At 66.4% G+C, this 57,671-nt stretch carries 39 protein-coding genes and 1 tRNA gene (1 of these 40 running past the window's edge); 23 read left to right on the top strand and 17 right to left on the bottom strand.

Going from position 1 to position 57,671, the window contains the following annotated elements; all coding sequences use genetic code 11:
* Together GH681_RS11730 and GH681_RS11725 are read left to right on the top strand one after the other, a co-directional pair.
* Nucleotides 1–118: the final stretch of a transglutaminase-like cysteine peptidase gene (locus tag GH681_RS11730; RefSeq protein ID WP_228111885.1), read on the top strand. Its footprint begins 587 nt before the window's first position; 118 of the gene's 705 nt are visible here — the last part of the coding sequence; its start codon lies beyond the left edge, outside the window; the stop codon is at nt 116–118.
* A gap of 4 nt (nt 119–122) precedes the next feature.
* Nucleotides 123–2,054 (top strand): LapD/MoxY N-terminal periplasmic domain-containing protein, encoded by a 1,932-nt coding sequence (locus GH681_RS11725; protein ID WP_153161664.1) that lies wholly within the window; start codon nt 123–125, stop codon nt 2,052–2,054.
* Between the two features lie 253 nt (nt 2,055–2,307).
* Here the strand turns inward: GH681_RS11725 and GH681_RS11720 are convergent, their stop codons facing one another.
* From GH681_RS11720 to queA, 12 genes are all read right to left on the bottom strand, one after another.
* Nucleotides 2,308–16,860 (bottom strand): VCBS domain-containing protein, encoded by a 14,553-nt coding sequence (locus GH681_RS11720; RefSeq protein WP_153161663.1) that lies wholly within the window; start codon nt 16,858–16,860, stop codon nt 2,308–2,310.
* Nucleotides 16,861–17,091: 231 nt separating this feature from the next.
* A complete protein-coding gene (locus GH681_RS11715; RefSeq protein WP_153161662.1) occupies nt 17,092–17,718 on the bottom strand; it encodes a response regulator transcription factor in 627 nt (208 codons plus the stop codon).
* 19 nt (nt 17,719–17,737) lie between these two features.
* Nucleotides 17,738–19,156: an HlyD family type I secretion periplasmic adaptor subunit gene (locus GH681_RS11710; protein WP_153161661.1), complete on the bottom strand. Its 1,419-nt coding sequence runs from the start codon at nt 19,154–19,156 to the stop codon at nt 17,738–17,740.
* 4 nt (nt 19,157–19,160) lie between these two features.
* The gene (locus GH681_RS11705; RefSeq protein ID WP_153161660.1) at nt 19,161–21,365 is read right to left on the bottom strand and encodes a type I secretion system permease/ATPase; all 2,205 of its coding nucleotides are present in this window, start codon (nt 21,363–21,365) and stop codon (nt 19,161–19,163) included.
* Between the two features lie 211 nt (nt 21,366–21,576).
* Nucleotides 21,577–21,888 carry a hypothetical protein gene (locus tag GH681_RS11700; RefSeq protein ID WP_153161659.1) on the bottom strand — a complete coding sequence of 104 codons (312 nt, stop codon included), beginning with the start codon at nt 21,886–21,888 and terminating at the stop codon, nt 21,577–21,579.
* A gap of 30 nt (nt 21,889–21,918) precedes the next feature.
* Complete coding sequence (gene ispH, locus GH681_RS11695) at nt 21,919–22,851, bottom strand: 4-hydroxy-3-methylbut-2-enyl diphosphate reductase (RefSeq protein ID WP_153161658.1); 933 nt, start codon at nt 22,849–22,851, stop codon at nt 21,919–21,921.
* Between the two features lie 17 nt (nt 22,852–22,868).
* On the bottom strand, nt 22,869–23,300 hold the full coding sequence (locus tag GH681_RS11690; protein ID WP_153161657.1) for a peptidylprolyl isomerase: 432 nt from the start codon (nt 23,298–23,300) through the stop codon (nt 22,869–22,871).
* Entirely contained in the window at nt 23,297–23,791 is a 495-nt protein-coding gene (gene lspA / locus GH681_RS11685) for a signal peptidase II (RefSeq protein ID WP_228111884.1), read from the bottom strand. Before lspA ends, GH681_RS11690 begins: the two co-directional genes overlap by 4 nt.
* Before the next feature lie 31 nt (nt 23,792–23,822).
* A complete protein-coding gene (gene ileS, locus GH681_RS11680) occupies nt 23,823–26,627 on the bottom strand; it encodes an isoleucine--tRNA ligase (protein ID WP_153161655.1) in 2,805 nt (934 codons plus the stop codon).
* Nucleotides 26,628–26,649: 22 nt separating this feature from the next.
* Entirely contained in the window at nt 26,650–27,582 is a 933-nt protein-coding gene (locus GH681_RS11675) for a bifunctional riboflavin kinase/FAD synthetase (protein ID WP_153161654.1), read from the bottom strand.
* A 72-nt stretch (nt 27,583–27,654) separates the two neighbouring features.
* The gene (gene tgt, locus GH681_RS11670) at nt 27,655–28,767 is read right to left on the bottom strand and encodes a tRNA guanosine(34) transglycosylase Tgt (RefSeq protein ID WP_153161653.1); all 1,113 of its coding nucleotides are present in this window, start codon (nt 28,765–28,767) and stop codon (nt 27,655–27,657) included.
* Entirely contained in the window at nt 28,764–29,792 is a 1,029-nt protein-coding gene (gene queA / locus GH681_RS11665; RefSeq protein WP_153161652.1) for a tRNA preQ1(34) S-adenosylmethionine ribosyltransferase-isomerase QueA, read from the bottom strand. Before queA ends, tgt begins: the two co-directional genes overlap by 4 nt.
* 57 nt (nt 29,793–29,849) lie before the next feature.
* Between queA and GH681_RS11660 the strand changes: the two genes are divergently transcribed.
* Nucleotides 29,850–29,934, top strand: a tRNA-Leu gene (locus GH681_RS11660).
* A gap of 126 nt (nt 29,935–30,060) precedes the next feature.
* Complete coding sequence (locus tag GH681_RS11655) at nt 30,061–31,014, top strand: alpha/beta hydrolase (protein WP_153161651.1); 954 nt, start codon at nt 30,061–30,063, stop codon at nt 31,012–31,014.
* Nucleotides 31,015–31,050: 36 nt separating this feature from the next.
* On the opposite strand, the gene GH681_RS11650 is transcribed toward GH681_RS11655, so the two are convergent.
* Nucleotides 31,051–31,947, bottom strand: coding sequence for an adenylate/guanylate cyclase domain-containing protein (locus GH681_RS11650; protein ID WP_153161650.1), 897 nt, complete (start codon nt 31,945–31,947; stop codon nt 31,051–31,053).
* Between the two features lie 262 nt (nt 31,948–32,209).
* Here GH681_RS11650 and GH681_RS11645 point away from each other — a divergent pair, with 262 nt between their 5' ends.
* A complete protein-coding gene (locus tag GH681_RS11645; RefSeq protein WP_153161649.1) occupies nt 32,210–33,454 on the top strand; it encodes a nitronate monooxygenase in 1,245 nt (414 codons plus the stop codon).
* A gap of 50 nt (nt 33,455–33,504) precedes the next feature.
* Here the strand turns inward: GH681_RS11645 and GH681_RS11640 are convergent, their stop codons facing one another.
* Together GH681_RS11640 and GH681_RS11635 are read right to left on the bottom strand one after the other, a co-directional pair.
* Nucleotides 33,505–34,494: a CoA ester lyase gene (locus GH681_RS11640; RefSeq protein ID WP_153161648.1), complete on the bottom strand. Its 990-nt coding sequence runs from the start codon at nt 34,492–34,494 to the stop codon at nt 33,505–33,507.
* A 113-nt stretch (nt 34,495–34,607) separates the two neighbouring features.
* The gene (locus tag GH681_RS11635; RefSeq protein ID WP_153161647.1) at nt 34,608–35,600 is read right to left on the bottom strand and encodes a malate dehydrogenase; all 993 of its coding nucleotides are present in this window, start codon (nt 35,598–35,600) and stop codon (nt 34,608–34,610) included.
* A 228-nt stretch (nt 35,601–35,828) separates the two neighbouring features.
* Between GH681_RS11635 and GH681_RS11630 the strand changes: the two genes are divergently transcribed.
* The 18 genes from GH681_RS11630 (at nt 35,829) to moaE (ending at nt 55,408) form a co-directional block, all read left to right on the top strand.
* Nucleotides 35,829–36,557, top strand: a complete 729-nt coding sequence (locus tag GH681_RS11630) for a GntR family transcriptional regulator (RefSeq protein WP_153161646.1) — start codon at nt 35,829–35,831, stop codon at nt 36,555–36,557.
* Nucleotides 36,558–36,675: 118 nt separating this feature from the next.
* The gene (gene sdhC / locus GH681_RS11625; RefSeq protein ID WP_153161645.1) at nt 36,676–37,065 is read left to right on the top strand and encodes a succinate dehydrogenase, cytochrome b556 subunit; all 390 of its coding nucleotides are present in this window, start codon (nt 36,676–36,678) and stop codon (nt 37,063–37,065) included.
* Nucleotides 37,059–37,406, top strand: coding sequence for a succinate dehydrogenase, hydrophobic membrane anchor protein (sdhD, locus tag GH681_RS23355; protein WP_194271218.1), 348 nt, complete (start codon nt 37,059–37,061; stop codon nt 37,404–37,406). Before sdhC ends, sdhD begins: the two co-directional genes overlap by 7 nt.
* Entirely contained in the window at nt 37,407–39,200 is a 1,794-nt protein-coding gene (gene sdhA, locus GH681_RS11620; protein ID WP_194271217.1) for a succinate dehydrogenase flavoprotein subunit, read from the top strand.
* A 19-nt stretch (nt 39,201–39,219) separates the two neighbouring features.
* A complete protein-coding gene (locus GH681_RS11615; protein WP_153161644.1) occupies nt 39,220–39,933 on the top strand; it encodes a succinate dehydrogenase iron-sulfur subunit in 714 nt (237 codons plus the stop codon).
* On the top strand, nt 39,930–40,166 hold the full coding sequence (locus GH681_RS11610; protein ID WP_153161643.1) for a succinate dehydrogenase assembly factor 2: 237 nt from the start codon (nt 39,930–39,932) through the stop codon (nt 40,164–40,166). Before GH681_RS11615 ends, GH681_RS11610 begins: the two co-directional genes overlap by 4 nt.
* A gap of 57 nt (nt 40,167–40,223) precedes the next feature.
* Complete coding sequence (gene gltA, locus GH681_RS11605; RefSeq protein WP_153161642.1) at nt 40,224–41,519, top strand: citrate synthase; 1,296 nt, start codon at nt 40,224–40,226, stop codon at nt 41,517–41,519.
* 155 nt (nt 41,520–41,674) lie between these two features.
* Nucleotides 41,675–44,500, top strand: coding sequence for a 2-oxoglutarate dehydrogenase E1 component (locus tag GH681_RS11600; protein ID WP_153161641.1), 2,826 nt, complete (start codon nt 41,675–41,677; stop codon nt 44,498–44,500).
* 36 nt (nt 44,501–44,536) lie between these two features.
* Complete coding sequence (odhB, locus tag GH681_RS11595; RefSeq protein WP_153161640.1) at nt 44,537–45,721, top strand: 2-oxoglutarate dehydrogenase complex dihydrolipoyllysine-residue succinyltransferase; 1,185 nt, start codon at nt 44,537–44,539, stop codon at nt 45,719–45,721.
* 81 nt (nt 45,722–45,802) lie between these two features.
* Nucleotides 45,803–47,224 (top strand): dihydrolipoyl dehydrogenase, encoded by a 1,422-nt coding sequence (gene lpdA / locus GH681_RS11590; RefSeq protein ID WP_153161639.1) that lies wholly within the window; start codon nt 45,803–45,805, stop codon nt 47,222–47,224.
* A gap of 102 nt (nt 47,225–47,326) precedes the next feature.
* A complete protein-coding gene (zapE, locus tag GH681_RS11585; protein WP_153161638.1) occupies nt 47,327–48,439 on the top strand; it encodes a cell division protein ZapE in 1,113 nt (370 codons plus the stop codon).
* Between the two features lie 6 nt (nt 48,440–48,445).
* Nucleotides 48,446–49,234: a hypothetical protein gene (locus GH681_RS11580; RefSeq protein ID WP_153161637.1), complete on the top strand. Its 789-nt coding sequence runs from the start codon at nt 48,446–48,448 to the stop codon at nt 49,232–49,234.
* Nucleotides 49,235–49,243: 9 nt separating this feature from the next.
* Nucleotides 49,244–51,202 (top strand): ATP-dependent DNA helicase, encoded by a 1,959-nt coding sequence (locus tag GH681_RS11575; protein ID WP_153161636.1) that lies wholly within the window; start codon nt 49,244–49,246, stop codon nt 51,200–51,202.
* A 358-nt stretch (nt 51,203–51,560) separates the two neighbouring features.
* Nucleotides 51,561–52,928, top strand: a complete 1,368-nt coding sequence (locus tag GH681_RS11570) for a hypothetical protein (RefSeq protein ID WP_228111883.1) — start codon at nt 51,561–51,563, stop codon at nt 52,926–52,928.
* Nucleotides 52,925–53,419 carry a molybdopterin-guanine dinucleotide biosynthesis protein B gene (gene mobB, locus GH681_RS11565; protein WP_153161635.1) on the top strand — a complete coding sequence of 165 codons (495 nt, stop codon included), beginning with the start codon at nt 52,925–52,927 and terminating at the stop codon, nt 53,417–53,419. The genes GH681_RS11570 and mobB overlap by 4 nt, the downstream gene beginning before the upstream one ends.
* Nucleotides 53,416–54,639 (top strand): gephyrin-like molybdotransferase Glp, encoded by a 1,224-nt coding sequence (glp, locus tag GH681_RS11560; RefSeq protein WP_153161634.1) that lies wholly within the window; start codon nt 53,416–53,418, stop codon nt 54,637–54,639. The genes mobB and glp overlap by 4 nt, the downstream gene beginning before the upstream one ends.
* A gap of 7 nt (nt 54,640–54,646) precedes the next feature.
* Nucleotides 54,647–54,901, top strand: a complete 255-nt coding sequence (moaD, locus tag GH681_RS11555) for a molybdopterin converting factor subunit 1 (protein ID WP_153161633.1) — start codon at nt 54,647–54,649, stop codon at nt 54,899–54,901.
* Nucleotides 54,902–54,934: 33 nt separating this feature from the next.
* The gene (gene moaE, locus GH681_RS11550; RefSeq protein WP_153161632.1) at nt 54,935–55,408 is read left to right on the top strand and encodes a molybdopterin synthase catalytic subunit MoaE; all 474 of its coding nucleotides are present in this window, start codon (nt 54,935–54,937) and stop codon (nt 55,406–55,408) included.
* A 4-nt stretch (nt 55,409–55,412) separates the two neighbouring features.
* Here the strand turns inward: moaE and GH681_RS11545 are convergent, their stop codons facing one another.
* Both GH681_RS11545 and GH681_RS23690 read right to left on the bottom strand, forming a co-directional pair.
* Entirely contained in the window at nt 55,413–57,215 is a 1,803-nt protein-coding gene (locus GH681_RS11545) for a TRAP transporter large permease subunit (RefSeq protein WP_153161631.1), read from the bottom strand.
* 175 nt (nt 57,216–57,390) lie between these two features.
* Nucleotides 57,391–57,671, bottom strand: a 281-nt coding sequence (locus GH681_RS23690; RefSeq protein ID WP_228111882.1) for a hypothetical protein, incomplete at its 5' end; no start/stop codon positions are given.

The following is a 57,671-nucleotide window of genomic DNA, read 5'->3' as shown; positions in this document are numbered from 1 at the left end:
TTTCAACATGCAGGGCATCTTCGTGGGTGGGGCGACCCAGGCGTCACAGCCGGTGGATCGCGTCTCCCGCTGGCGCGAGATGTTGCTGCGGATGAATGCAGAAGGTTTGAGGGATTAAGGTCATGTCACTGTTGAAGCGATTGTGGGTGAGTGTGGTGGTGGCGATGGGGCTGGTGCTGGTGGGCGCGTTCGCCGTCAGCCTGATGACGGCCCGCGGCTACTTCGAGCAACAGCTGCGGGCCCAGTCGAGCGATGGCGCGGTGTCGCTGGCCTTATCCATGTCCCAGCAGACGAAGGACGCGGCGACGATGGAGCTGCTGGTGACGGCGCTGTTCGACGGTGGCCATTACCGGTCGATCCGCTTCATCGACAGCAGCGGCAAGGTGAAGATCGAGCGCAGCCAGCCGGATCAGCCCGAGGACGTGCCGGGCTGGCTGGTCACCGTGCTGCCGATGGACGTGCGCCCGGGTCAGGCCCAGGTGAGCGACGGCTGGCGGCAGATCGGGCTGGTGTCGGTCGAGGCGGCCCGGGGCTACGCGTATCGCTCCCTGTGGAACGGTGTGCTCCAGCTGGGCAGCCTGATGCTGGCGATCGGCCTGTTCTGGGCGATGGGCGTTTCGGCGCTGCTGCGCTGGGTGCGGCAACCGCTGGCCGAGATGGCCGAGCAGGCGGCGGCGATCGGGACCGGGCAGTTCCGGGTGCTGGCCGAGCCCAAGGTGGTGGAACTGCGCAGCGTGGCGGCGGCGCTCAACCACATGTCGGAGCGGGTGCGGGCACTGTTTGCCGAGCAGGCGGCGCGGATCGAGGCACTGCGCGACGAGGGCAGCCGCGATCCAGGCACCGGGCTGCTCAATCGGGCGTGCTTCAGCGGCGAGCTGCGCCGGGTGCTGGCCGATTCCGATGCGCCGGCCGTGGGTTGCGTGGGCATGCTGCGGATCGCCGATCTGGCAACGCTCAACCAGCATCTGGGCCGGGCCCGCACCGACGAATGGCTGATGGCCGTGGGCAAGGCGATGCAGGCCAGCCTGGACGGCGTGGACGACGTGTCGCTGGCCCGGGTGGGCGGCGCCGACTTCGCGATTCTGCTGCCGGGCCAAGGGCTCGACGAGGGCCGGCGGGTTTTCGAGCGGGTGCAGAGCGCGATCGCCGCCCTCGACCTGCAGACCGGCGACGCGGGCGGCCTGAAGGCCCGCGCGGCGGTGATGGGCTACCGGCGCGGCGAGGCGGCGGGCACCGTGCTGGCGCGGGTCGATTCGGCGCTGATGCGGGCCGAGTCCATCGACGCGCTGGTGGTCAATGGCGAAGGCGTGGACATTCCGTCGCCGGCCCCGGGCGAAGGCGCCTGGCGGGAGTTGATCGAAGGCGCGCTGGCGCGGCGGGAGTTCACCCTGGTGGAGTATCCGGTGCTGGCCGGCGATGGCAGCCTGGTGCATCGGGAGTTCATGCTGCGCCTGCCGACGGCGGACGGCAGCGTGATGACCGCCGGCCAGTTCATGCCAGCGGCGGTGCGGGTGGGCCTGGCGTCGGCCTGCGACCTGGAGGCGGTGCGCCTTGGCATCGAGCGGCTGGTGAGATCAAACGATCCGGTGGCGATCAACGTGGCGCCCCGCTCACTCATCGAGCCGGGCTTCCTCGAGCAGCTGGATGTGCTGCTGGCCACCGCCGGCCCGGCCGCGTCGCGGATTGCGCTGGAGGTGAGCGAGCGCGGTCTGGATGCCAATCTGGCCGGGCTGGAGGCGCTGGCCGAGGTGCTGGCGCGTCACGGCGCGCAGCTGGGCATCGAGCACTTCGGGCGTCAGCTGGCGGCGCTGCCGCGGCTGTACGCGATCCGTCTGGCTTACCTCAAGCTGGACGGCAGCTTTGTGGCCAGCCTGCACGAAAACGTCGGCCACCAGCGGCTGGTGAAGGCCATCGTGGACGTGGCGCGGGGGCTGGGCGTGGTGGTTTACGCCGAGCAGGTGCACTCGTCCGAGGAATGGGCGACGGCGGCGTGGCTGGGGGTTGGCGGCATGACCGGGCCGGAGGCGTCGCGCCGGCTGGCCGCCCAGGGCTGAGATGGTTTGAGCAGCGCGGGCGGCGGCCCGCAGGCTTCAGATGTGCAAAAACGGCAACAATGAGTCGATCATTGTTGCCGTTTTTTGTGATGCCCGCTTTGGCGGTAGAAGGCGGTGTGGGTGAGGAGGCTAGGAGTAGGGAGGCCTTGGCCGATCCGCTTGCGCCTTTAATCGCCAGCGCACCGCGTTTCAGCCCCCGACCTCCTCACTCCTTACTCCTTTCTCCTCACGCCGCCCCGCCGCCGGGGCGGCCTCAGTCGGCGCTCAGTTTGCCCTTGGTGAGCAGGTCCTGAATGATCTGCGCATCGGTGCTGAGGGCGCCGCTGTTGGTCAGATCCACGCCCTGCAGGACGATCTTCTGGTCGGTGGCGCCGGCGACGAAGGTGCCGCCGGTGTAGCCGCCGTTGGTGCTGACGTGCACCACGGTGTCCGCGCCGGATTTCTCGAAGTGCAGGTAGTTGCCCAGGTTGCCGGTGGCGTTGCCAGTGTGGCTCTCGCCCTGCAGCAGGTCGCGCAGGTCGAGGATGTCGCCGCCACTGCTGGCGCTGCCGGTGACGCCCTTGTCGAAGTCGGTGATGGCATCGACCGCCGGTTTGGCGGTGGTGCCGGCGTCGCCGAGGCTCCACTTGAAGGTGTCGGAGCCGAGGCCACCGGTGAGGGTGTCGTTGCCGCTGCCGCCGCTGATGAGATCGGCGCCGGCGCCACCGCGGATGATGTCGTTGCCGGCACCGCCGGTGAGGATGTCGCGGCCGTCTGTGCCGGTGATGTCGTCGTTGCCGGTGGAGCCGTCGAGCTGGGCGCCGGTGCGGACGAGCCAGCGGCCGTTCTGGCTGGGATCCTCGATGATGTCCTGGAGTGCCGACAGGGTGGGTGCGCTGGTCGGGGTGAACAGTGCGAAGTCGTCGGTACCCAGGGTCTTGTAGGCGGTGTCGGCTTCGCTGGAGAGCTTGACCTCGACGCGCAGACGGGCGTTGCCGCCCTGTTCCCAGTACAGCAGCTCGATGGGCTGCAGGCCGCTGGCCAGGGACACGCCGCTGTACACGCGGGTGGTGGGCGACTGGATGTCGTCGAACATGGCCACCGTCTTGCCGGCGATGTTGAGCCGGAAGCCGTCGTCGGCGGTCACGCGGATGTCGTAGCTGCCGCCATCCAGGTTGACCAGGCCGACCATGCGCAGGCCGGAGTCGGTGGTGTAGCCGATGCCGGTGGTGGTCTTGAGCTCGGTGGTGTCGGCGCCGGTGGTGCCGCCGCGCAGGAAGTTGTACAGCGCGCCGGAGTTGATCGCCAGGTTGCTGCCAGGCTGCGTCGGGTTGTTGCCCAGGTTGCCATTGACCGCGCCGGCGGTGGTGATGCCGGTGGTGTAGCCGAAACCGTAGTCGAGCTTGTCGGCGCTGAAGGTGGCGTCCGCGCCGGCGGCGGTGGCGGCGTTGTAGGTGCCGACGATGGTCTGGCCACTGCGCCCGTCGATGATGCCGACCATGTCGGAGATGTGGTCGAGGTTGCCGTAGCGGGTGTCGTCGGCATGGACACGGGTGTTGGTGCTGCTGGTGGTGTCGTTGTAGCCGTAGAACTCGCCGGTTAGGCCGAGGTTGCCGGTGGCGATGGCCGAGGTGGTGGCGGTGGCCGTGAGCACGTTTTCGGCCGAGCGGCTGATGTTGAAATCGACCGTCGAGGCGGCGGTGTCGCCGTCCTTGTCGATCAGCGTGAACCCGAAGCCGTCGTGGATGGTGTTGCTGACGGTGGCGATCGGGGTGTAGGTGTAGCTGCCGCTGCTCATGTTCACCACCAGGGTGCCGCCGGCGGCGGTGGTGACGGAAAGCTGCTGGGTGGCGGTGTTGAAGGTGCCGTGGCTGGTGCCGCCGGTGACGGTGATGCTGCCGGAGGCGGAGTCGTTGTAGGTGTAGGTGACGCCATCGACGGTGATCGACTGGATGTGGCCGCCATCGGCACCGAAGGCGCTGGTGCCGCCCAGCAGGCCGCCCGAGAGGATCTCGCCAGCAGCTGGCGTGGGCACGGTGGCCTGCAGGGCGCTGGAGAGCTGGTTGAAGTCGCTGATCACCTGGCCGTCGAGGTTGGTCCTGGTGACGCCGTTGTAGGCGATCGGGTCGAGGTAGGACTGGATCGCGGCGACGCCCATGCCCAGCGCGAAGCTGGTGATCTGGTTGGTCTGCAGGTAGCTCTTCCAGCCGGTTTCGTCGGTGGTGCCGATCTCGGTGCCCAGGTTGGGCTGGCCGTCGGACAGGAAGTAGGCGATGTTCTGCCCGGAGGCGAGCTTGCCCGCGGTGGTGAAGGCGGCTTCGCCGGCGGCGATGGCGGAGTCGTAGTTGGTGCCGCCGGTGGCGGTGATCTTGGCGAGCTGGGCCTTGGCCTCGGCCACGGTGAACCAGGTGGAGCCGATTTCCCGGGCGGAGCTGTTGAAGGTCACCAGGCGGACGCGCACTTCGCCGAAGCTGTCGTAGCTGTCGAGCAGGGTGTTGAGGGCGCTGATGGCGCTGGACAGGCGGGTGGTGCCGCCGACGCCGTCCTTGAGGGTCATGCTCGCCGAGGTGTCGAGCATGATCAGCAGGTTGGTGTCGGCCGGGGCCACGGCGATGGCCTGGGTGGCGGCGGAGGCGATGGGAGCATCGTCTTCGACGTTGACCGTCAGGGTGCTGGTGGTGGTGGTGACGCCGTCGCTGACATTCACGCCGAAGTTGATGGTGCGGACGTCTTCGGTGGTCTTGTCGGGGTGGTCCACCGGGCCGGAGAGCTTGACGGTGTAGGTGCCGTCGGCGGCGATGGTGGCGCGGATGATCTCGACGCCGCCGGCGGAGCCGATGAGCGTGCCGGTGCCGGCGCCCGTCCAACTGATCGACATGCCACCGGAGGTGAGGTCGACCGGCGGCGGGGTGAGCGTGGCGGTGAGGGTGTTGCCGTCCACATCGCTGACGCTGATGACGCCGCCGGCGGTGGTGAGGTTGGTGGTGTCGCTGGTGCCAAAGTTGTCGGACGCGCCGTTGGTGAGGCCTTCTTCCGACACCGTGGCGGTGCCGGTGCCGACCACCGGGGCGTCGTTGGTGCCGGTGACGGTGATGGCGATCTCGCGGGTGGTGCCGTCGAGGGTGGTGACGTTGATGCGGTCGACCACCTGCTGGCCTTGCTTGAGGCCCTGCACGTTGGCGGCGCCGTTGTTGAGGGTGTAAGTCCAGTTGCCGCTGGCGTCGATGGTGAGCGAGCCGTAGGTACCGCCAATGGACTTGGCGACGAAGCCGGACTGGCCTGCGTCGGCGTCGGTGATGGTCAGCGTGCCGCTGGCGGTCTGGGTGCCGTCTTCGGTGACGTTGCCCAGGGCCGTGCCGCCGATCACCGGGGCGTCGTTGGTGCCGGTGACGTCGACGGTGAGCGTGGTGGTGGCGGTGCCGCCCTGGCCGTCGGAGACGGTGTAGCTGAAGACGTCGGTGGCGTGCTCGCCGGCCTGCAGGGTGTTGTCGGTGGCGGTGTAGGTGTAGCTGCCGTCGGTGTGGATCACCAGGGTGCCGTGGGCGCCGACGACGCTGGTGCCGGCGGCGGTGACTGCGGTGGCCGGGGTGCCGGTTCCGGTGCCGATGCGGGTGACGGTGAGGGTGTCGCCGTCCGGGTCGCTGTCGGCCCGGTCGCCGCCGATGCCGACGCCGGTGACGACGTTGCCGCCGGCGCTGAGGTTCTCGGAGACGGCGAGGGTGTCGGCCGCGGCCGTCGGGGCCGGGTTGGTGACGGTGAGCTGGAAGGTCTGGCTGACGCTCGCGCCGCTGCCGTCGGTGGCGGTGACGACGATGCTGTACGGGCCACCTTGGGAGGCGCCGGCGCCGAGGGTGCCGGTGATCACGCCGGTGGTCGGGTCGATGGTGAGGCCGGCCGGCAGGTTGGTGGCGGTGTAGTGCAGCACGTCGCCGCTATCCGGATCGCTGAAGCCGCTGGCGGTGGGGATGCTGACGCCGCTTGCATCCACGCCGCTGACGTTGGGCAGGGTGCCGACGGTGACCGGGGTGTCGTTGGTGCCGGTGACGGTGATGCGCAGTTCGGCGGTGTCGCTGAGGCTGCCGTCGCTCACGCGGTAGGTGAAGACGTCGGTGGCGGTGACACCGGCGGCCAGGGCCGCGGCCTTGTTGGCGATATAGACGTAGCTGCCGTCACCCTGCAGCGTGAGGGTGCCGTAGGTGCCGGCCAGCGCGGTGCCGATGGTGCCGGCGGTGCCCGTGGCGGCTTCGGCGCCGGTGCGGATCTGGGTGACGGTGAGGCTGGCGCTATCCACGTCGGTGTCGGTGCCGGCGGGGTTGGCGGTGCTGGTGATGAGGCCGTTGGCGGCGGTCACGGTGAGGGTGCCGTCTTCAAGCACGCTGCCCACGTCGTTGGCGGCAACCGGGGCGTCGTTCACCGCGGTGACGCCGATGCTGGCCGTGCCCTGGGTGGAGACGCCGCCGTTGTTGTCGGTGGCGGTGTAGTGGAAGCTGGTGTTGCCGTTCCAGTTGGCGTCGGGCTTGAAGTAGACGGTGCCGGTGGCGCCGCTGAGGGTGGCGCCGGCTGCGATCGGCTGGGTCATGGCCGCGTCGCGGTACAGGGTGCCGTGGGCGGGCAGGTCGGCGATGGTCAGCTGGGTGACGGTGCCATCCACGTCGGCGCCGCCAAGGCTGATGGCGATCGGCGCGGCCGGATCTTCGCTGCCGGTGGCGCTGGCGGCGGTGACGGCGGGACGCTCGTTGGTGCCGAGCACGTCGATGGTGATGGCGCGGGTGGTGCCATCCACCGTGCTGACGGTGAAGGTTTCGACGCGAGTGTCGCCTTCCTTCAGGGCCTGCACGTTGGGGGCGCTGTTGTTGAGGGTGTAGGTCCAGTCGCCCGCGGCGTTGATGCTGAAGCTGCCGTAGGTGCCGGTGACGGTGGCCGGGTTGAAGGCGGCCGGGTTATCCACGTCGGTCACGAACAGGGAGTTGCTGGCGACGAGCTGGCCGGCGGTGTCTTCCTTGACGGAGCCGGCGAGCGGCCCGTTGATCTGGGCCGCGTCGTTGGCGCCGGTGACGTTGATGGTGAGCGTGGCGGTGCTGGTGAGCGCGCCGTCGCTGGCCCGGTAGCTGAAGACGTCCTGCACCGTGGTGCCGGTGTTGAGGGCCTGCGCGGCGGCACCCGGGGTGTAGGTGTAGCTGCCGTCGGTGTGGATCACCAGGGTGCCGTAGGTGCCGGCCAGGGTGAGGCCGGCGCCGCTGACCGCGCTGAAGGTGCCCGTGGTGCCGACGAGGGCGCCGGTGACGGTGAGCGTCGGGCTGTCCGGGTCGGTGTCGTTGGCGAGCACGCCCGGCGCGGTGCTGGTGATCGGCGTGTCTTCGGTGGTGGTGTTGGTGTCGGCAAGCGCAACCGGGGCGTCGTTGACCGCCGCCACTAGGATGGTGGCGGTGGAGCTGCTGGTGCCACCGTGGCCGTCGCTGATGGTGTAGCTGATGACCACCTGGCCGCTGACGTTGGTCGCCGGGGTGAAGGTGAGGGTGCCGTCCGGATTGACGGTGACCGTGCCCTTGGCCGGGTCGACGCTGGCGCCGGTGACGACAAGGGTGTCGCCGTCCGGGTCGGTGTCGTTGCCGAGCACGGCGAAGGTGACGGGGACGTCCTCGCTGGTGCTGGCGGTGTTGGGGTTGGCCACCGGGCCGTCATTGGTGCCGACGACGTTGATGGTGACGGTGGTGGTCGTGCCGTCGATGCTCTGGACGGTGAAGGTTTCGGTCTTGGTCTCACCTTCCTTCAGGGCCTGGACGATGGGCTTGGTGTTGTCGACGGTGTAAGTCCAGGCGCCGGTGGTGGCGACGGAGAAGGTGCCGTAGGTGCCGGCGACGTTGGTCTGGGGCTGGAAGGCGGCCTGGCCGGCGTCGGGGTCGACGATGCTCAGGGTGCCGGTCGCGGTGGTCTGCGCGGGCGTGTCTTCCTTGACGGTGCCGGTGCCGGTGCCAAGTACGGCGTTGTCAGGCTGGGGCGCGACATTGACAGTGGCGGTGCCGGTGGTGGTGCCGCCGTGGCCATCGGAGATGGTGTAGGTGACGGTGACCGGGCCATTGACGTTGGCGGCCGGATTGAAGGTGAGGGTGCCGTCCGGGTTGACGGTGACGGTGCCCTTGGTCGGGTCGACAGTGGCGCCGGTGACGGTGACGGTGTCGCCATCCGGGTCCGAGTCATTGCCGAGGACGGCGAAGGTGACCGGGGTGTCTTCGTTGGTGGTTGCGGTGTCAGGCTGCGCCACCGGGCCGTCGTTGGTGCCCTTGACGGTGATGGTGACGGTGGTTTCGGTGCCGTCGGCGCTCTTGACGGTGAAGACTTCGAGCTTGCTGTCGGTTTCCTTCAGGGCCTGAACGGCCGGCAGGCTGTTGTCGATCGTGTAGATCCAGGCGCCGCCCGTGCCGACCGAGAACGTACCGTAGGTGCCGGCGACGTTGGTCTGGGGCTGGAATACGGCTTCGCCGGCGTCCGGATCGATTATCGTCAGCGTACCGGTGGCGGTGGTCTGGGCCGGGGTGTCTTCCTGCACGGTACCGGCGCCGGTGCCAAGGATGGCGGTGTCGGGCATCGGTTCGACCGTGACGGTGGCGATGGCCGTTGCGGTGCCGCCGTGGCCGTCGGAGATCGTGTACTGGATCTCGACCGGCCCGTTGTAGTCGATGGCCGGCTTGAAGGTGAGCGTGAGCGTGCCGTCCGGATTGACGACGACCGTGCCCAGGCTGGGATCGACGGTGGCACCGATGACGGTGAGGGTGTCGCCGTCGGGATCGCCATCGTTGCCGAGCACCGCAAAGGTGACAGGCGTGTCTTCCTTCGTCGTGGCGGTGTCGTTGTTGGCGACCGGACCATCGTTGGTGCCGACGACATTGATGGTGACGGTGGTTGGGGTGCCGTCGATGCTCTGGACGGTGAAGGTTTCGGTGCGGGTTTCACCTTCCTTCAGGGCCTGGACGACGGGCTTGGTGTTGTCGACGGTGTAGGTCCAGGCGCCGGTGGTGGCGACGCTGAAGGTGCCGTAAGTACCGGCGACGTTGGTTTGCGGCTGGAAGGCGGCCTGGCCGGCGTCGGGGTCGACGATGCTCAGGGTGCCGGAGGCGGTGGTCTGCGCGGGCGTGTCTTCCTTCACCGTGCCCGTGCCGGTGCCGAGGATCGCCGGATCGGCGATCGGGGCGATGTTCACCGTGGCGGTCGCGGTGGTGGTGCCGCCGTGGCCGTCGCTGATGGTGTAGGTGATGGTCACCGGGCCATTGACGTTGGCGGCCGGGTTGAAGGTGAGCGTGCCGTCCGGATTGACCGTGACAGTGCCCTTCGTCGGGTCGACGGTGGCGCCGGTGACGGTGAGGGAGTCGCCGTCAGGGTCCGAATCGTTGCCGAGGACGGCGAAGGTGACCGGCACGTCTTCGTTGGTGCTGGCGGTGTCGGGGTTAGCGACTGGGCCGTCGTTGGTGCCGACGACGTTGATGGTGACCGTGGTGGTCGTGCCGTCGATGCTCTGGACGGTGAAGGTTTCGGTGCGGGTTTCACCTTCCTTCAGGGCCTGGACGACGGGCTTGGTGTTGTCGACGGTGTAGGTCCAGGCGCCGGTGGTGGCGACGCTGAAGGTGCCGTAAGTACCGGCGACGTTGGTTTGCGGCTGGAAGGCGGCCTGGCCGGCGTCGGGGTCGACGATGCTGAGGGTGCCGGTTGCGGTGGTCTGGGCCGGGGTGTCTTCCTTCACCGTGCCGGTGCCGGTGCCGAGGATCGCCGGGTCGGCGATCGGGGCGATGTTCACCGTGGCGGTTGCGGTGGTGGTGCCGCCGTGGCCATCGGCAATGGTGTAGGTGATGGCGACCGGGCCATTGACGTTGGCGGCAGGGGTGAAGCTGAGGGTGCCGTCGGGATTGACCGAGACGGTGCCCTTCGTCGGATCGACGGTGGCGCCGGTGACGGTGAGGGTATCGCCGTCCGGGTCCGAGTCATTGCCGAGGACCGCGAAGGTGACCGGGACGTCTTCGTTGGTGCTGGCGGTGTCGGGGTTAGCGACCGGGCCATCGTTGGTGCCGACGACGTTGATGGTGACGGTGGTCGGGGTGCCGTCGATGCTCTGGACGGTGAAGGTTTCGGTCTTGGACTCGCCTTCCTTCAGGGCCTGGACGACGGGCTTGGTGTTGTCGACGGTGTAGGTCCAGGCGCCGGTGGTGGCGACCGAGAAGGTGCCGTAAGTACCGGCGACGTTGGTCTGGGGCTGGAAGGCGGCCTGGCCAGCGTCGGGGTCGATGATGCTGAGGGTGCCGGAGGCGGTGGTCTGGGCCGGAGTGTCTTCCTTGACGGTGCCCGTACCGGTGCCAAGGATTGCCGGATCGGCAATCGGGGCGATGTTCACCGTGGCGGTCGCGGTGGTGGTGCCGCCGTGGCCGTCGGCAATGGTGTAGGTGATGGTCACCGGGCCATTGACGTTGGCGGCCGGGGTGAAGCTCAGCGTGCCGTCCGGATTGACGGTGACGGTGCCCTTGGTGGGATCAACGGTGGCGCCGGTGACGGTGAGGGTATCGCCGTCGGGGTCCGAGTCATTGCCGAGGACGGCGAAGGTGACCGGCACGTCTTCGTTGGTGCTGGCGGTATCGGGGTTGGCGACCGGGCCATCGTTGGTACCGACGACGTTGATGGTGACGGTGGTCGGGGTGCCGTCGATGCTCTGGACGGTGAAGGTTTCGGTCTTGGTCTCACCTTCCTTCAGGGCCTGGACGACGGGCTTGGTGTTGTCGATGGCGTAAGTCCAGGCGCCGGAGGCGGCGACGCTGAAGCTGCCGTAGGTGCCGGCGGTGTTGGTCTGGGGCTGGAAGGCGGCCTGGCCGGCGTCGGGGTCGACGATGCTGAGGGTGCCGGAGGCGCTGGTCTGGGCCGGGGTGTCTTCCTTCACCGTGCCGGTGCCGGTGCCGAGGATCGCCGGGTCGGCGATCGGGGCGATGTTCACCGTGGCGGTCGCGGTGGTGGTGCCGCCGTGGCCATCGGCAATGGTGTAGGTGATGGCGACCGGGCCATTGACGTTGGCGGCAGGGTTGAACGTGAGCGTGCCGTCGGGATTGACGACGACGGTGCCCTTGGTCGGGTCGACGGTGGCGCCGGTGACGGTGACGGTATCGCCGTCCGGGTCCGAGTCATTGCCGAGGACCGCGAAGGTGACCGGCACGTCCTCATTGGTGGCGGCGGTGTCGGGCAGGGCGATCGGGCCGTCGTTGGTGCCCTGGATGGTGACCGTGACGGTGCTGGGCGTGCCGTCGAGGGTGGCGACGGGGAAGGTTTCGGTGAGGGTCTCGCCAACGCCGAGGGCCTGGACGGTCGGGTTCGCGTTGTTGAGGGTGTAGGTCCAGTTGCCGGCGGTGTCGAGGGCGAACACGCCGTACAGGCCGGCGACCACGGGCTGCGGCCGGAAGCCGGTTTCGCCGGCGTCCGCGTCGGTCATCACCAGCGTGCCGCCGGTGGTGAGCTGGGTGTCTTCGACCACGGTGCCGAGGCCCGGGGTGACGATGGCCGGGTCGTTGGTGCCGACGACGGTGATCGTGATGGTGCTGGTGGTGCCGTCGGACAGGGCGACCGGGAAGGTTTCGATGCGGGTCTGGCCGTCGCCGAGGCTCTGGACGAGGTTGGACGCGTTGTTGAGGGTGTAGGTCCAGCTGCCGTCCGGGTTGAGGGTGAGGCTGCCGTAGGTGCCCGGGGTGGCCGGTTGCGGCACGAAGCTGGCGCCGCCGCTGGCGGTGAGCTTGCCGTCGGCGGTAATCGGGTTGTCTTCCTTCACGACGCCGAGGCCCGGCGCGCCGATGACTTCGTTGGTGCCGAGGATGGTGACGACGACGGTGCTGGGGGTGCCATCGACGCCGCGGACGGTGAAGGTTTCGGTGCGGCTGTCGCCGGTGGCGAGGGCCTGGACGACGGGGTTGCCGTTGTCGAGGGTGTAGGTCCAGTTACCGCTGGCGTCGATGGAGAAGGCGCCGAAGGTACCCGGTGTGCCAGTCTGGGCCTGGAAGGCGGATTCGCCGGCGTCGGGGTCGGTGATGGTGAGCACACCCTTGGCGATCAGGGTGGTGTCTTCCTGCACGCTGCCGACGCCGCTGCTGATGGTGGCGGGGTCGTTGACCGGCGCCACGTTGATGGTGGCGGTGCCGGTGGTCGTGCCGCCGTGACCATCGGCGATGGTGTAGGTGACGGTCACCGGGCCATTGACGTTGTTGGCCGGGACGAAGCGCAGGGTGCCGTCGGGATTGACCGTGACGGTGCCCTTGGCGGGGTCGACGGTGGCGCCGGTGACGGTGAGGGTGTCGCCATCGGGGTCGGAATCATTGCCGAGCACGGCGAAGGTGACGGGGACGTCCTCGTTGGTGCTGGCGGTGTCGGGATTGGCGACCGGGCCGTCGTTGGTGCCGACGACGGTGATGGTCACCGTGGTCGGGGTGCCGTCGACGCTCTGGACGGTGAGGGTCTCGGTCCTGGTTTCGCCTTCCTTCAGGGCCTGGACAGTCGGCCTGGTGTTGTCGATGTCGTAGGTCCAGGCGCCGTTGGCGGCCACGCTGAAGGTGCCATAGGTGCCGGCGACGTTCGTCTGGGGCTGGAAGGCGGCTTCGCCAGCGTCCGGGTCGGTGATGGTGAGGGTGCCGGAGGCGGACGACTGGGCCGGGGTGTCTTCCTTGACGGTGCCGGTGCCGGCGCTCATCACCGCGTTGTCGGGCAGCGGGGTGACGTTGATGGTGGCGGTGCCGGTGGTGGTGCCGCCGTGGCCGTCGCTGATGGTGTAGGTGACGGTGACGGGGCCATTGACGTTGGCGGCCGGGCTGAAGCTGAGGGTGCCGTCCGGATTGACGGTGACGCTGCCCTTGGTCGGGTCGACGCTGGCGCCGGTGACGGTGAGCGGATCGCTGTCGGGGTCGGTGTCGTTGCCGAGGACCGCGAAGGTGACTGGCTTGTCTTCTTCGGTGGTGGCGGTGTCGGGCTGGGCGACCGGGCCATCGTTGGTGCCGACGACGGTGATGGTGACGGTCGTCGGGGTGCCATCAGCGCTCTGGACGGTGAAGGTTTCGGTCTTGGTTTCGCCTTCCTTCAGGGCCTGGACGTTCGGCCTGGTGTTGTCGATGTCGTAGGTCCAGGCGCCGTTGGTGGCGATGCTGAAGCTGCCGTAGGAGCCAGCGACACTGGTCTGGGGCTTGAAGGTGGATTCGCCGGCGTCCGGGTCGGTGATCGTGAGGGTGCCGGAGGCGCTGGACTGAGCCGGGGTGTCTTCCTTCACCGTGCCGCTGCCGGTGCCAAGGGTGGCGCTGTCGGGCTGCGGGGCGATGTTGACCGTGGCGGTGCCGGTGGTGGTGCCGCCCTTGCCGTCGGCGATGGTGTAGGTGATGGTCACCGGGCCATTGACGTTGGTGGCCGGGGTGAAGCTGAGGGTGCCGTCCGGATTGACGGTGACCGTGCCCTTGGTCGGATCGACGGTGGCCCCAGTGACGGTGAGCGCGTCGCCTTCGGGATCGGTGTCGTTGCCGAGCACGGCAAAGGTGACCGGCTTGTCTTCGTCGGTGCTGGCGGTGTCGGGGCTTGCGACGGGCGGGGTGTTGGCGCCGGCGATGTTGATCGTCAGCACGGCGTTGGCGCTGCCGCCGTGGCCGTCCTCGACGGTGTAGGCGAAGCTGTCCTGCAGCGTGGCGCCCGGGACCAGGCCGGTGACGGCCGGGTTGGTGGTGTCCTGGATGTAGCTGTACTGGCCGTCGGCCTGGATCGTCAGGGTGCCGAAGAGGCCGGTGATGACGGTGGCGCCGCTCACCGGTGCGCCGGCAACGGTGGTGACGGTGAGGGTGTCGCCGTCCACGTCGGTGTCGATGCCAGCCGGGTTGGTGATGACGTTGCCGGTGGCGGGCAGGCTGTCGGTCTTGACCAGACCATTCACGTCATTGCGGGCGAGCGGGTCGTCGTTGAGCGGGGCGATGTTGACCGTGGCGGTGGCCGTGGTCGTGCCGCCCTTGCCGTCGGTGATGGTGTAGGTGACGGTGACAGGGCCATTGACGTTGGCGGCCGGGGTGAAGCTGAGGGTGCCGTCCGGATTGACGACGACCGTGCCCTTGGTGGGATCGACGGTAGCACCGGTGACGGTGAGGGTGTCGCCGTCCGGGTCGGTGTCGTTGCCGAGGACAGCGAAGGTGACCGGAGTGTCTTCGTTGGTGCTGGCGGTGTCGGGGTTGGCGACGGGGCCGTCGTTAGTGCCGACGACGGTGATGGTGACTGTGGTCGGGGTGCCGTCGATGCTCTGGACGCTGAAGATTTCGGTGTGGGTTTCACCTTCCTTCAGGGCCTGGACGACCGGCTTGGTGTTGTCGATGGCGTAGGTCCACGCGCCGCTGGCAGCAACGTTGAAGCTGCCGTAGGCGCCGGCAACGTTGGTCTGGGGCTGGAAGGCAGCTTCGCCGGCGTCAGGATCAGTGATGGTGAGGGTGCCGCTGGCAGTGGTCTGGGCGGGGGTGTCTTCCTTCACGGTGCCGGCGCCGGTGCCGAGCACGGCGTTGTCGGGCTGGGGCGCGACATTGATGGTGGCGATGCCGGTGGTGGTGCCGCCCTTGCCGTCGGCGATGGTGTAGGTGACGGTGACAGGGCCATTGACGTTGGCGGCCGGGGTGAAGCTGAGGGTGCCGTCGGGATTGACGGTGACGGTGCCCTTGGCCGGGTCGACGGTGGCGCCGGTGACGGTGAGCGGATCGCCGTCAGGGTCGGTGTCGTTGCCGAGCACGGCAAAGGTGACCGGGGTGTCTTCGTTGGTGGCGGCGGTGTCGGGATTGGCGACGGGGCCGTCGTTGGTGCCGACGACGGTGATGGTCACCGTGGTCGGGGTGCCGTCGATGCTCTGGACGGTGAAGGTTTCGGTGTGGGTCTCGCCTTCCTTCAGGGCCTGGACGTTGGGCTTGGTGTTGTCGATGGCGTAGGACCACGCGCCGGTGGCAGCCACGCTGAAGCTGCCGTAGGTGCCGGCCACGTTGGTCTGCGGCTGGAAGGCGGCTTCGCCGGCGTCCGGATCAGTGATCGTGAGGGTGCCGCTGGCAGTGGTCTGGGCGGGCGTGTCTTCCTTGACGGTGCCGGCGCCGGTGCCGAGCACGGCGTTGTCGGGCTGGGGCGCGACATTGATGGTGGCGATGCCGGTGGTGCCGCCGCCCTTGCCGTCAGCGATGGTGTAGGTGATCGTCACCGGGCCATTGATGTTGGCGGCCGGGTTGAACGTGAGGGTGCCGTCCGGATTGACGGTGACGGTGCCCTTGGCCGGGTCGACGGTGGCGCCGGTAACGGTGAGCGGATCGCCGTCCGGGTCGGTGTCGTTGCCGAGGACGGCAAAGGTGATCGGGGTGTCTTCGTTGGTGGCGGCGGTGTCGGGGTTGGCGACGGGACCGTCGTTGGTGCCGACGACGCTGATGGTGACCGTGGTCGGGGTGCCGTCGATGCTCTGGACGGTGAAGGTTTCGGTGCGGGTTTCGCCTTCCTTCAGGGCCTGGACGTTCGGCTTGGTGTTGTCGAGGGTGTAGGACCACGCGCCATCGGCGGCAATCGTGAAGCTGCCGTAGGTGCCAGCGGTGTTGGTCTGGGGCTGGAAGGCGGCTTCGCCGGCGTCCGGATCAGTGATGGCGAGCGTGCCGGACGTCGTGGACTGGGCCGGGGTGTCTTCCTTGACGCTGCCGGCGCCCGCGGAGACGGTGGCCGGGTCATTCACCGGGGCGATATTGACGGTGGCGGTCGCGGTGGTCGTACCGCCCTTGCCGTCGTCGATGGTGTAGGTGATCGTGACCGGGCCATTGACGTTGGTGGCCGGGGTGAAGGTCAGGGTGCCGTCCGGATTCACGGTGACGCTGCCCTTGGCCGGATCGACGGTGGCGCCGGTGACGGTCAGGGTGTCGCCGTCCACGTCGGTGTCGTTGCCGAGCACGGCGACGGTGACGGGGGTGTCTTCGCGAGTGGTGGCGGTGTCGGCCACGGCCACCGGCGGATCGTTCACCGGCGCTACGTTGATGGTCACGGTGGTGGTGGCGGTGCCGCCCTTGCCGTCGCTGATGGTGTAGGTGACGGTGTCGGTGCCGTGGAAATCGGGGTTCGGCTTGTAGCTGAGGCTGCCGTCCGGATTGACGGTGACGGTGCCGTTGCTGGCGGTGGCGCCGGTGACGGTGAGCGGGTCGCCGTCGGCGTCGGTGTCATTGCCGAGCACCGGGAAGCTCACCGGGGTGTCTTCGGTGGCGCTGACGGCCGGGTCGGGGGTGGCCACCGGCGGGTTGTTGGCGATGGTCGTCGTCGTGGGCGTGGCGGCGCCGGCGTTGAGCGGCAGGAAGTCGATGCCGTCGCTGGTGGACGAGTACGCGAAAGCCAGCGGCGTGACTTCTTCAAGCACCCGCACGAGGCGCACGAAGTCGTGGGTCTGGTCGCCCAGGCCGCCACCGGCGAGGCCCGCGGCCGGGTCTTCGATGCCTTCAAACGGGTCCTTGCCGCTGTTCAGGGCCTGGATGATCTTGTCGGCCTCGGCGCCCTGGCTGGAGATGACGTTCTCGCTGCGCTCCGGCACGGTGGTGGCGAAGAAGTCATCGTTCAGCAGAAGCTCGCGATCAGCGCCGACGCTGACCTTGGCGCCGGTGGCGAGCTGGAGTTCGACGACAGAGTCCGGCCCCGTGACGATGACCTGGCCTTCCCCGACCGGATCGCCCGGCTTGATGGCGGTGAGCTTGCCTGCGGCGTCGCGCAGGAAGGCTTCGCCCTGCACGAAAACGACGGTGCCCTTGGCGGTGGCGTTGGTGGTGGCGTTGATCGGGGCGGACGGGGTGGCCATGACGGTCTCCGGAATTTGGGTTTTCAATCGATTTGCAATTTACGGCGGGGGGAGGGCGTTCTGTATTGTCCACGAGGACAGGTGGCGTGATGAATGCCACGCGGATGCGCAGGCAGCGCGAAGCTCGGATGGCTGAACGCATCGGTTCAGTCATCCAGCGATGGTTTGAGGCGGGAATCGGTGGGGGCACCGAACCGGGCGGTTCGGTGCAGGGCGCGATGGGGCCTGCGCTCAGCGTACGCCGTGGACGCGCAGGGCGAGCTGCAGGCGATCGGAGAGGTCGAGCTTTTCGAAGACGGCCTTGAGGTGGGCCTTGACGGTGCGCTCGGTGATGCCAAGGGCCAGGGCAATGGACAGGTTGCTGTCACCGACGGCAGCCAGCTGGGCGACTTCGCGCTCGCGCTCGGTGAGCGGCGTGGCCCAGTCGGCGAGGCCGGTGCGGGGCAGGCGCGTATCCACCAGCCGCAGCAGGCGCGAGAGCAGGGCGCGGCCGACCCACAGTTCGCCGCTGGCGATCACGTCGAGGGCCTGACGCAGGGTGTCGGCGGGTGCGTGGGAATGGCAGTAACCGCTGGCGCCGGCGTTGAGCACGGCGAGGCCTTCGTCGTCGTCGGGGGTCGACGAGGCGGCCAGAATGGCGAGCCCGCTGGCGTTGCGCTGCCAGGCCGGGCGCGTCCAGACGGGCGCGGTGCCGCCCCGGGCGCAGCCCAGGTCCACGAGCACCAGCCGGTGGCCGGCGGCACGCCAGGCGTCGAGCCCGTCGATGCCGCGGGCGCGTAGCGGGGATGGGGCGAGATCCTGCCAGCGCTGGGCGAGCAGGTCGTCATCGGTGATGAGGAGGAGCGGTTCGGCAGTCATGATCGGGGTGGTCAGGGTCTCAGCGCTCGGTGAGCGCGTTGGCCTTGGCCCGCAGGACAGGTTTCATCAGATAGCTGAGGAGCGATTTCTTGCCGGTGAGGATGTCCACCTCGGCCACCATGCCGGGGATGATGGGCATCTGCGCGTCGCCAATGGTGCTGCGGGTGGTGCGCACCCGCACGATGTAGAAGGCGTTGCCCTTTTCGTCGGTGATGGTGTCGGCACCAATCTGTTCGAGGGTTGCCTCGAGGCCGCCATAGATCGAGAAATCGTAGGCGGTGAACTTCACCAGCGCCGGCTGGCCAGGGCGCAGGAAGGCGATGTCCTTGGGCTGGACGCGGGCTTCGAGGAGCAGGGCGTCGTCGCTCGGGACGATCTCGATGATCTCCTTGCCGGGCTGCACCACGCCGCCCACGGTGTTGGCGAAGAGCTGCTTCACGGTGCCGTTCATCGGTGCGCGAATCTCGGCCTGCTTGACCCGGTCGGCGAGGCCTTCGCTGCCGGCCGACAGCGCGGCCAGCTTGGCGTTGGTTTCGGAGAGCTCGCTGCGGGCCTGGTTACGCAGGTTGAGCTCGACTTCCTCGATCTTGCGCTGGGCTTCGGAGATGGCGGCCTGGATGCGCGGGATCTGGGCGCCGGCGGCGTCCCGCTCGCCCCGGTAGCGGGCCACGTCACGCTCGAGGCGCAGGAGCTCGACCTCGGACACCGCGCCGGTCTTGGCGAGCGGGCGGGTGACTTCGAGTTCTCTCGCGGTGAGGCTGTAGCTCTGGGTGGCCTGCTCGCGCTTGGCGGTGAGCTCGTTGAGCTCCTGACGGCGCTGGGAAAGCTGCTGGCGGGCCACGCCGACGGCGGCGTCGAGCTCGAGCCGCTTGTTTTCGTAGGCGCTGCGTTCCTGCTCGACGAGATCCGGCGCTTCCTTGATGAGTTCGGGCGGCGGCACGAAGGCCTTGCCGCTGGCCACCGCGGTGAGGCGCGCGGACTTGGCGAGGAGGGCGATGTACTGGGCGCGGTTCTCCCGCAGGGACGACACGAAGCGGGTCGGGTCCACCTTGAGGAGGAGCTGGCCGGTCTTCACCTGCTGGCCTTCCTTGACGAGGATTTCCGAGACGATGCCGCCGTCGAGGCTCTGCATCACCTGCACCTGACGCGACGGAATCACCTTGCCCTCGCCGCGGGTGACTTCGTCGAGCTGGGCGAAGGCGGCCCACACGATGAGGATGATGACGGCCGCGAAGGTGAGGATCACGGCGATGCGGCTGCCGCGCAGCTTTTGCTCGGACATGGCCCATTCGGCGTCGGCCATGTAGTCGGAGTCGTCGTGGATCTCTTTCTTCTCGACGCCGTCGAGGATGCGGTCGAAGGTGCGCGAGGCGCGTTGATAGAGCGCGTTGTAGGCGGGCTGGAAGAGGGCGGCGAGACGCAGGAAGAGGGTTTTCATGGTGTCACCCCGCCCGTCCGATGCGGCCCTGCTGCAGGGCTTCGACCACCTGGGCCTTGGGCCCGTCGGCGACGATCTGGCCCTGGTCGAGGACGATCAGCCGGTCGACCAGATCGAGCAGCGAGGTGCGGTGGGTGACGAGGACGATCGTCTTGCCGGCGGCAAAGCGGCGCAGGCGCTGCTTGAGGCCTTCCTCGCTCTGGTGGTCCATGCTGCTGGAGGGTTCGTCCAGCAGCAGCACCGGTGGGTCGTTGAGCACCGCGCGGGCGATGGCCACGGCCTGACGCTGGCCGCCGGAGAGGGATTCGCCCCGCTCGCCGATGGGCATCTCGAAGCCTTGGGGGTGGGTGTTGGCGAACTCGCGCACACCGGCCAGATCTGCCGCGGCGAGGATCGCGCTGTCGTCGGCAAAGGGCGCGCCCATCGCGATGTTCTGCTTGAGGGTGCCGTAGAAGAGGGTTACGTCCTGGGGCACGAAGCCGATGGCGCGGCGCAGCTCGGCGGGGTCGATCTGGCGGGAGTCGATGCCATCGACCAGCACCGCGCCCTCGGTGGGCTGGTAGAGGCCGAGGATCAGCTTTTCGATGGTGGTCTTGCCGGAACCGATGCGGCCGATGATGGCGACCTTCTCGCCGGCCTTGAGGCGGAAGCTGATCTTCTTGAGCACGGCCTGGTCGCGGCCGGGGTAGCAGAAGCTCACGTCCTTGAACTCGATGTCGCCGGTGAAGCTGGGGCGATGCACGAAGCTGGCGCCCTCGGGGCGTTCGACCGGCAGGTTCATGTGGGTGCCCACCGAGGCGAGGGAGGTGCGGGCGTTCTGGTACTGCATCATCAGCCCGGCCACCTGGCCCAGGGGGGCCATCGCGCGGCCGGAGAGCATCGACGCGGCGATGATACCGCCCATCGACATGTTGCCTTCCGAGAGCTCATACACCCCGACGATGATCACCGCGATGTTCACCAGCTGCTGCATGAGCTGGGCGAAGTTGACCGTGCCCGAGGAGAGCAGCTTGAGCCGGCCGCTGACCTGGGCGATGAACAGGGTGGCGCGTTCCCACTGGCGCTGGACGCTGCTTTCGGCGCCGAGGGTCTTGAGGGTTTCGAGGCCCACGAGGCTTTCGACCAGCGTGGCGTTGCGCTGGGCGCTGGCCCGGTAGGTGGTTTCGGTGAGTTCGTGCATCTTGTCCTGGGCGACCAGGGTGACGAACAGCACGGCGAGCATGCCCACCAGCGGTGGCACCAGCAGCCACGGGGAGATCCAGGTCATCACGACCAGGAAGAGCAGCACGAAGGGCAGATCGATCAGCGTGGTGACGGTGGCCGAGGCGATGAAGTCGCGCACGCCTTCGAAGGCGCGCAGGTTGGCGGCAAACGAGCCGACCGAGGCTGGACGTGCGTCCATCCGCAGGCCGAGCACGCGCTCCATGATGCGGGCCGACAGCTGCACGTCGATGCGCTTGCCGGCGGTGTCCACGATGTAGGCGCGCAGGGTGCGCAGGCAGAAATCGAAGCCGAGCACGAGGATCGCCCCGACGGCCAGCACCCACAGGGTTTCGACCGCGTGGTTGGGCACGACCCGGTCGTACACCGTCATCGAGAACATCGGGATGGCGAGCGCGAACAGGTTGACCACCAGCGCCGCCAGCAGCGTGTCGCGGTAGAGCCGCCAGTTCTCGAAGACGGTGCCCCAGAACCAGTGGGTCGAGCGCACGGCCTTGACCTGAGGTGCGCGGGCCTCGAAGCGGAAGCGCGGGCGGACGAAGCACACCAGCCCGGTGTAGAGGGCGGCGAGCTGTTCGCCGCTGAGGATGTCGGCGGATTCGCCGGCCTCGGGGAAACGCACCCGGGCGCGGCCATCCGGCAGGCGTTCGAGCAGGATGCAGGCGCGGCGGTCGTGGAGCAGCAGGATTGCCGGCAGCAGGCTGGGGGTGATCGCCTCGACGGGCTTGCGCACGATGCGGGCGGAGAGCCCGGCGCGGGCCGCAGCCCGGGGCAGCAGGGACGGCGTGAGGCAGTTATCGACCAGCGGCAGGCCGGCGGAGAGTGCTGCGCCGGTGAAGGGATTGCCGTGGATCTGGGTGAGGATGACCAGCGCGTCGAGCAGGGGGTCGTCGTGGGTGATCGTCACGCCCGGATGCCAGTCGGCATCGACGGGGGCAGGGCCGCCTGCTTGGGCGGCGGAAGAAGCGGAAGGTGCGGCGTCGGTCATCGGCACAATCGTAAATGGGGTCGTTTCTCGACCAGGCAAGGGGCTTGCCGTGCCTGGGCAGATCGCCGGGGATGCCGGCGGACGTCCGGATTGTAGGGATAACGGGCGAGGGCGGGGGAACTTGAGCCTTCAGGCGTCCGATGCCGGACGGTTTTGCGGGGCATGCCGGGTGGTGCTACCGGGCCCCTGGCGGGCCCGGCGGGGTGGGGCGTCAGATGATGTCGCTGGGCCCGAGGAGATCGAGACCCTGGCGCAGGCGCGCCCGGGCGCCCTTGCGGGCCAGCAGCTTGCGCTGGGCGTCGGGCGGTAGATCGGTGAGGCGCAACAGGCCTCGGTCGATCAGCACGTCCACCACGTCCTCGATGACGCGGATGAGGTCGGCATCGAGGCGGGCGAAATCGCCCGAGCCGGTGAGGGCGGCGGTGTCCGGGTGGCCGAGGGGGAGCTCTTCCTCGTGGCCGGGGCCGGCCTCGGTGAAGAGGGCAACGACCCGACCGGTGGCATCGCGTTGGACGTAGGGCATGGCGGCTCCGGGGTTGGAGGACGGACGGTCTCAGGCCGCGGGCGTCTGGAGTTCCTTGGGCAGCGGGAAGGTGATGCGCTCGGGCACGCCCTCGAGGGCGCGGACGGACGCGGCACCCAGCGCCTTGAGGCGGGCGATGACGGATTCGACCAGCACTTCCGGCGCCGACGCGCCGGCGGTGACGCCGATGCGGCGCTTGCCGACGATCCAGACCGGATCGATGGCCTCGGCGTTGTCGATGAGGTAGGCGGGCACGTTGAGGAGCTCGGCCACTTCACGCAGACGGTTGGAGTTGGAGCTGTTGACCGAGCCCACCACCAGCACCAGATCGGACTGGGGCGCCATGAACTTAACGGCGTCCTGGCGGTTTTGCGTGGCGTAGCAGATGTCGTCCTTCTTGGGGCCGACGATGTTCGGGAAGCGCTCGCGCAGGGCCGTGACGATGGCGCCGGCGTCGTCCACCGAGAGGGTGGTCTGGGTGACGTAGGCGAGCATGTCCGGATTGGCGACGACGAGGCCCGCCACGTCGGCGGCGTTCTCGACGAGGTGGATGCCGTCCTTCACCTGGCCCATGGTGCCTTCGACTTCCGGGTGGCCCTTGTGGCCGATCATGATGACTTCGCGGCCCTGGTCGCGCATGCGGCCGACTTCGAGGTGCACCTTGGTGACCAGCGGGCAGGTGGCATCGAACACGCGCAGGCCGCGGGCGTCGGCCTCGGCGCGCACCGACTGGGGCACGCCGTGGGCGCTGAAGATCACGGTGTTGCCGGCGGGCACGTCGGAGAGGTCTTCGATGAAGATGGCGCCCTTGGCGCGCAGGCCTTCGACGACGAAGCGGTTGTGGACGACTTCATGGCGCACGTAGATCGGTGCGCCAAACTGGGCCAGCGCCCGTTCGACGATCTCGATGGCACGTTCGACGCCGGCGCAGAAACCGCGGGGATTGGCGAGCAGGACTTCCATGGCTTTCCTCGTGTCGCTCAGTTGACGCCGATGATCTGGACTTCGAAGCGGATCGCCTTGCCGGCCAGCGGGTGGTTGAAGTCGATGGTGGCGTGGGTGTCGCCGACTTCGCGGATCAGGCCGGGGTAGCGGGTGCCATCGGGGGCGGTGAACTCCATGATGACCAGCGGTTCGACGGCGGCGCCATCGGGGAAGTCTTCGAGGCGGACCTTCTCGACGAGGTCGTCGCGATAGGCGCCGAAGGCTTCGTCGGGCTGCAGCAGGAAAGTGTGGTGTTCGCCCACGGCGGTGCCGGCGAGGCAGCGCTCGAGGGTCGGCAGCAGATCGCCGCGGCCCAGGTGCATGGTGGCCGGCGTGGTCTCGAAGGTGCTGATGAGCGACTGGCCGTTGTCGAGGGAGATCCGGTAGTGGAGGGTGACAAGGCTGTCGGGCTGGACGATCTGGGTCATGAAAGTTTCTCTTGGATGGGGGCGTGGCGGCTTTCGCGGAACTGGGCGACGAGCATCAGCGTGACACCCACGCAGATGGCCGAGTCCGCCACGTTGAATGCCGGCCATCCGTAGCGGCCGACGTGGAAATACAGGAAGTCGACCACCGCGCCGAACACGAAGCGGTCGATGACGTTGCCAATGGCGCCGCCGATGATGAGCGAAAAGGCCAGCGGCTGCAGGAACTCGTGCTGATGCCGGGCGAGGAGGCGCAGCAGCCAGCCGCAGATGACCGTGGCGAGGGCGACGAAGAACCAGCGCTGCCAGCCGGCCTGATCAGCCAGAAAGCTGAACGCGGCGCCCGGATTGAAGGCCAGCACCAGATCGAACCAGTCGGTGACGTGGATGACCTCGCCGGTGCGCAGCTCGCCGCGCACCAGATGCTTGGTCAGTTGATCCACGAGGACGACGATGGCCGACAGGCCGATCCAGTTGCCGAGGCGAAGTTTCAAGGGCGGGGCTCCAGGCTTTCGGGTTGTGGGGTCAGGCGGCGCTGCGGGCTTCGCCGGCACCGTGCAGATTGGACGTGCAGCGGCCGCAAAGTTCCGGATGCGCGGCATCGTGGCCGACATCGGCGCGGTAGTGCCAGCAGCGGTCGCACTTGGCGTGGGTGGACGGGGTGACGACGATGGCTTCGGCGGCTTCGTCGGCGGCCTTCACCAGGGTGGTCTTCGAGCAGATCAGCACGAAGCGCAGGTCGTCGTCGAGGCTGGCGAGCAGGTCGTAACGGCCGCCCGCGGCGCGGATCTCGACTTCGGCCTGCAGGGACGAGCCCACCTGGCCGGCAGCGCGCACGGCTTCGATTTCCTTCTGCACGTCGGCGCGGATGGCGCGGATGGCCGTCCATTTGTCGAGCAGGGTGTCTTCGCCTTCCTGGGCCGGCAGGGTGTGGAAGGTGTGCAGCATCACGCTGTCGTCGGCGTCCTTGCCCAGCAGCAGCCAGATTTCCTCAGCCGTGAAGGAGAGGATCGGCGCCATCAGTTTGACCACCGACTGGAGGATGTGCCACAGGGCGCTCTGGGCGGCGCGACGGGCGGTGGAGTTGGCCTGGGTGGTGTAGAGGCGATCCTTGAGGATGTCGAGATACACCGCGCCGAGGTCTTCAGAGGCGAAGTTCTGCAGCGCTTGGACGACACGATGGAACTCGAAGCGTCCGTAATCGGCCTCGGCCTGGGTCTGTAGTTTGCGGGTCAGCGCCAGCGCGTAGCGGTCGATCTCCAGCCACTCCTCCACCGGCAGCATGTCGGCCTGCGGGCTGAAGTCAGCGGTGTTGGCGAGCAGGAAGCGCAGGGTGTTGCGGATCCGCCGGTAGGATTCGACCACCCGGTCGAGAATCTCCTTGGACATGGCGAGCTCGCCCGAATAGTCCGTCGAGGCAACCCACAGGCGGAGGATTTCGGCTCCCATTTTTTCAGTGACTTCCTGGGGCAGGATGGTGTTGCCCAGGGACTTGCTCATCTTGCGGCCTTGCTGGTCGACGGTGAAACCGTGGGTCAGCAGCGCCTTGTAGGGCGGGTGGCCGTCGATGGCGCAGCCGGTGAGGAGCGACGAGTGGAACCAGCCGCGGTGCTGGTCGGAGCCTTCGAGGTACAGGTCGGCGCGCGGGCCGGTGGCGTGGCCGTCATTGTGGGAGCCACGCAGCACATGCCAGTGGGTAGTGCCGGAGTCGAACCACACGTCCAGCGTGTCGCTGATCTTTTCGTACAGGGCGGCTTCGTCACCCAGCAGCTCGGCGGCGTCGAGCTTGAACCAGGCGGCGATGCCTTCCTGCTCGATGCGCTTGGCGACTTCTTCCATCAGCTCGACGGTGCGCGGGTGGAGTTCGCCGGTCTCGCGGTGGAGGAAGAACGGGATCGGCACGCCCCAGTTACGCTGGCGCGAGATGCACCAGTCGGGACGGTTGGCGATCATGGCGTGCAGGCGGGCCTGGCCCCAGGACGGGAAGAACTGGGTGGCATCGACGCCGCCAAGGGCGAGCTCACGCAGGCTGGGGCCGCCGTTGGGCTTGATATCCATGCCTACGAACCACTGGGCGGTGGCGCGGTAGATCAGCGGCGTTTTGTGGCGCCAGCAGTGCATGTAGCTGTGGCTGATCTTTTCGTGGGAGAACAGCGCGCCCACTTCCTGCAGCTTTTCGACGATGACCGGGTTGGCCTTCCAGATGTGCAGGCCGCCGAAGAAGGGCAGGGATTCGGCATAGACGCCGTTGCTCTGCACCGGGTTGAGGATGTCGTCGTTGGTGAAGCCGTTGGCCTTGCAGGAGTTGAAGTCGTCCACGCCATAGGCCGGGGCCGAGTGGACGATGCCGGTACCGGCATCGAGGCCCACGTAGTCGGCCACGAAGACCGGCGAGACGCGGTCGTAGAACGGGTGGCGGAAGGTGATGTGGTCGAGCTTGTCGCCGTTGGTCCTGGCGACGACGGTGCCTTCGAGGCCGAAGCGCTTGAGGCTGGATTCGGTGAGCTCGGCCATCAGCACCAGCAGGCCGCGGGGGGTGTCCACCAGCGCGTATTCGTGCTCGGGATGCACGTTGAGCGCCTGGTTGGACGGGATCGTCCAGGGCGTGGTGGTCCAGATGACGGCGTAGGCGTCCTTGCCGGCGGGAAGGGCGGCGAGGCCGAAGGCGGCAGCGAGCTTTTCGGGCTCGGCGCACACGAAGCCCACGTCGATGGCGGGGCTCTGCTTGTCCTGGTATTCAACCTCGGCCTCGGCCAGCGCGGAGCCGCAGTCGAAACACCAGTTGACGGGCTTCAGGCCCTTGAAGACCCAGCCGCGCTTGACCATCTCGGCCAGCGCCCGCACTTCGCCGGCTTCGTTGGCGAAGTTCATGGTCAGGTAGGGGTTGTCCCAGTCTCCCAGCACACCGAGGCGGATGAATTCCTTCTTCTGAACTGCCACTTGTTCGGTGGCGTAGGCCCGGCACAGTTCGCGTACCTTATCGGCGGGCAGACCCTTGCCGTGGGTGACTTCGATCTTGTGCTCGATGGGCAGGCCGTGGCAATCCCAGCCGGGCACGTAAGGTGCGTCGAACCCGGCCAGTGTCTTGGACCGGACGATGATGTCCTTGAGGATCTTGTTGAGGGCATGGCCCAGGTGAAGGTTGCCGTTGGCGTACGGGGGGCCGTCGTGCAGGACGAACTTCGGGCGGCCGGCCGAGGCCTTGCGGATCTTCTGGTAGAGCTTCTTCTGCTGCCAGTCGGCGATCCAGCCCGGCTCGCGCTTGGCGAGATCGCCCCGCATGGGGAAGGGAGTGTCGGGCAGGTTGAGGTCGTTGCGCTTCTGGGACATGGTTCTATGCGGCCTGTGGAATTCAGAGAGGATTCTGGGCGAAGTAGGCGCGGGCCTCGTCGGCGTCGCGGGCGATCTGGGCGGTGAGGGCGTCGAGGCTGTCGTAGCGCTCCTCATCGCGCTGCTTGCGCAGGAAATTGACGCGCAGGTGGGCGTCGTAGCATTCGGTGTTCCAGTCGAAGAGATGCACTTCGAGGCTGGGCCGGCCGGCGTCGTTGATGGTGGGGCGCACGCCGACGCTGGCCACGCCGGGCCACGGCTTGTCGGCGAGGCCTTCGACGCTGACGGTGTAGATGCCCATCAGCGGCGGGCTGCGGTGCTTGAGCTGAATGTTGGCGGTGGGAAAGCCGATGGTGCGGCCGATCTTGTCGCCGTGGAGCACGCGCCCGCTGATGCTGTAGGGCCGGCCCAGGAGGCGGGCGGCGTGGGGCATGTCGCCTTCGGCCAGCGCCGCGCGCACCGCAGAGCTGGAAACTCGCTCGCCTTCGTGGTCGACGGTGTGCATGGCCTCGACGGTGAAGCCGACCTGTTCGCCCACGCTGCGGAGCATCTCGAAGTTGCCGGTGCGCCCCTTGCCGAAGCGGAAATCGTCGCCAATCAGCAGGTGACGTACGCCGAGACCCTGGATCAGCACGTCTTCGATGAAGGCCTCGGCGGTGAGGCCGGCGAAGCGCTGGTTGAAGCGGGCGATGTAGAGGCGGTCGACACCCCGGGCTTCGAGCAGCTGGATTTTCTCGCGCAGGGAGGTGAGGCGCCGGGGGCGGTTCTCGTGGGCGAAGTATTCCCGCGGGTGGGGCTCGAAGGTCATCACCGCAGCGGGCAGACCGGTGGCCAGCGCCTTGGCGGAGAGCTTCGCCAGCAGCGACTGATGGCCGCGGTGCACGCCATCGAAGTTGCCGATGGTCAGCACGCAGCCATGTTGGGCTCGCTCGGGGATTCCACGGAAGACCTGCATGGACGGATTTCGGGCAAAGGGGCGATTATAGCGGCAAGGCGCCGGCCGGCGAAGCCGGCGCCCGAGCGGGCGTCAGGCGCCCTGGCCGGCGCGCTCGCGGTGGAAGCGGGCGACGTAGTCGGTGAGAGTGCCGCTGGCGATGGCGTCGCGCAGGTCGCGCATCAGTTGCTGGTAGTAGTGCAGGTTGTGGATGGTGGCGAGCCGCGCGCCGAGGATCTCGTTGAGGCGGTTGAGGTGGTGCAGGTAGCCCCGCGAGAAGTTTCGGCAGGTGTAGCAGTCGCAGGTCTCGTCGAGCGGGCGGGTGTCGGACTTGTGGCGCGCGTTGCGGATCTTCACGTCGCCGTGGCGGGTGAACAGCCAGCCGTTGCGGGCGTTGCGGGTGGGCATCACGCAGTCGAACATGTCGATGCCGGCCTGCACCGCGAAGACGATGTCTTCCGGCGTGCCCACGCCCATCAGATAGCGGGGCTTGTCCTTAGGCAGGCGCGGCGCGGTGTGATGCAGGATGCGCTGCATGTCGTCCTTGGGCTCGCCCACCGACAGGCCGCCGATGGCGTAGCCGTGAAAACCGATCTCCTCGAGCCCGGCGAGGGATTCGTCGCGCAGGTTTTCAAACATGCCGCCCTGGACGATGCCGAAGAGCGCGTTGTTGTTCTCGAGGCGGTCGAACTCGTCCCGCGAACGACGCGCCCAGCGCAGCGACAGGCGCATGGAGTCGGCCGCCTGGGTGACGGTGGCGGGGTAGGGCGTGCATTCGTCGAAGATCATCACCACGTCGGAGTTGAGCACCTTCTGGATGCGCATGGATTCCTCGGGGGTGAGGAAGAGCTTGTCGCCATTGACCGGCGAACTGAAGCGCACGCCTTCCTCGGTGATCTTGCGCAGGGCGCCCAGCGAGAACACCTGGAAGCCGCCGGAGTCGGTGAGGATGGGGCCGTCCCAGGCCATGAACTGGTGCAGGCCGCCAAAGGCTTCCATCACCTCCAGGCCCGGGCGCAGCCACAGGTGGAAGGTGTTGCCCAGGCAGATCTGGGCGCCGATGTCGCGCAGGTCCTGCGGCGAGATGCCCTTCACCGAGCCATAGGTGCCCACCGGCATGAAGGCAGGCGTATCGACGGTGCCGTGGTTGAGGGTGAGGCGGCCCCGACGGGCGCCGCCGTCGGTGGCGAGGAGTTCGTATTTCATTCGGGGGTCCGGGTCAGGAACATGGCGTCGCCGTAGCTGAAGAAGCGGTAGCGCTCGGCGATGGCGTGGGCGTAGGCGCGGCGGATGGTGTCCATGCCGGCAAAGGCGGAGACCAGCATCAGCAGCGTGGATTTGGGCAGGTGGAAGTTGGTGATCAGCGCATCGGCCACGTTGAAGTGGTAGCCCGGCAGGATGAACAGGTCGCTCTCGGCCTCGCCGGCGACGGCCTGGCCACCCTTGGCGCAGGTTTCCAGTGCCCGCATGCTGGTGGTGCCGACGCACACCACGCGTTTGCCGGCGGCCTTGGTGGTGGCGATGGCGTCGACGGTGGCCTGGGGTACGAAGTAGGCCTCGGTGTGCATCTTGTGTTCGGACAGATCGTGGACGCGCACCGGCTGGAAGGTGCCGGCGCCCACGTTCAGCGTCACGAAGGCGCTATTCACGCCCATCTGGGCGAGGCGTGCGAGGAGTGGTTCGTCGAAGTGAAGGCCGGCGGTGGGTGCGGCGACCGAGCCCGGGTTCTTCGCGAAAACCGTCTGGTAGCGGGATTCGTCGGCATTGCCGGCGGCGCGCTCGATGTACGGTGGCAGGGGTAGGCGCCCGTGCCTTTCGAGCAGCACGACGAGATCCTCGCCAGCCGGGAAGCGCAGGTGGAAGAACTCGCCGGCGCGGCCGAGCACTTCGACTTCAAGCGCGCCTTCGAGCATCAGCCGGGTGCCCGGCTTGGGCGACTTGCTGGCGCGCACCTGGGCGAGGGCTTCGTGGGCGCCCAGCGGGCGCTCGATCATCACCTCGACCTGGCCGCCGGTGTCCTTGGTGCCGAACAGGCGGGCGTGGATCACCCGGGTGTCGTTGAAGACCAGCAGGTCACCCGGGGAAAGCAGGGCGGGAAGATCGGCAAAATGCAGGTCGGCCAGCTGCGGGCCAACCTGGAGCAGGCGGCTGTCGGTGCGGCGGTCGAGGGGAGCCTGGGCAATCAGTTCCTGAGGGAGCGGGTAATCGAAATCGTCTAGGGTCCAGGCCATGAGTCTTGGGCGAGTTGATGCAATAAGCAGATTCGTAGATAATGCGCGGCTTCCCATGCCGGGATGGCGGAATCGGTAGACGCAGCGGATTCAAAATCCGCCGCCGCAAGGTGTGTGGGTTCGAGTCCCACTCCCGGCACCAATAAAATCAATGGGTTAGAAAATTGTAGCAAAAAACGGGCTGGTTTTTCCGTTTTTGGTGCAAATTTGGCCCGATTGGTTTCTGCATGTCCTGATTTTCCCTTCTGTTGCTCCCGGATTAGCCGCCATGGCCCTCGACCCCCAAGCCCAGGCCCTGCTTGCCATGATTTACCGCGTCGGTGCGCCGCGTTTTCACGAGCTGGATACGCATCAGGCCCGACGTTCCTTCGAGAAGCTTCAAGGCACCTTTGGGCCCGAAGCCCGTGCCGTGTCGTCGGTGACCGAAGTGCCGATTCCAGCGACCCACGCGAAGGATGGCGTGATCATGGCGCGGCTTTACCGGCCGCTTTCGGCCGGTCCGGACGAGATCCTGCCGGTGGCTTTCTATTTTCACGGTGGGGGCTGGTGCATCGGCGACGTGGCGAGCTACGACGGCCTGTGCCGCGAGTTGGCCCATCTCAGTGGCGTGGCCGTGCTGTCGGTGGATTACCGGCTGGCGCCTGAACACCCTTTTCCGACCGCGGTTGAGGATGCGCTGCGTGCCGTGACCTGGAGCCTCGCCAACGCGGCCTTGCTGGGGATCGACCCGAGCCGTTTTGCGCTGGCCGGCGACAGTGCCGGTGGCACGCTGAGCGCCGTCACCGCCCTTCAGTTGCGTAACGCCAACGGCCCGCAGGCGGCGCTGCAGCTGCTGATCTACCCGTGCACCGACATCCTCAGCCAGCGCCCGTCCCGGCGCGAGTTTGCCAGCGGCTACTTCCTGGATACCGAGAGCCTCGCCTGGTTCTTTGAGCGCTACCTGCCGAATCAGGACGACTGGAATGATTGGCGTGCGTCGCCGATCAACGCCGGGCGTTTCGATGGCCTGCCACCGGCGACCTTCATCCTCGCCGAATGCGATCCGCTCACCGATGACGGCAAGGCCTACGCGGCGCTGCTGGGCGAGGCCGGCGTGCCAGTGGCAGTGCATGAGTTCGAAGGCATGGTCCACGGCTTCTTCTCGCTGGGAAAGTATTTTCCGCAGGCGGTGAAGGCGGTGGAGCGGGCAGGGGATGCGCTGAGGGCGGCGCTGCTGGGGTGAGGTTCTGGCTGGGCGGCGTGTCCTGCCTGCGTCAGCCTAGATGCAGACGAAGCTGACCACGTGGGGGCTGCTGGAGCAGCTGCGGCCGAGGGCAAACTGGCCGCGGCCCCGCAGGACGACTTCCTCGCGAGACAGCAGGAACTCCCGTTCGCCTTCGATCTGAACGAAGGTGCCGTTGCTGCTGCGGTCGATGAGCACGAACTTGTCGCCACGCAGTTCGATCTCCGCATGGCGCCGCGACGACTGGGTGTCGCCCACGACCAGATCGGCTGCCGGATCGCGCCCGATGCGGGCGCTCGGTCGGGTTGAATTGAGCACCAGAGATGTCGAATCGAGATAAAGGCGTAGCTCCGGCTCGGTGTCGAGCAGGAAGTGATCGCTCTGGACGATGGTGAGTTCGCCCACCGCTTCGCACATCAACTCACACAGCTCCACCGGGCGGGTCACGCCGCGAATCACCCGGGGCGGCAGGGCGTGCAGCACCGACCGCCATTCGGGCCCGAGCCGGCGGGCGGTTTCGCTCGAAGTGATGGCCTTGCCCGGCGACGCGAGTTCGGCCAGGCGGGCGGCGAAATTGACGGTGTCGCCAAACACGTCGGTCCCGCTGGCGACGACGGCCCCGAAGTGAAAACCGATGCGCACGGCCAGGCGTTGCTGCTCGGCGGTGCTGGGGAGTTCCTTCAGGGTCTGGTGGATCGCCAGGGTGGCGTCGGCAGCGCTGTCGGCATCGCTGAAGACGGCCATCAGGCCGTCGCCGGTGTGCTTGACGACGCGGCCACGCTTGGTTTCGACGGCGATCCGCATGGCGCGGATGCTGCGGTCGACAACCTCGAACGCCGAAGTGTCACCCACGCGCTGATATAGCTGTGTGCTGCCCACAAGATCGGCAAACAGTACAGCGCATTCCTTGGCGGGGTGAGAGGAGTCCGACATCTGATAGTGGTTGGCTAGCGAGCCGTGATTTTAGCGGACTACGTGACTTTTTCCGCACACCGGAAGGTAACAAATTTTGCCCCCATCTGTCGCGCCGCCTGTCGGTCTGAAGCGGGCGGCAGTCGGTTTTGAGGGTTGGATTGAATTTTCCTTGATCTAAACGGCCTCAAGGGGGGCTGTGAGGTGGGATAATGATGTGTTCGGCTACATATTTCGCTTGGCGATCGTCCTTGATGCGTCAGGTCTGTCTGGAAGGAGTTTCATGAAACGAGTTGATGATTTCCGTCTGCGCTTTGGCAAGCAGGAGCTGGTGCCCATCGTGGTTGGCGGGATGGGGGTGGATATCTCCACCGCTGACCTGGCGTTGGAAGTGGCGCGGCTGGGCGGAATAGGTCACATCTCGGATGCGATGGTCAAGACGGTAGCCGATCGCCGATTCAATACCAAATACGTCAAGGAAAAGCTCAAGCTCTACAAGTACAACGTCGAGAACCCCGACAAGTCGGTCGTCCAGTTCGATCTCGGCCAGCTTGCCGAGGCGACCCGCCTGCACGTGGGCAAGACGATGGAGGCCAAGAAGGGCCCCGGCATGATCTTCGTGAACTGCATGGAAAAGCTCACGATGAACGCCCCGAAGGAAACCCTCCGGGTGCGTCTGGCTACCGCGCTGGATGCCGGCGTCGATGGCATCACGCTGGCTGCCGGCCTGCACCTGGGTTCGTTCGCGCTGATCGAGGATCATCCCCGTTTCCGTGATGCCAAGCTGGGCATCATCGTGTCATCGCTGCGGGCGCTGCAGCTTTTCCTGCGCAAGAGCGCGCGCACCAACCGCCTCCCCGACTACGTGGTGGTCGAAGGCCCGCTTGCCGGTGGTCACCTGGGTTTCGGCATGGACTGGGCGCAGTACGACCTGGCCACCATCGTTGCCGAGATCCATGCCTGGCTGATCGCCGAGAAACTCGACATTCCGCTGATCCCGGCGGGCGGCATCTTTACCGGTAGCGACGCGGTGTCTTTCCTCGAAAACGGCGCTGCAGCCGTGCAGGTGGCGACTCGTTTCACGGTCACCACCGAATGTGGTCTGCCCGAGAAGGTGCAGCAGGAGTATTTCCGCGCCAGCGAAGAGAACATCGTCGTGAATCAGGTGTCGCCGACCGGCTACCCGATGCGGATGCTCACCAACAGCCCGGCCATCGGCTCCGGCATCCGCCCGAACTGCGAGGCCTATGGCTATCTGCTCGACGCCAACGGCAGCTGTGCCTACATCCAGGCCTACAACCGCGAAGTCGCGGCTCATCCGGGCGCCAAGCGGGTGTCGGTGATGGACAAGACCTGCCTGTGCACCCACATGCGCAACTTCGACTGCTGGACCTGCGGGCACTACACCTATCGCCTGAAGGACACCACCCGCAAGGCGGAAGACGGCAGCTACCAGATCCTCTCTGCCGAGCACGTCTTCAACGACTATCAGTTCAGCACCGACAACAAGATTGCGCTGCCTGATTGATCTGCGGTTTCCACAATAAAAAACCCGGCCTTGCGCCGGGTTTTTTATTGTCAGAAGAATCGCTTCAAGGCGTCACCCGGAATGTCCATTCCGGTGCTGCGGGCGCGCTTGAGGAGTTCCCAGTAATAACGGTAGGACGCCCGGTCGTGCAGTTTGCCGGCGTGCTGGATCGGACCCCAGTGCTTGTCCTGGGCAGCGATCAGGATGCTCGCCGCCTCTTCGACCTCGGTGAAGTCGGGGCGCATGGCTTCGACAATCGGGATGATCTGGTTCGGGTGAATGCTCCACATGCGCAGATAGCCGAACTCCTTTCGAGCGCGCTCGGCATCGCGGCGGATGTAGGCCAGATCCTTGAGTTCGGTGGTGACGTTGTGGGAGGGCACGACGCCGTTGGCGAGCGCTGCGGCGGTGATGTCGCACTTGGCGCGGATGATCAGCGGATGTTCAAACTGGCCCGGGCTGCGCATCGCGGCGCCGGGAATCGCACCGTGGTGGCCGCTGACGAAATCCATCAGGCCGAAATCGAGGGATTCCACGCGATCCAGCGCGGCGATTTCCCAGGCGTCTCGCAGGGCGCCGTGGGTTTCGATGAGCACATGAACCGGAATCTCCCGTTTGATGCCGTGACGTTCTTCGGCATTGCGGATCGCCTCGATCTGGCGGGCGGCATCGGCGACGCTGCGGGGCTTGGGGATGGTCAGGAAGGCGAGCCGCTCGCCGGCCTGGCCGACCAGGATGTCCACGTCCTGTTCCCAGTGGGCGTGGGTGATGTCGTGGATGCGGGCACCAACGCGGCCGAAGCGGTTGTCGCCGGACATGACGATCTCCGCTGCCATCGCCGCGTGCTCTGCCTCGGCGCCGGCGTGGGCGCCGTCCTCGCAGTCACAGGTGATGTCGAACACCGGCCCGAGCTCGTGCTGAAGGCCCAGGGCCTTACGCATCAGCTTCTCGCTGCCAGCGTAATGGTCGACGGCTGGGAGGATGGGGAAGGGCTTTTCGCCCTGGAAGAGCACGTGGTCGGGATGCGGCAAGGCGGACATGGCGGATACTCGAAGTGATCTGACAGGCGGAGGAGGGTAGCAAAAAACGGCGTGAACGAAAAACGCGGGAGCATTTCTGCCCCCGCGTTCTGACCGGCTGAGAACTGCGGCGATTAGGCCAGCAGATCCTTCACGCCGTCACGCTCTTCGAGCAGCTCGTTGAGGGTGTGGGTCATGCGCTCACGGGAGAACTCGTCGATTTCCAGGCCCTGGACGATCTTGTACTCGCCGTTTTCGGTGGTGACCGGGAAGCCGTAGATGATGCCTTCGGGGATGCCGTAGGAACCGTCGGACGGGATGCCCATGGTGACCCATTCGCCGTTGGAGCCGAGCACCCAGTCACGGATGTGGTCGATGGCGGCGTTGGCGGCCGAGGCAGCGGAGGACAGGCCGCGGGCTTCGATGATCGCAGCGCCACGCTTGCCGACGGTCGGCAGGAACACGTCGCGGTTCCAGGCGTCGTCGTTGATCAGGCCCTTGACGCTGTCGCCATTGGAGGTGACGGCGCGGTAGTCGGCGTACATCGTGGGTGAGTGGTTGCCCCAGACGACCAGGTTCTTCAGGCTGGAAACGTCACGGCCGGACTTGGTCGCCAGCTGGGACAGGGCGCGGTTGTGGTCCAGACGCAGCATGCCGGTGAAGTTCTTGGCATTGACGCGGCCGTACTTGACGGCGATTTCCTTGGCGATGTAGGCGTTGGTGTTGCAGGGGTTGCCCACAACCAGCACCTTGACGCTGGGGTCGGCGTACTGGCCGATGGCGGCGCCCTGAACGGTGAAGATCTTGGCGTTTTCGGTCAGCAGATCCTTGCGCTCCATGCCGGGGCCGCGCGGACGGGCGCCGACCAGCAGGCAGACCTGGGCATCCTTGAAGGCGACATTGGGGTCGTCGGTGGCAATCATGCCGGCCAGCAGCGGGAAGGCACAGTCTTCCAGTTCCATCATGACGCCCTTGACAGCCTTCTGGGCTTGCGGGAGATCGAGCAACTGGAGGATGACGGGCTGATCCTTGCCCAGCATTTCGCCACTGGCGATGCGGAACAGGAGGCTGTAACCGATCTGACCGGCGGCGCCGGTGACTGCGACACGAACGGGGGCTTTTGCCATTATTGAAACTCCCTCTACATAGAAAGTGTTATCGAAACTAATTCACTGCTGATTCGCGCCGCCAGCGAGTCGCCGCGATGCTGATCTTGGGTTGGCGCTGGCGCTGAGCCGGTCAACGTTCGAATCGTAGGAGCATTTGGAAAGGCTGTCAATTTCCTTGTCTTATATCTTATATAAGATATAAGACTGATTATAGACTGTCTTTCGAAAGTGTGTTCAAATACACGCATGCGACACGACTCGCCCACCTTCAGCCCCCTGTACCGTCAGATCAAGAATCTGATGCTTAATGCTTTGGAGTCCGGCGAGTGGCGTCCGGGGCAGGCGATTCCCAGCGAGCAGGAACTCGCCATCCGCTTCAGTGTAAGCCAGGGTACGGTGCGCAAGGCCATTGATGAAATGGCGGCCGAGAACCTCCTGGTCCGCAAGCAGGGCAAGGGCACCTACGTCGCTTCCCATAATGATCCCCGTGCGCTGTTCAGATTCCTCCGGCTGGTTCCCATGGATGGCGATCTCGCACATCCGCAAAGCGTACCGCTTGATTGCTGGAAGGCCAAGGCGGGGAATGAGGCTGCGCGCATGCTGGGCATCGAGCTCGGTGCGCCTGTCACCATCCTGCGGCGTCTGCTGCGTTTTGCCGGAAAGCCGGTCGTGGTGGATGAGATCTATCTGCCGGGTGAGATCTTCCAGGGCCTGACCATGGAGGTTCTGCAGGGCTCGCATGGTTCCCTATATAGTTTGTTCGAAAGCCGCTTCGGCGTGCGGATGATCCGTGCCGAAGAGCGGATTCGTGCGGTTGCGGCCGACCGGATGACCAGCGAAACCCTCAATGTCGCGGAAGGTACGCCGCTGCTGTCCGTCGAACGGGTAACCTACACCTATGGCGATCGGCCGGTTGAATGGCGTCGGGGGCTTTATCTGACGGCGGATCATTATTATCTTAACGAATTGAATTGACGGTTTTGAATTGATGGGAGGGCCCGGCCTGTCAGTTGATGGTAAGGGTATATACTTATAATTTTGTTTGTGTGGGAAATGAGCGACTTGCGAGTTGCTATTGTTAGAGGGAAATCTTATGACAGAGGTGATTTTGAAGAAACAGCGCCCGAAGCATCTGGCGCTGAACGAGATCAGGCTCCCGCTTGCCGGGAAGGTCTCGATTCTGCATCGGGTGAGCGGCGCTGGTCTGTTCCTCATGCTGCCGGTGCTGCTTGCGCTCTTCGGCGCCAGCGTGGGCTCTCCGGAATCCTATGCTGAATTCGCCAAGATTGTCGGGAATCCTTTTGTCAAACTCATCCTGAGTGGCCTGGTGTGGGCGTACCTGCACCACTTCTGTGCCGGCATCCGTTTCCTGCTGCTTGACTTGCACGTCGGCGTCGACAAGGAATCTTCGGTCAAGAGCGCCCGCATGGTGCTGATCGTCAGTCTCGTTCTCACTGCCCTTCTGGTGACCAAGCTATGGTAAAGCCCGTCATTGTTGGTGCCCACTACGGTTTCCGCGACTGGCTCGCCCAGCGCGTCACAGCTGTCGTGATGGCACTCTATACCGTCATTATTGCAATTTGCGTCCTGACCATGCCTGATGGCTCCTACGAGAGCTGGCGCGGTGTCTTCAGCGGCGGCTTCATGAAGTTCGCGACCTTCCTGTTCTTCATGTCGCTGTTCTTCCACGCCTGGATCGGCGTGCGTGACATCTTCATGGACTACATCAAGCCCACGGGTATCCGTCTTACCCTGCATTCGATCGTTGCCCTCGCGCTCATCGGCTACGCCGGTTGGGCTGCTCAGATTCTCTGGAGGCTGTAAGTGAAAGTCGCTAAGCATACTTTTGACGCGGTTATCGTCGGTGCCGGTGGCGCCGGCCTGCGGGCGGCGCTCCAGCTCTCCGAAGCCGGCCTCAAGACGGCCGTCCTGACCAAGGTCTTCCCGACCCGCTCCCACACTGTTGCCGCGCAGGGCGGTGTTGCCGCTTCCCTGGGCAACTCGACCGAAGACAACTGGCACTGGCACATGTACGACACCGTCAAGGGGTCGGACTGGCTGGGTGACCAGGACGCGATCGAGTTCATGGTCAAGAAGGCCAACGAAGTCGTCGTCGAACTCGAACACTACGGCATGCCGTTCGACCGTACCGACAACGGCAAGATCTACCAGCGTCCGTTCGGCGGGCACTCGCAGAATTACGGCCAGACCCCGGTGTCCCGCTCCTGTGCCGCGGCCGACCGTACCGGTCACGCGATGCTGCACGCGCTTTATCAGCGCAACGTGCGCGCCAACACCCAGTTCTTCGTCGAATGGATGGCGATGGACCTGATCCGCAACGCCGATGGCGATGTGCTGGGTGTGACCGCCATGGAAATGGAAACCGGTGAGGTTTCGATCTTCCACGCCAAGGCGACCATCTTCGCCACCGGCGGTGCCGGTCGTATCTACTACAGTTCCACCAATGCCTTCATCAACACCGGTGACGGTGTCGGTATGGCGGCTCGTGCCGGCATTCCGCTGGAAGACATGGAGTTCTGGCAGTTCCACCCGACGGGCGTGGCCGGCGCTGGTGTGCTGATCACCGAAGGGGTGCGTGGCGAAGGCGGCATCCTGCGTAACGCCGCCGGCGAGCGCTTCATGGAGCGCTATGCCCCGAACCTGAAGGATCTGGCCTCCCGTGACGTCGTGTCGCGTTCGATGGTCACCGAGATCAACGAAGGCCGTGGCTGTGGTTCCGAGAAGGATCACGTGCTCCTCGACATCACCCACCTGTCCCCCGAGACCATCATGAAGCGCCTGCCCGGCATTCGTGAAATCTCGATCCAGTTTGCTGGTGTCGATCCGATCAAGGCCCCGATCCCGGTCGTGCCGACCTGCCACTACCAGATGGGCGGTATTCCGACCAACTACAAGGGTCAGGTCATCGTTCCGAAGGATGGCAACCCGAACGTGCCGGTTTCCGGCTTCTACGCCGCCGGCGAATGTGCCTGCGCGTCGGTGCACGGTGCAAACCGTCTGGGCACCAACTCGCTGCTCGATCTGCTGGTGTTCGGCAAGTCCGCCGGCGAAACCGTGGTTGCCGACTTCAAGTCCGGCCAGCTCACGCTCAAGCCGCTGCCGGATGACGCTGCCGATGTCTCCCTGGCGCGTATCGCCCGCCTCGAAACCCAGACGAACGGCGTCGAAGTGAACGACGTGCGTCTGGACATGCAGCGCACCATGCAGAAGCACGCCGGCGTGTTCCGTTTCGCCGACATGCTGAAGGAAGGCGTCGAGAAGATCCTCGAAGTGGCCGAGCGCGCCAAGCACACCCAGATCAAGGACAAGTCCAAGGTCTGGAACACCGCCCGTACCGAAGCCCTCGAACTCGACAACCTGATCGAAGTCGCCAAGGCGACCATGATCTCCGCCGAGGCGCGCAAGGAATCCCGCGGCGCCCACGTGCGTGATGATGCACTCGATTGCGCCGAGACCCCCAACGGCCGTGACGACAAGAACTGGCTCAAGCACACGCTGTGGTACAGCGAGGGCAACCGCCTCGACTACAAGCCGGTCAATCTGCAGCCGATGTCCGCCGACGTCGAGCCGATCGCGCTGGCCAAGCGTACCTACTGAGCGTTCCGGAGATTAGAAGATGAGCAGCAAGCGAACCGTACAGTTCAAGATCTACCGCTACAATCCGGACAAGGACGACAAGCCCTACATGCAGGACATCTCTGTCGAACTCGAAGAGTCCGACAAGAAGCTCCTCGACGCGCTGGTCCGTCTGAAGGCCAAGGACGACACCCTGTCCTTCCGTCGCTCCTGCCGTGAAGGTGTGTGTGGCTCCGACGCCATGAACATCAACGGCAAGAACGGTCTGGCCTGTCTGACCAGCGTCGAAGAGCTGGCCCAGCCGATCACCATCCGCCCGCTGCCCGGCCTGCCGGTCATCCGCGACGTGATCGTCGACATGACCCAGTTCTTCAAGCAATACCACTCGATCAAGCCCTACCTGGTCAACAACGATCCGGCTCCGGAGCGCGAACGCCTCCAGAGCCCGGAAGACCGGGAAGAGCTCAATGGTCTCTACGAGTGCATCCTTTGCGCGTGCTGCTCCACGAGCTGCCCGTCGTTCTGGTGGAATCCGGACAAGTTTGTTGGTCCGGCCGGCCTGCTGGCGGCTTACCGCTTCCTCGCCGACACCCGCGACCAGGCGACCAGTGAGCGTCTCGACAACCTGGAAGATCCGTACCGCCTCTTCCGCTGTCACTCCATCATGAACTGCGTCGACGTCTGCCCGAAGGGTCTCAACCCGACCAAGGCGATCGGCAAGATCAAGGACATGATGGTCCGTCGCGCCGTATGACGCTCAATCGGGGGCGCGTGCGCTGGCAGTGCCGTCGGGCTCTTCTGGAGCTCGATCTGGTGTTCACGCGCTTCCTCGAAAGGCACTTCGATCGTCTCACAGACGATCAACTGGCGGATCTGGATGACCTGCTGCTCGTCGAAGACCATGACCTCTGGGCCATGGTCAACGGCAGCCAGCCTGTCACCAACGACCGCTGGAAGGAAATGATGGATCTGCTCCGGGCCGGCTGACGGGGCAGGGCATCGCTAGGGAGTTGTGGAGTTTCAACAGGGAAAAGGGACCAAAATATGACCACGCAACGTACTGCTACACTGACCGTAGATGGCAAGGCCGTAGAGTTTCCGATCATGTCGGGGACGCATGGCAATGATGTGATCGATATCCGCACCCTCGGCGGAAAGACCGGGTACTTCACGTACGACTCCGGTTTCCTGTCCACGGCCAGCTGCCAGTCCAAGGTCACCTACATTGACGGTGACAAGGGCGAACTGCTGTACCGCGGCTACCCGATCGAGCAACTGGCCGACAACTGCAACTTCCTCGAAGTCACCTACCTGTTGAAGAACGGCGAGCTGCCCAATGCCGCTCAGAAGTCCGACTTCGAGAACACCATCAAGAAGCACACGATGGTGCACGAGCAGCTGTCCAAGTTCTACTCCGGCTTCCGCCGTGACGCCCACCCGATGGCCGTCATGACCGGTGTGGTTGGCGCGCTGTCCGCGTTCTACCACGACGCCATGGACTTCTCCGACGTGGAGCACCGCAACGTCAGCTTCAACCGTCTGGTTGCCAAGCTGCCGACCATTGTTGCGATGGCCTACAAGTACAACACCGGCATGCCGTTCATGTACCCGGACAACGAGTTGGACTACACCGCCAACTTCATGCGCATGATGTTCGGCAACCCGTGCGAAAAGTACGTGCCGAACCCGGTGCTGGTCCGTGCGCTGGACGTGATCTTCACGCTGCACGCCGATCACGAGCAGAACGCCTCCACCTCCACGGTGCGTCTGGCCGGTTCGTCCGGTGCCAACCCGTTCGCCTGTATCGCTGCCGGCATCGCCTGCCTGTGGGGCCCGGCGCACGGTGGTGCGAACGAAGCCTGCCTGAACATGCTGGAAGAGATCGGTGACGTGTCCCGCGTCGGCGAGTACATCGCCCGCGCCAAGGACAAGAACGACAGCTTCAAGCTGATGGGCTTCGGTCACCGCGTCTACAAGAACTTCGACCCGCGCGCCAAGCTGATGCGCAAGGTCTGCCACGACGTGCTGGGCGAACTGGGCCTCGAGAACGACCGCCTGTTCAAGCTGGCGATGGAACTCGAAAAGATCGCTCTGGAAGACCAGTACTTCGTCGAGAAGAAGCTCTACCCGAACGTGGACTTCTACTCCGGCATCGTCCAGAAGGCGCTTGGCATCCCGACCGACATGTTCACCTGCATCTTCGCGCTGGCCCGTACCGTCGGCTGGATGACCCAGTGGGAAGAAATGATCACCGATCCGGAATACAAGATCGGTCGTCCGCGTCAGCTGTACATCGGCGCCGCCCGTCGCGACGTCGTGCCGCTGGCTCAACGCGGCTAAGCAATACGGAGGGGGAGGGGGAAACAGGGGAAACGAACGCGGGATGGTCGATCATTGGGCCATCCCGCTTCGTTTGTCCATAAGAACACAGAATCAGGGATTTCTCCCCACCGCATAAACACTCAGAAGACAAGACACAAGCCTGGTGGTCGCCCATGATGAAACAGCTTTTTGAGAGCTCCCAACTGTTCGGCAGCAATGCTCCGTTCATCGAGGAACTTTACGAGAACTATCTCGACAATCCGGATTCCGTCTCCGATGAATGGCGGACCTATTTCGACGCGCTGCAGAACACGCCGGGCAACGGCCGTGATGTAGCCCATTACCCGATCATCAACGCCTTTGCCGACATGGCGAAGCGCGGCCCGGTGCGCACCGTGGTGGCGAGCGGCGCCGACCAGAAGCAGGTCAGCGTCCTGCAACTGATCAACGCCCACCGTTTCCTGGGCACCCGCTGGGCGCAACTCGACCCGCTGAAGCGGACCGAGCGTCCCGAGATCCACGAACTCGAGCTGTCCCACTACGGCTTCACCGAGGCGGATCTCAACGAGACGTTCAACACCGGTTCGTTCCACGGCCTGCCGGGCGATCGCGCCACCCTGCGCGAGATCCTCGACGCCGTGCGTCAGACCTACTGCGGCTCCATCGGCGCCGAGTACATGTACATGACCGACATCGGTGAGAAGCGCTGGATCCAGGCGCGTCTCGAGCCGACCCGCGGCCGTCCGACCTTCGACAATCAGAAGCAGCGTCGCATCCTCGAGCGCCTCACCGCCGCCGAGACCATGGAGCGTTACCTGCACACCAAATACGTCGGTCAGAAGCGTTTCTCGCTGGAAGGTGGTGAGAGCACCATCGTCGCGATGGACGAACTGATCCGCGTCGCGGGTAGCAAGGGCGTCCAGGAAATCGTGATCGGCATGGCCCACCGTGGCCGCCTCAACGTGCTGGTGAACACCCTCGGCAAGTCCCCGAGCATGCTGTTCTCCGAGTTCGAAGGCAAGGCTGCTTCCGATCTGTCCGCGGGTGACGTGAAGTACCACATGGGCTTCTCCAGCGACGTGATGACCGCCGGTGGTCCGGTGCACCTCACGCTGGCGTTCAACCCGTCGCACCTGGAAATCGTCAATCCGGTGGTCGAGGGCTCGGTGTATGCCCGTCAGACCCGTCGTGGCGAGAACGGTAAGTCCGAAGTCGTGCCCGTCATCATCCACGGTGATGCGGCCGTTGCTGGTCAGGGCGTCAACCAGGAAATGCTCAACTTCGCGCAGACCCGCGGCTACGGCACGGGCGGCACGATCCACATCGTGGTGAACAACCAGATCGGTTTCACCACCTCGGATCCGCGCGATTACCGCTCCTCGCTGTACTGCACGGACATCTTCAAGATGGCCGAAGCGCCGATCTTCCACGTCAATGGCGACGATCCGGAAGCCGTCGCGTTCGTCATGGGCCTGGCTGTCGAGTACCGTCAGGAGTTCAAGAAGGACGTGGTTGTCGACATCGTCTGCTATCGCAAGCTCGGCCACAACGAAGCCGACGAGCCGATGGTGACCCAGCCGCTGATGTACAAGAAGATCGCCAAGCACCCCGGCACCCGCAAGCTGTACGCGGAAAAGCTGGTTGCCCAGGGCGTCTGCCAGGCCGACGAGCCGGAACAGTTCATCAAGGATTACCGCGCAGCCCTCGACAAGGGCGAGCTGCTGGCCAATCCGGTGCTGTCCGACTTCAAGCGCCAGTTCTCCCAGGACTGGGGCCCGTACGCCAACAAGAAGTACACCGACAAGTGCGACAGCAAGGTGCCGATGGCGGAACTCAAGCGGCTCTCCAAGGCCCTGACGACCACGCCGGAAGGCTTCGTGCTGCACCCCCGCGTCCAGAAGATCATCGACGATCGCAAGGCGATGGGCGAAGGCAAGTTGGCCCTCGACTGGGGCATGGGCGAAAACCTCGCCTACGCCAGCCTGGTGGTTCAGGGCTTCGGCATCCGCATCTCGGGTGAGGACGTCGGCCGTGGTACCTTCTTCCACCGTCACGCTGCGCTGCACGATCAGAACCGTGACCAGTGGCACGATGGCACCTACTACCCGCTGCAGAACATTCGCGACGGCCAGGCCCCGTTCTACTGCTACGACTCCGTGCTGTCCGAAGAAGCCGTGCTGGCCTTCGAATACGGCTACGCGTCGGCCGAGCCGAACCAGCTCGTGATCTGGGAAGCCCAGTTCGGCGACTTCGCCAACGGCGCCCAGGTGGTGATGGATCAGTTCATCAGCTCCGGTGAAGCCAAGTGGGGCCGTCAGTGCGGTCTCGTGATGATGCTGCCGCACGGCTACGAAGGTCAGGGCCCCGAGCACTCTTCCGCCCGTATCGAGCGCTACATGCAGCTGTGTGCCGAGATGAACATGGAAGTGTGCATCCCGTCCGGCCCGTCGCAGATCTTCCACCTGCTGCGTCGCCAGGCCCTGCGCAAGCTGCGCAAGCCGCTGGTGATCATCACGCCGAAGTCCCTGCTGCGTCACAAGGATGCCGTCTCCTCGCTGGAAGAGCTCTCCAAGGGCACCTTCCAGACCGTCATCGGCGAGATCGACGATCTCGATGCCAAGAAGGTCAAGCGCGTCCTGCTGTGCTCCGGCAAGATCTACTACGAACTGCTGGCTCACCGTCGTGCCCAGGGCATCGACGACATCGCCATCGTGCGCATGGAACAGCTCTATCCGTTCCCGGCCGAGGCCTTCGCGGCCGAGGTGAACAAGTACCCGAACGCCAAGGAAGTGGTGTGGGTGCAGGAAGAGCCGCGCAACCAGGGTGTCTGGTACTGGCTGGCCTCGCGCCACCACCTGGACAGCAACCTCGGTGAAGACCACAAGTTCCTGCTTGTGGCCCGTCCCGCGGCGGCTTCGCCGGCTGTCGGCTACTACGCCAAGCACAACGCGCAACAAAAGGCTGTCATCGAAAATGCATTCGGCGAAATCAAGGCCTGATGCAATCCATGCCGAACTGAACACAAGGGAGAAAACATGCTGATCGAAGTCAAAGTGCCGCAACTGTCCGAGTCCGTCTCCGAAGCCACGCTGGTTAGCTGGCACAAAAAGGAAGGCGACGCTGTTTCCCGCGACGAGAACCTGATCGACATCGAGACCGACAAGGTCGTGCTGGAAACCCCGGCACCGGCCGATGGCGTGCTCGTCAAGATCGTCAAGAACGGCGGCGACTCCGTGACCTCCGGTGAAGTCATCGCCACCATCGACACCGAAGCCAAGGCCGCTGCCGGCGCTCCGGCTGCCGCTGCCGCTCCGGCCGCTGCCCCGGCTGCTGCCGCTGCTGCGCCGGTTTCCGCCGCCAGCCCGTCCGCCCGCAAGATCCTCGACGAGAAGGGCATTGCTGCCGCCGACGTCGCCGGCTCCGGCCGTGGCGGTCGTGTGACCAAGGAAGATGCCGTTGCTGCCCAGGCCAAGCCTGCCGCCGCCGCTGCCGCCCCGGCGGTTGCCGTGGCCACCGGCGACCGTGCCGAGCAGCGCGTTCCGATGACCCGTCTGCGCGCCCGTATCGCCGAGCGCCTGATCCAGTCGAAGAACGAAAACGCCATCCTGACGACCTTCAACGAAGTCAACATGGCGCCGGTCATGGCCCTGCGCAAGCAGTACGCCGAGAAATTCGAGAAGGCTCACGGCGTGCGTCTGGGCTTCATGGGCTTCTTCGTCAAGGCCGCGGTTGCTGCCCTGAAGAAGTTCCCGATCCTGAACGCCTCGGTTGACGGCAACGACATCATCTACCACGGCTACATCGACATCGGTATCGCCGTCGGTTCGCCCCGTGGCCTGGTGGTGCCGATCCTGCGTGATGCCGACCAGATGTCCATCGCCGACATCGAGAAGAAGATCGCCGAATACGGCCAGAAGGCCAAGGACGGCAAGATCTCCATCGAAGAGCTCACCGGTGGCACCTTCTCCATCTCCAACGGTGGTGTGTTCGGTTCGATGATGTCCACCCCGATCATCAACCCGCCGCAGTCTGCGATCCTGGGCATCCACGCCACCAAGGACCGTGCCGTCGTCGAAAATGGTCAGGTCGTGGTCCGTCCGATCAACTACCTCGCCATGTCCTACGATCACCGGATCATCGACGGCCGCGAAGCCGTGCTGGGTCTCGTGACCATGAAGGAAGCGATGGAAGATCCGTCCCGTCTGCTGCTGGAAGTCTGATCTAACTGACCCGAGGCACGGCCGCGGCAGGATTCCTGTCGCTGCCGTGCCTTGTTTCAATCCGAACAAGGAAGAACACACATGGCGAAGCAATTCGATGTTCTGGTTATCGGCGGTGGCCCCGGCGGCTACGTGGCAGCGATCCGCGCCGCGCAACTCGGTTTCAACACGGCCTGCGCCGAATCCAATCCCTATGCCGACCCGAAGGGCGAACCGCGCCTGGGCGGCACCTGCCTCAACGTGGGCTGCATCCCGTCCAAGGCGCTGCTGCACACCTCGCACCTGTTTGAAGAAGCCGGTCACGCCTTCGAAGAGCAGGGCATCAGCGTTGGCACGCCGAAGATCGACGTGGCCAAGATGATCGGCCGCAAGTCCAAGATCGTCGAGCAGCTGACTGCCGGCATCAAGGGCCTGTTCAAGAAGAACAAGGTCACCTTCCTGGCTGGTCACGGTTCCTTCGTCGCCAAGACCGACGGCGGCTGGCAGGTCAAGGTCGGCGAGGAAGTCGTTGAGGCCAAGCAGGTCATCGTGGCGACCGGCTCCACCGCCCGTCACCTGCCGGGCATCCCGGTGGACAACAAGCTGGTGTGCGACAACATCGGCGCCCTCGACATCGATTCCGTGCCCAAGCGTCTCGGCCTGATCGGCTCCGGCGTGATCGGTCTGGAAATGGGCTCGGTCTGGAACCGTCTCGGCTCCGAAGTCACCATCCTCGAAGCCATGGATTCCTTCCTCGGCGCTGCCGACCAGGACGTGGCCAAGGAAGCCCTCAAGCTGTTCACCAAGCAGGGCCTCGACATCAAGCTGTCCGTCAAGGTCGGCAAGGTCACCGTCGGCAAGAAGTCGGTCACCGTCGAGTACGAAACCAAGGATGGCGCCCAGAAGGCCGAGTTCGACCGCCTGATCGTCTCCGTCGGTCGCGTGCCCAACACCGCCGGCCTCAACGCCGAAGCGGTCGGCCTCAAGATCGACGAGCGTGGCTTCATCGACGTGGACGGCCACAACCAGACCAACCTGCCTGGCGTCTGGGCGGTGGGCGACGTGGTGCGCGGCCCGATGCTGGCCCACAAGGCGATGGAAGAGGGCGTTGCCGTGGCCGAAACCATGGCCGGCCAGAAGGGCCACACCAACTTCGACACCATCCCCTGGGTCATCTACACCTCGCCGGAAATCGCCTGGGTCGGCAAGACCGAGCAACAGCTCAAGGCCGAAGGCGCCGCCTACAAGGTCGGCAAGATCCCGTTCATGGCCAACGGCCGTGCGCTGGGTGCCGGCACCCCGGCCGGTTTCGTGAAGATGATCGCCGATGCCAACACCGACCGTATCCTCGGCGTGCACATCATTGGTTCCAACGCGTCCGAGCTGATCGGCGAAGCCGTTGTGACCATGGAGTTCGCCGGCGCCTCGGAAGACCTCGCCCGCATCTGCCACGCCCACCCGACCCTGTCGGAAGTGGTGCACGAAGCAGCGCTGGCGGTGGACAAGCGTCCGCTGCACTTCTGATGAAGCGGCCGGCCTTCGGGTCGGCCAGTCTTCAGCCGGGGGCGGTCAGGCGGTAAAATGCCTGCCCGCCCCCGATCCCATTGGTTTTACCGAATCATCACCATGCCGCACCGAATCCTTAAAGTTGCCGAGAACGGCATGATCGAAGCCTACGAGTCGCTCCTCAAGGCGCGCGGCTTCAAGTCCGATCCCGCCCAGCGGGCGGCGGCCCAGCGTCTGCAGGGGCTGTATTCCGAACTCGTGGCCTTCAAGGCGGCGCGGCGCGGCACCATCCGCAAGCTGCTGTCCCGGCCCAAGCAGCCCCGCAGCGTGTATTTCTGGGGTGGCGTGGGGCGCGGCAAGAGCTTCCTGATGGACTGCTTCTTCGACTCGGTGCCCTATCAGCGCAAGCGCCGGGTGCACTTCCATGCCTTCATGCAGGAAGTCCAGAACGACCTCAAGAACCTCAACAACGAGCCCGATCCGCTGCAGAAGGTGGCCGACCGCATCGCCCGCCAGACGCGCCTCTTGTGCTTCGACGAGTTCCACGTGTCGGACATCGCCGACGCGATGATCCTCGGCCGGCTGCTCGACGCGCTGTTCGCCCGCGGCACCATCTTCGTGATGACCTCGAACTACCCGCCGGACGGCCTGTACCCCAACGGCCTGCAGCGGATCAACTTCCTGCCCACCATCGAGATGATCAAGCGCCGCTTCGACGTGGTCGAGGTGGATCACGGCACCGACTACCGCCTGCGCACCCTGGAGCAGATGGACGCCTTCCTGGTGCCGGCGGATGACGCCGCGGACAAGCATCTCGCCAAGGATTTCGAGCAGATCGCCGGCACCAAGGGCGAGCCCGGCGAGATCGAGGTGCTGGAGCGCAAGCTCAAGGTGGTGCGCCGCGCTGCTGGCGTGATCTGGTTCGATTTCGACACCCTGTGCGGCGGCAACCGCTCCCAGAACGACTACCTCGAGATCGCCCGCGAGCACCACACGCTGATCCTCTCCCGCGTGCCCAAGATGAGCGCGGCGATGGCCTCGGAGGCGCGCCGCTTCACGTGGCTGGTGGACGTGCTCTACGACCACCGGGTCAAGCTGCTGGTGAGCGCCGAATGCCAGGCCTACGACCTCTACGTGGAAGGCCGTCAGGCCAGCGAGTTCCACCGTACCGTAAGCCGCCTGATCGAGATGCGCTCCCGCGATTACCTCGCCGAAGCCCACCGGGTCGACTGACGCCCGATGCGCCGATCCGCCGTCTGCGTCCTCGTTGCGTGCGCCGTGCTGGCGCAGCCGGCAGCGGCTGACTACGGCCTCACGATCATTCCGCTGCGGCATCGCCCGGCGGAGCAGATCGTCCCCAGCCTGCGTCCGACGGTGGAGCAGGGCGGGGCGATCAGCAGCATGAACGACAAGATCCTGCTGCGGGTCTCGCCGGGCAACCTCGCCGAGCTCCGCGCGGCCATCACCGCCCTGGATACGCCGCTGCGCCGGCTGGTGGTGTCGGTGCGCCAGGGTGAGGTTCGCGAAGCGTCCGGCGGCGGCCTGGGCGTGGACGGCCGGCTGGCGCCCGGCAACAGCCGCGTCATCATCCGCGGTGGCGCCGGCAGCAGCGAGCAGCGCGACGACGTGAGCCAGCAGGTGCAGGTGGTCGAAGGGGGCAGGGCGCTGATCCAGGTCGGCCAGTCCCTGCCGCTGATGTTCCGCGAATGGCGCGCCGCGCCCGGCGGCGGGGTTCAGGTGGATTCGGTGCGCTACATGGATGTGGGCACCGGCTTTCTTGCCGCGCCGCAGGTGGTCGGCAACCAGGTGACGATCGAGATCAGCCCGTCGATGGAACGCATCGGCGAAGGTGGCGCGGTCGAATCGTCGCGCCTCGCCACCACCGTCAGCGGCGCCCTTGGCAGCTGGATTCCCCTCGGTGGCAGCGCCGTCACCGGCCAGACCACCCGCTACGGCACCGGCGGCTACGCCCAGGGTGCCCGCCGCGTCGATGGCCAGGTGTGGCTGCGCGTGGACGCCCTCGAATAGATTTCCCCGATGAACGTAGAACAAGCCTTTGCCGCCGACGGCCCCCTCGCCGCGGCGATCCCCGGTTTCTCCCCGCGCCCCCAGCAGCTGGAGATGGCCGCCCACATCGCCCACACCCTCAAGGAGAACGGCGTGCTGGTGGCCGAGGCCGGCACCGGCACCGGCAAGACCTACGCCTATCTGGTGCCCGCACTGCTCAACGGCGGCAAGGTCATCATCTCCACCGGCACCAAAACCCTCCAGGACCAGCTCTTCAACCGCGATCTGCCCACCATCCGCGCCGCCCTCAAGGTGCCGGTGGGCGTGGCGCTGCTCAAGGGCCGGGCCAACTACGTGTGCCACTACCACCTGGCCCGCAATCTGGTGGATGGCCGCTTCACCACTCCCGAGGACGCCGGGCACCTGCGCGCCATCGGCCGCTTCATGGAGATCACCCAGAGCGGCGACAAGGCCGAGTGCCCCGAGGTGCCCGAGGATGCCGCCGCCTGGATGTTCGCCACCTCGTCCCGGGACAACTGCCTGGGGCAGGAATGCCCCAACATCAAGGAATGCTTCGTCGCCGCCGCCCGCCGCGCCGCGATGGACGCCGACGTGGTGGTGGTCAATCACCACCTCTTCTTTGCCGACGTGATGCTCCGCGACGAAGGCATGGGCGAGCTGCTGCCCTCGTGCAACGCGGTGATCTTCGACGAAGCCCACCAGCTGCCCGAAACCGCCAGCCTGTTCTTCGGCGAGAGCGTGTCCACCGCCCAGCTGCTGGAGCTCGCCCGCGACACGCGCTCCGAGACGGTCGCCGCCGCCCGGGATTGCCTCGCCCTCATCGAAGCCACCCGCAAGCTCGAAAAAGCCGCGCGGGATCTGCGCCTGTCGGTGCAGGCCGAAAACGCCCGCTTCGGCTACGCCCAGCTCGCCGACAACAAGGAGTTCCACGAAGCCGTCGACGCGCTCGATGCCGAGCTCACCGATTTCTGCACGCTGGTGGAATCCCAGGCCGAGCGCTCCGAGGGCCTCGCCAACTGCCTGCGCCGTACCCAGGAGATCCAGCAGCGCCTGGCCCGCTGGCAGGTGCCGGAGGGCACCGACTGGGTGCGCTGGGTCGAGGTGTTCAGCCAGACCCTCGCCCTCAACGCCACGCCCCTGTCCATCGCCTCGATCTTCAAGCGCCAGATGGACGGCCACCCGCGGGCCTGGGTGTTCACGTCCGCCACCCTGGCGGTGGGGCGCGATTTTGGCCACTACTGCCGCGAGCTGGGCCTCAACTGGGTCGAGCCGCCCATCGAGACCGCGGTGTGGGGTTCGCCCTTCGACTACCCGGCCCAGGCGGTGCTGTACGCGCCCCAGAACATGCCCGAGCCCAACAGCCCGGATTACCCGGATGCGGTTGCCAAGGTGGCGATTCCCCTGATCCGCGCCGCCCAGGGCCGCACCTTCGTGCTGTGCACCTCGCTGCGCGCCATGCGGCGCATCCACGAGCTGATCGCCGATGCGCTGGAGCGGGACAAGCTCGACCTGCCTCTGCTGATCCAGGGCGAAGGCTCGCGCACCGAACTGCTGGAGCGCTTCCGCCGGCTCGGCAACGCCATCCTGGTGGCCAGCCAGAGCTTCTGGGAAGGTGTCGATGTGCCGGGCGATGCCCTGTCGGTGGTGGTCATCGACAAGCTGCCCTTCGCCCCGCCCGACGACCCGGTGCTCGCCGCGCGCATCGAGCACATGAACAAATCCGGCCGCAACCCCTTCATGGAATACCAGCTCCCGCGGGCGGTCATCAACGTCAAGCAGGGCGCCGGCCGGCTGATCCGCACCGAGCGCGACAAGGGCGTGCTCGCCATCTGCGACCCGCGCATGCTCACCAAGCCCTACGGCCGCCGGGTGTGGCAGAGCCTCCCGCCCATGACCCGCAGCAAGGTCGAATCCGAGGTGGTGGCCTTCCTCGAGGATCTGCCGCCGCCGGCCGCGCGGCAGGGTTGACCCACCCACGCGCTGTATTTGTTCGCGCGCAAGCAAAGCCGATTCGCGATCAAGGAAAATTTGCTTGGCCGCGAGTAAAACGGATTTGCGCGCAAGCCGCAGCCATTCGTGCGCAAGTGATTTTTGCTTGCGCGCAAACGGATTTCATTTGCTCACGAGCAAAAATCACTCGCGTGCAAGCGGCAACTGCTTGCGGTCGAATGTCCGCCGCTTGCGGGCAACGCTCCACGATTCGCGCGCAAGCGGCCACTGTTCGTGCACGAGTCTTTATTGCTTGCGGGGCTGGCCGGTCCATCCGGCGCGGCGCCGGCCCCCGCTGCTACAATCCCGCGCCTGACACCTTGCTCCGATGCCGTCCTTGACCGATCCGAACGCCAACGCGCTGTCGTCGCCCTCCGCCCTCATCGCCCGCCTGGCCGGTAACGCCGGGCACGACTGCGTCGACGCCGCCGAAGCCCTCAACGCCGGCTGCCAGTGCGTGTCGCTGGACCGTCAGGCGCTGGTGGCCGCGCTCGCCCGCGACCCGCGGGACGGGGCGCTGCAGGCGATGATCGCCGAGTCGCGCCCGCACCTGTTTGCCGAATCCATGGCCTTCGTGTCGGCCGCGCACGTGCAGCAGATGGCCGATCTGATTGCCGCCATCCACCGCGTGGTGCCCTTGCCCGGCTGGCAGGACGCGGTGCTGGCCCACGCGCCGGACTCCGCCCGCCACGCCACCCGCGCATCCGGCGTATTCCTCGGCTACGACTTCCATCTCTCGGATGCTGGCCCCCAGCTCATCGAGATCAACACCAACGCCGGCGGCGGGCTGCTCGCCGCCATCCTCGGCCGCGCCCAGCGCGCGTGCTGCGACGAGGTGGCCGAGGCCATGAGCGCCATGCAGGGCCACGCCTCGGGCGATCTGGAGCGGGTGTTCTTCGAGATGTTCCAGGCCGAATGGCGGGCGGAGCGGGGCGATGCGCCGCTCACCACGGTCGCCATCGTCGACGAGGCGCCCCAGGGCCAGTACCTGCTGCCCGAGTTCCTGCTCTTCCAGCGGCTGTTCGAGCGCCACGGCGTGGCCGCGTGGATCTGCGATCCGTCCGAGCTGGCGCACACCGCCGACGGGCTGATGCTGCATGGTCAACGGGTGGATCTGGTCTATAACCGCCTCACCGACTTCTCCTTCGACGCCCCCGCCAGCCGCGCGCTGCGGGAAGCCTGGCTGGTCGGCTCGGCGGTCATCACGCCGCACCCCCGCGCCCACGCCCTGTACGCCGACAAGCGCAACCTGGTGCTGCTCTCCAACCCCGACGCCCTGCGCCGGATGGGCGCGGCGGAAGCCGACATCGCGGTGATCACCGCCGGCGTGCCGCGCACCGAGGCCGTCACGGCCGGGCAGGCGGCGGATTTCTGGGCCCGTCGCCGCAGTCTGTTCTTCAAGCCGGCCAGCGGCTTTGGCAGCCGCGGCGCGTATCGGGGCGACAAGCTCACCCGTCGCGTCTTCGACGAAATCATCGCCGGCGACTACATCGCCCAGGCCCTCGTGCCGCCCTCCGAGCGGCGCCTGTCGGTGGGCGGCGAGGCCGTGGCGCTCAAGATGGACCTGCGCAACTACGTCTATCGGGGCGAGGTCCAACTGGTCACCGCACGGCTTTATCGCGGCCAGACCACCAATTTCCGCACCCCCGGCGGCGGCTTCGCCCCGGTGCTGGCGGTGCCCTGCGGCCACGAAGGAGCAGCATGAAGGTTTTCGGATTTGCCGGCTGGTCCGGCTCGGGCAAGACCACGCTGATCGAGCAGGTCATCCCCGAGATCACCCGCCGCGGCCTCAAGGTGTCGGTCATCAAGCACGCCCACCACGGCTTCGACATCGACAAGCCGGGCAAGGATTCGTGGCGCCACCGGGAGGCCGGTGCCAGCGAGATCCTGCTGATCTCCGACGAGCGCTGGGTGCTGATGCACGAACTGCGCGGCGAGCCCGAGCCTGATCTCGACGCCCAGCTGGCGCGTCTGTCGCCCTGCGATCTGGTGCTGGTCGAGGGTTTCAAGGCCGTGCAGATCCCCAAGCTCGAAGTCCATCGCCCGGCGGTGGGCAAGCCGCTGCAGTACCCCGACAACCCGGCCATAGTGGCGATCGCCACGGATGTGCCCCTCGACGCGCCGCTGCCGCGCCTAGACCTCAACGATCCGGCCGCCGTGGCCGATTTCATCCTCCAACACCAGGGCCTGATATGAGCAATCCCATGCGTCCCTTCGACGACGTGCGGGCGGCGCTGCTGGCTGCCGCCAAGCCCGTTTCCGCCATCGAACAGGTGCCCACCGCCGAAGCCCTCGGCCGTGTGCTGGCCGTCGATCAGGTGTCGTCCCTCAACGTGCCGCCCCTCGACAACTCGTCGATGGACGGCTACGCGGTGAACACCGCCGACGTGACCGCTCCCGGCGCGCGCCTCACCGTGGCCCAGCGCATCCCCGCCGGCAGCGTCGGCCACACCCTGGCCCGTGGTACCGCCGCGCGCATTTTCACCGGCGCCCCGGTGCCCCATGGCGCCGACGCCATCGTGATGCAGGAGCTGTGCACCGCCGACGGCAACAGCGTGACCATCGACCACGTACCCCGCGCGGGCGAGTGGGTCCGCCGCGCCGGCGAAGACATCGCGCTGGGTTCCACGGTGCTTTCCGCCGGCGTGCGCCTCACGCCCCAGATGCTGGGCCTTGCCGCGTCGGTGGGCTGCGCCACGCTGCCGGTGTTCCGGCGCCTCAAGGTGGCGCTGTTCTCCACCGGCGACGAGCTGGTGATGCCCGGCGAGCCGCTGCCGCCGGGCGCCATCTACAACTCCAACCGCTACGTGCTGCGCGGCCTCCTCGAAGCCCTCGGCTGCGAGGTGGAAGACCTGGGCATCGTGCCCGATACCCTGGATGCCACCCGCGCCGCCCTGCGGAGCGCCGCTGCGGCCAATGATCTGATCGTCACCAGCGGCGGCGTGTCCATGGGCGAAGAAGACCACGTGCGCCCGGCGGTGCAGGCCGAAGGCCGGCTCGACCTGTGGCTCGTCGCCATGAAGCCCGGCAAGCCGGTGGCCTTCGGTCAGGTGAACGATCCCGCCGGCGGCGAGGGCGCGGCCTTCATCGGCCTGCCTGGCAACCCCGTGTCGAGCTTCGTCACCTTCCTGCTGCTGGTGCGGCCCTTCGTGCTGCGTTCGATGGGCGTGGCCGACTGCCTGCCCCGGTCGATTCCGCTGCCGGCCGGCTTCAACTGGACCAAGCCGGACCGCCGCCGGGAGTTCCTGCGTGCGCGCATCGGTGTCGAAGGCAAGGTCGACCTCTTCCCCAACCAGGGCCCGGGCGTCCTCACCTCAACCGTGTGGGCCGATGGCCTCGTGGATAACCCGGCCGGCCAGCCGGTTGCCGCGGGCGATCTGGTCCGCTTCATTCCTTATTCCGAACTTCTTTCGTAAGCGCGTCATGAGCATCAAGGTTCTATATTTCGCCAGCCTCCGTGAAACCCTCGGCTACTCCCACGAGACGCTGACCCTGCCGGCCACCATCGCCACCCTGGGCGACCTGCGTGCCCACCTCGCCAAGCGCGGCGGCGCGTGGGAGGCGCTGGATGTGGGCCGCAACGTGCGGATGGCGATCAACCAGGAGATGGCCGGCGCCGACACCGCCGTGGCCGACCGGGACGAGATCGCCTTCTTCCCGCCCGTCACCGGCGGCTAATTCATCCATCCACCACCACCACCGAGGCCCACCATGAATTCCGTCAGCGTGCAGGAAGCCGACTTCGATGTCGGCGCAGAGATTGCCGCGCTCTCCGCCGGTCGTAACGACGTGGGCGCGGTGGCCAGCTTCGTCGGCCTCGTGCGGGCCGACAAGCTGGCGGGGGAGGGCAGCGAAGTGTCGGCCATGACCCTCGAGCACTACCCGGGCATGACCGAGAAATCACTGGAGGCCATCGTCTTGGATGCCGGCAGCCGCTGGCAGCTGCTCGGCACCCGGGTCATCCACCGCTTCGGCCGCCTCACGCCTGGCGAGCGCATCGTGTTCGTGGGCGTGGCCAGCAGCCACCGGGGCGACGCCTTCGCCGCCTGCGAGTTCATCATGGATTACCTGAAGACCCGCGCGCCCTTCTGGAAGAAGGAAGACACCCCGGAAGGCGGCCGCTGGGTGGATGCGCGGGAGGCTGACGATTCGGCCGCCGCCCGCTGGGAGGCGCCGGCCGGCTGAGCCCTCAGCCGCCCATCACCCACCCCGGCAAGCCCGTCGCCAGCCACGGCAGCGCCGAGATCGCCAGCGCACCCAGGAAGATCGCCGCCAGGGCTGGCAGCACCGACGCCGCCACTTCGCGGATCGGCTTGCCGAACATCGCCGACGCGAAAAAGATGTTCATCCCCGCCGGCGGGCACAGGAAGCCCATCTCCATCACCGCCAGGAAGATCACCCCGAAGTGCACCGGGTCGATGCCGTAGCTCACCGCCACCGGCAGGAGCAGCGGCACCAGCACCACGATGGCGGCGTAGATCTCCATCAGCGCACCGGCCGCAAACAAAAACACATTGAGCGCCACCAGGAAGGCGAAGCGGTTGGGCAGGGCGCCCTGGACCCATTCCACCGCCGCATCGGGAATGCCGGCATCCACCAGATAGTTGGTAAGGCCCAGCGCCATGCCGAGGATCAGCATCACGCCGCCGATCACCTGGGCGCAGTCGGCCAGGCAGCGGCGCAGCAGCGGCCCGTCGAGCTCCCGGTGGGCGATGGACTGGGTGAGGAGGGCGTAGGCGGCGGTGAGCGCCGCGCTTTCGGTGGGGGTGGCGAGGCCGCTGGCCAGCGAACCGATGGCCACCACCGGGGCGAGGATCTCCCAGCGGGCCGCCCAGGCCGCCTTGCGGGCGGCGGTGAAGTCGGCCTTCGGGCGCTCCACCTGGGCGATGCCGTCCCGGCGCAGGTAGCCGCCCACGGTGAGCAGGAAGAACACCATCACCAGCGCCGGCAGCACGCCGGCCAGGAACATGGTGTTGATGGGCACCCGGGCGATGATGGCGTACATGATGAGGGGCACCGACGGGGCCAGCAGCACGCCCAGGGCGCTAGCGCTGGTGACGAGGCTGATGCCGCGCTTCTCGGGCAGGCCGGCGTCCTTCAGCAGCGGCAGCAGCAGGCCGCCCAAGGCCAGGATGGTGACGCCGCTGCCGCCGGTGAAGGCGGTGAAGAACGAACACAACAGCGCCGCGGCAATCGACGAGCCGATGGCGCCGCCGCCAAAGCTGGCGGTAAACAACGCGCCCAACCGAACGGCGGCACCGCTGCGGGCAAAGATCAACCCGGCCAGGGTGAACAGCGGCAGCGCCGGCAGGGAGGGATTCACCGTGATCTGGTAGTGGGAGAGCGGCACCGACGCCAGCGGCTGGCCTTCGGACCAGAACAGCGCCAGGGCCAGCCCACCCAGCACCGCAAAGATCGGCGCCCCGGCCAGCAGGGCCAGCACCAGCCCGATGGCGAAGGGGGCGAGGGGCAACTCGGCCCCGTCGAAGTGCCGGGCAAAGGCGTAGCCGGCGGCGGTGAGGGCCACGCCCAGCACGATGCGCAGTGCCAGCCCGCTCGCGCAGCGGCTCCCCAGCTTGACCCCCAGCACCACGAAGCCCACGGGCATCAGGGCCTGGATCGTCCATACCGGCAGGCCGTAGGCCAGCAGCCGGCCGGCGTCCATCTCGCTGGCGACGAACTGCCAGCTCGCTTCGGCCAGCATCCCGCACAGCACCGCCGCGCTGCCCTTGGCGAAGAGGTTTGCGGCGTGCCGCACGGCCGGATTGCGGGCGCTGGCAAAGCTGTTGCCCAGGCTGGTGAGGTGGTTGCCCCGCTCGGCCAGCACCGCGCCGGCCATGGCGAGCACCAGCCCCAGGTGCTGGACGATCATCGGGGCGTTGGCGATGCCCATGTTGTGCAGCGGCCGCAGGGCGATCTCCACCAGCGGGATCAGGGTCATCAGCAGCAGCGCGGCGGAGGCGATGGCTTCGTCGAAGGGCAGTCGGCGCATGGGTGGGCTGTTCGGGCGGGGGGCGTGTTGAGGGTGGGTGAGGGGGCGGGATCGTGGGTTGATCCCGGACTTGAGCCCGCTCAAGTCAGACTTGAAATCGTTCAAGTCCGATTTGAGTGACTTCAAGTAGGACTTGAACCACTTCACCTTGTTGGTGCGTGACCGCAAGTCGGACTTAGGTGGGTTCAAGTCCGACTTGAACTTGTTCAAGTTTTACTTGGGACATCCCAGGTTTTTGTTGAACCGGTTCAAGTCCGACTTGAACGGTCGCAAGTTCGGGTTGAACCGATTCAAGTCGGACTTGAACCTGCTCAAGTTGTAGGTCGGACTGAACCGCCCCGGATTTGGTGGAGGCCCAATACTCTGAGAGGATTGAGCCATGACCAAATCGAACAAGTTTTCCCCTGAGGTGCGCGAGCGTGCGGTGCGCATGGTGCTGGAGCACCGCGGCGAGTA

This window comes from Zoogloea sp. 1C4, from assembly GCF_009469605.1.
Classification (GTDB): domain Bacteria; phylum Pseudomonadota; class Gammaproteobacteria; order Burkholderiales; family Rhodocyclaceae; genus Zoogloea; species Zoogloea oryzae.
The sequence above is the reverse complement of the archived record's forward strand: the minus strand, read 5'-3'. Positions and strand labels throughout refer to the sequence as shown.

Excerpts from the sequence above, each read along its gene's own strand:
- GH681_RS11715 (WP_153161662.1), bottom strand. The coding sequence starts at position 17,718 with ATGACTGCCGAACCGCTCCTCCTCATCACCGATGACGACCTGCTCGCC.
- queA (WP_153161652.1), bottom strand. The coding sequence starts at position 29,792 with ATGGCCTGGACCCTAGACGATTTCGATTACCCGCTCCCTCAGGAACTG.
- GH681_RS11545 (WP_153161631.1), bottom strand. The coding sequence starts at position 57,215 with ATGCGCCGACTGCCCTTCGACGAAGCCATCGCCTCCGCCGCGCTGCTG.
- GH681_RS11640 (WP_153161648.1), bottom strand. The coding sequence starts at position 34,494 with ATGTCCGCCTTGCCGCATCCCGACCACGTGCTCTTCCAGGGCGAAAAG.
- gltA (WP_153161642.1), top strand. The coding sequence starts at position 40,224 with ATGACCACGCAACGTACTGCTACACTGACCGTAGATGGCAAGGCCGTA.
- GH681_RS11725 (WP_153161664.1), top strand. The coding sequence starts at position 123 with ATGTCACTGTTGAAGCGATTGTGGGTGAGTGTGGTGGTGGCGATGGGG.
- GH681_RS11615 (WP_153161644.1), top strand. The coding sequence starts at position 39,220 with ATGAGCAGCAAGCGAACCGTACAGTTCAAGATCTACCGCTACAATCCG.
- moaD (WP_153161633.1), top strand. The coding sequence starts at position 54,647 with ATGAGCATCAAGGTTCTATATTTCGCCAGCCTCCGTGAAACCCTCGGC.
- GH681_RS11575 (WP_153161636.1), top strand. The coding sequence starts at position 49,244 with ATGAACGTAGAACAAGCCTTTGCCGCCGACGGCCCCCTCGCCGCGGCG.
- ispH (WP_153161658.1), bottom strand. The coding sequence starts at position 22,851 with ATGGAAGTCCTGCTCGCCAATCCCCGCGGTTTCTGCGCCGGCGTCGAA.
- GH681_RS11690 (WP_153161657.1), bottom strand. The coding sequence starts at position 23,300 with ATGACCCAGATCGTCCAGCCCGACAGCCTTGTCACCCTCCACTACCGG.
- GH681_RS11705 (WP_153161660.1), bottom strand. The coding sequence starts at position 21,365 with ATGACCGACGCCGCACCTTCCGCTTCTTCCGCCGCCCAAGCAGGCGGC.
- GH681_RS11710 (WP_153161661.1), bottom strand. The coding sequence starts at position 19,156 with ATGAAAACCCTCTTCCTGCGTCTCGCCGCCCTCTTCCAGCCCGCCTAC.
- GH681_RS11630 (WP_153161646.1), top strand. The coding sequence starts at position 35,829 with ATGCGACACGACTCGCCCACCTTCAGCCCCCTGTACCGTCAGATCAAG.
- moaE (WP_153161632.1), top strand. The coding sequence starts at position 54,935 with ATGAATTCCGTCAGCGTGCAGGAAGCCGACTTCGATGTCGGCGCAGAG.
- lpdA (WP_153161639.1), top strand. The coding sequence starts at position 45,803 with ATGGCGAAGCAATTCGATGTTCTGGTTATCGGCGGTGGCCCCGGCGGC.
- GH681_RS11675 (WP_153161654.1), bottom strand. The coding sequence starts at position 27,582 with ATGCAGGTCTTCCGTGGAATCCCCGAGCGAGCCCAACATGGCTGCGTG.
- GH681_RS11655 (WP_153161651.1), top strand. The coding sequence starts at position 30,061 with ATGGCCCTCGACCCCCAAGCCCAGGCCCTGCTTGCCATGATTTACCGC.
- GH681_RS11720 (WP_153161663.1), bottom strand. The coding sequence starts at position 16,860 with ATGGCCACCCCGTCCGCCCCGATCAACGCCACCACCAACGCCACCGCC.
- odhB (WP_153161640.1), top strand. The coding sequence starts at position 44,537 with ATGCTGATCGAAGTCAAAGTGCCGCAACTGTCCGAGTCCGTCTCCGAA.
- tgt (WP_153161653.1), bottom strand. The coding sequence starts at position 28,767 with ATGAAATACGAACTCCTCGCCACCGACGGCGGCGCCCGTCGGGGCCGC.
- glp (WP_153161634.1), top strand. The coding sequence starts at position 53,416 with ATGAGCAATCCCATGCGTCCCTTCGACGACGTGCGGGCGGCGCTGCTG.
- mobB (WP_153161635.1), top strand. The coding sequence starts at position 52,925 with ATGAAGGTTTTCGGATTTGCCGGCTGGTCCGGCTCGGGCAAGACCACG.
- GH681_RS11650 (WP_153161650.1), bottom strand. The coding sequence starts at position 31,947 with ATGTCGGACTCCTCTCACCCCGCCAAGGAATGCGCTGTACTGTTTGCC.
- GH681_RS11700 (WP_153161659.1), bottom strand. The coding sequence starts at position 21,888 with ATGCCCTACGTCCAACGCGATGCCACCGGTCGGGTCGTTGCCCTCTTC.
- GH681_RS11635 (WP_153161647.1), bottom strand. The coding sequence starts at position 35,600 with ATGGCAAAAGCCCCCGTTCGTGTCGCAGTCACCGGCGCCGCCGGTCAG.
- sdhC (WP_153161645.1), top strand. The coding sequence starts at position 36,676 with ATGACAGAGGTGATTTTGAAGAAACAGCGCCCGAAGCATCTGGCGCTG.
- GH681_RS11580 (WP_153161637.1), top strand. The coding sequence starts at position 48,446 with ATGCGCCGATCCGCCGTCTGCGTCCTCGTTGCGTGCGCCGTGCTGGCG.
- ileS (WP_153161655.1), bottom strand. The coding sequence starts at position 26,627 with ATGTCCCAGAAGCGCAACGACCTCAACCTGCCCGACACTCCCTTCCCC.
- GH681_RS11600 (WP_153161641.1), top strand. The coding sequence starts at position 41,675 with ATGATGAAACAGCTTTTTGAGAGCTCCCAACTGTTCGGCAGCAATGCT.
- zapE (WP_153161638.1), top strand. The coding sequence starts at position 47,327 with ATGCCGCACCGAATCCTTAAAGTTGCCGAGAACGGCATGATCGAAGCC.
- GH681_RS11610 (WP_153161643.1), top strand. The coding sequence starts at position 39,930 with ATGACGCTCAATCGGGGGCGCGTGCGCTGGCAGTGCCGTCGGGCTCTT.
- sdhD (WP_194271218.1), top strand. The coding sequence starts at position 37,059 with ATGGTAAAGCCCGTCATTGTTGGTGCCCACTACGGTTTCCGCGACTGG.
- GH681_RS11645 (WP_153161649.1), top strand. The coding sequence starts at position 32,210 with ATGAAACGAGTTGATGATTTCCGTCTGCGCTTTGGCAAGCAGGAGCTG.